At 55.4% G+C, this 57671-nt stretch carries 44 protein-coding genes and 1 pseudogene (2 of these 45 only partly in view); 20 read left to right on the plus strand and 25 right to left on the minus strand.

Translation table 11 applies throughout. The features are described from left to right. Positions 1–26, plus strand: partial view of a ferredoxin reductase domain-containing protein gene (locus LEPIL_RS03725; protein ID WP_040918275.1) — the 3' portion only. 898 nt of this gene lie to the left of the window's left edge; 26 of the gene's 924 nt are visible here — the last part of the coding sequence; its start codon lies off the left edge, out of view; its stop codon occupies positions 24–26. Positions 27–78: 52 nt separating this feature from the next. Here LEPIL_RS03725 and LEPIL_RS03730 read toward each other — a convergent pair whose 3' ends face one another. The 3 genes from LEPIL_RS03730 to LEPIL_RS03745 all read right to left on the minus strand — a co-directional run bounded on the left by LEPIL_RS03730 (position 79) and on the right by LEPIL_RS03745 (position 2932). Next, the gene (locus LEPIL_RS03730) at positions 79–1185 is read right to left on the minus strand and encodes an adenylate/guanylate cyclase domain-containing protein (RefSeq protein ID WP_002770076.1); all 1107 of its coding nucleotides are present in this window, start codon (positions 1183–1185) and stop codon (positions 79–81) included. 142 nt (positions 1186–1327) lie between these two features. Next, the gene (locus LEPIL_RS03735; RefSeq protein ID WP_143464644.1) at positions 1328–1855 is read right to left on the minus strand and encodes a hypothetical protein; all 528 of its coding nucleotides are present in this window, start codon (positions 1853–1855) and stop codon (positions 1328–1330) included. A gap of 282 nt (positions 1856–2137) precedes the next feature. Next, a complete protein-coding gene (locus LEPIL_RS03745) occupies positions 2138–2932 on the minus strand; it encodes a nucleotidyltransferase domain-containing protein (RefSeq protein ID WP_002770079.1) in 795 nt (264 codons plus the stop codon). 67 nt (positions 2933–2999) lie between these two features. Here LEPIL_RS03745 and LEPIL_RS03750 point away from each other — a divergent pair, with 67 nt between their 5' ends. Continuing rightward, a complete protein-coding gene (locus LEPIL_RS03750) occupies positions 3000–4322 on the plus strand; it encodes a peptide MFS transporter (RefSeq protein ID WP_002770081.1) in 1323 nt (440 codons plus the stop codon). On the opposite strand, the gene LEPIL_RS03755 is transcribed toward LEPIL_RS03750, so the two are convergent. After that, a complete protein-coding gene (locus LEPIL_RS03755; RefSeq protein ID WP_002770083.1) occupies positions 4314–4886 on the minus strand; it encodes a hypothetical protein in 573 nt (190 codons plus the stop codon). The two genes, LEPIL_RS03750 and LEPIL_RS03755, sit on opposite strands and share 9 nt — an antisense overlap. 19 nt (positions 4887–4905) lie before the next feature. Further along, positions 4906–5505: a hypothetical protein gene (locus LEPIL_RS03760; protein ID WP_143464645.1), complete on the minus strand. Its 600-nt coding sequence runs from the start codon at positions 5503–5505 to the stop codon at positions 4906–4908. 271 nt (positions 5506–5776) lie between these two features. On the opposite strand from LEPIL_RS03760, the gene LEPIL_RS03765 reads away from it, so the two are divergent. From LEPIL_RS03765 to LEPIL_RS03780, 4 genes are all read left to right on the plus strand, one after another. Next, a complete protein-coding gene (locus LEPIL_RS03765; RefSeq protein WP_002770086.1) occupies positions 5777–6106 on the plus strand; it encodes an RNA recognition motif domain-containing protein in 330 nt (109 codons plus the stop codon). Between the two features lie 173 nt (positions 6107–6279). Continuing rightward, positions 6280–6543, plus strand: coding sequence for a hypothetical protein (locus LEPIL_RS03770; protein WP_002770091.1), 264 nt, complete (start codon positions 6280–6282; stop codon positions 6541–6543). A gap of 231 nt (positions 6544–6774) precedes the next feature. Continuing rightward, positions 6775–7221: a hypothetical protein gene (locus LEPIL_RS03775; protein ID WP_143464646.1), complete on the plus strand. Its 447-nt coding sequence runs from the start codon at positions 6775–6777 to the stop codon at positions 7219–7221. Between the two features lie 80 nt (positions 7222–7301). Further along, on the plus strand, positions 7302–7631 hold the full coding sequence (locus tag LEPIL_RS03780; RefSeq protein WP_002770095.1) for a HepT-like ribonuclease domain-containing protein: 330 nt from the start codon (positions 7302–7304) through the stop codon (positions 7629–7631). A gap of 31 nt (positions 7632–7662) precedes the next feature. On the opposite strand, the gene glgX is transcribed toward LEPIL_RS03780, so the two are convergent. Continuing rightward, the gene (gene glgX / locus LEPIL_RS21565; RefSeq protein WP_002770097.1) at positions 7663–12144 is read right to left on the minus strand and encodes a glycogen debranching protein GlgX; all 4482 of its coding nucleotides are present in this window, start codon (positions 12142–12144) and stop codon (positions 7663–7665) included. 407 nt (positions 12145–12551) lie between these two features. Here glgX and LEPIL_RS03790 point away from each other — a divergent pair, with 407 nt between their 5' ends. Both LEPIL_RS03790 and LEPIL_RS03795 read left to right on the plus strand, forming a co-directional pair. Next, positions 12552–13829: a glycosyltransferase family 4 protein gene (locus tag LEPIL_RS03790; protein ID WP_002770099.1), complete on the plus strand. Its 1278-nt coding sequence runs from the start codon at positions 12552–12554 to the stop codon at positions 13827–13829. Then, a complete protein-coding gene (locus LEPIL_RS03795; RefSeq protein ID WP_002770101.1) occupies positions 13826–15019 on the plus strand; it encodes a glycoside hydrolase family 57 protein in 1194 nt (397 codons plus the stop codon). Before LEPIL_RS03790 ends, LEPIL_RS03795 begins: the two co-directional genes overlap by 4 nt. A gap of 48 nt (positions 15020–15067) precedes the next feature. Here the strand turns inward: LEPIL_RS03795 and LEPIL_RS03800 are convergent, their stop codons facing one another. From LEPIL_RS03800 to LEPIL_RS03855, 12 genes are all read right to left on the minus strand, one after another. Continuing rightward, on the minus strand, positions 15068–16939 hold the full coding sequence (locus LEPIL_RS03800) for a SpoIIE family protein phosphatase (RefSeq protein WP_040918282.1): 1872 nt from the start codon (positions 16937–16939) through the stop codon (positions 15068–15070). Between the two features lie 49 nt (positions 16940–16988). After that, complete coding sequence (locus LEPIL_RS03805; protein ID WP_002770105.1) at positions 16989–18080, minus strand: UDP-N-acetylglucosamine--N-acetylmuramyl-(pentapeptide) pyrophosphoryl-undecaprenol N-acetylglucosamine transferase; 1092 nt, start codon at positions 18078–18080, stop codon at positions 16989–16991. After that, entirely contained in the window at positions 18077–19192 is a 1116-nt protein-coding gene (locus LEPIL_RS03810; protein WP_157135019.1) for an FtsW/RodA/SpoVE family cell cycle protein, read from the minus strand. The genes LEPIL_RS03805 and LEPIL_RS03810 overlap by 4 nt, the downstream gene beginning before the upstream one ends. 8 nt (positions 19193–19200) lie before the next feature. Continuing rightward, entirely contained in the window at positions 19201–20583 is a 1383-nt protein-coding gene (gene murD / locus LEPIL_RS03815; protein WP_002770117.1) for a UDP-N-acetylmuramoyl-L-alanine--D-glutamate ligase, read from the minus strand. Continuing rightward, on the minus strand, positions 20583–21692 hold the full coding sequence (mraY, locus tag LEPIL_RS03820; protein WP_002770119.1) for a phospho-N-acetylmuramoyl-pentapeptide-transferase: 1110 nt from the start codon (positions 21690–21692) through the stop codon (positions 20583–20585). Before mraY ends, murD begins: the two co-directional genes overlap by 1 nt. A 5-nt stretch (positions 21693–21697) precedes the next feature. Beyond that, complete coding sequence (locus LEPIL_RS03825; protein ID WP_002770121.1) at positions 21698–23218, minus strand: UDP-N-acetylmuramoyl-tripeptide--D-alanyl-D-alanine ligase; 1521 nt, start codon at positions 23216–23218, stop codon at positions 21698–21700. A 92-nt stretch (positions 23219–23310) separates the two neighbouring features. Beyond that, positions 23311–24900, minus strand: coding sequence for a Zn-ribbon domain-containing OB-fold protein (locus LEPIL_RS03830; protein ID WP_002770123.1), 1590 nt, complete (start codon positions 24898–24900; stop codon positions 23311–23313). Further along, positions 24897–26072, minus strand: a complete 1176-nt coding sequence (locus tag LEPIL_RS03835; RefSeq protein WP_002770125.1) for a thiolase C-terminal domain-containing protein — start codon at positions 26070–26072, stop codon at positions 24897–24899. The genes LEPIL_RS03830 and LEPIL_RS03835 overlap by 4 nt, the downstream gene beginning before the upstream one ends. Beyond that, positions 26069–27229 carry a hypothetical protein gene (locus LEPIL_RS03840; protein ID WP_002770127.1) on the minus strand — a complete coding sequence of 387 codons (1161 nt, stop codon included), beginning with the start codon at positions 27227–27229 and terminating at the stop codon, positions 26069–26071. Before LEPIL_RS03840 ends, LEPIL_RS03835 begins: the two co-directional genes overlap by 4 nt. A 211-nt stretch (positions 27230–27440) precedes the next feature. Continuing rightward, positions 27441–28190 carry a hypothetical protein gene (locus LEPIL_RS03845; protein WP_002770128.1) on the minus strand — a complete coding sequence of 250 codons (750 nt, stop codon included), beginning with the start codon at positions 28188–28190 and terminating at the stop codon, positions 27441–27443. Between the two features lie 55 nt (positions 28191–28245). Beyond that, entirely contained in the window at positions 28246–30060 is a 1815-nt protein-coding gene (locus LEPIL_RS03850; protein ID WP_002770130.1) for a penicillin-binding transpeptidase domain-containing protein, read from the minus strand. After that, on the minus strand, positions 30057–35885 hold the full coding sequence (locus LEPIL_RS03855; protein ID WP_040918283.1) for an Ig-like domain-containing alpha-2-macroglobulin family protein: 5829 nt from the start codon (positions 35883–35885) through the stop codon (positions 30057–30059). Before LEPIL_RS03855 ends, LEPIL_RS03850 begins: the two co-directional genes overlap by 4 nt. A 232-nt stretch (positions 35886–36117) precedes the next feature. Between LEPIL_RS03855 and LEPIL_RS03860 the strand changes: the two genes are divergently transcribed. Together LEPIL_RS03860 and LEPIL_RS03865 are read left to right on the plus strand one after the other, a co-directional pair. Continuing rightward, positions 36118–37116: an adhesin OmpL37 family surface protein gene (locus LEPIL_RS03860; RefSeq protein ID WP_002770134.1), complete on the plus strand. Its 999-nt coding sequence runs from the start codon at positions 36118–36120 to the stop codon at positions 37114–37116. Further along, positions 37113–38021 carry a class I SAM-dependent methyltransferase gene (locus tag LEPIL_RS03865; RefSeq protein ID WP_002770136.1) on the plus strand — a complete coding sequence of 303 codons (909 nt, stop codon included), beginning with the start codon at positions 37113–37115 and terminating at the stop codon, positions 38019–38021. The genes LEPIL_RS03860 and LEPIL_RS03865 overlap by 4 nt, the downstream gene beginning before the upstream one ends. A 21-nt stretch (positions 38022–38042) precedes the next feature. On the opposite strand, the gene LEPIL_RS03870 is transcribed toward LEPIL_RS03865, so the two are convergent. Next, positions 38043–38630, minus strand: a complete 588-nt coding sequence (locus tag LEPIL_RS03870; protein ID WP_157135020.1) for a GNAT family N-acetyltransferase — start codon at positions 38628–38630, stop codon at positions 38043–38045. Positions 38631–38750: 120 nt separating this feature from the next. On the opposite strand from LEPIL_RS03870, the gene LEPIL_RS03875 reads away from it, so the two are divergent. The 4 genes from LEPIL_RS03875 (at position 38751) to LEPIL_RS03890 (ending at position 42402) form a co-directional block, all read left to right on the plus strand. Further along, a complete protein-coding gene (locus LEPIL_RS03875; RefSeq protein ID WP_002770140.1) occupies positions 38751–39713 on the plus strand; it encodes a calcium/sodium antiporter in 963 nt (320 codons plus the stop codon). A 277-nt stretch (positions 39714–39990) separates the two neighbouring features. Further along, complete coding sequence (locus LEPIL_RS03880; RefSeq protein ID WP_052608141.1) at positions 39991–41145, plus strand: serine hydrolase domain-containing protein; 1155 nt, start codon at positions 39991–39993, stop codon at positions 41143–41145. Then, positions 41142–41447, plus strand: a complete 306-nt coding sequence (locus LEPIL_RS03885; protein ID WP_002770144.1) for a hypothetical protein — start codon at positions 41142–41144, stop codon at positions 41445–41447. Before LEPIL_RS03880 ends, LEPIL_RS03885 begins: the two co-directional genes overlap by 4 nt. Before the next feature lie 133 nt (positions 41448–41580). Next, positions 41581–42402, plus strand: coding sequence for a hypothetical protein (locus LEPIL_RS03890; protein WP_002770146.1), 822 nt, complete (start codon positions 41581–41583; stop codon positions 42400–42402). A 118-nt stretch (positions 42403–42520) separates the two neighbouring features. On the opposite strand, the gene lysA is transcribed toward LEPIL_RS03890, so the two are convergent. Next, complete coding sequence (gene lysA / locus LEPIL_RS03895; protein WP_002770147.1) at positions 42521–43783, minus strand: diaminopimelate decarboxylase; 1263 nt, start codon at positions 43781–43783, stop codon at positions 42521–42523. Between the two features lie 83 nt (positions 43784–43866). Here lysA and LEPIL_RS03900 point away from each other — a divergent pair, with 83 nt between their 5' ends. Further along, positions 43867–44700, plus strand: coding sequence for a hypothetical protein (locus LEPIL_RS03900; RefSeq protein WP_002770149.1), 834 nt, complete (start codon positions 43867–43869; stop codon positions 44698–44700). Here LEPIL_RS03900 and LEPIL_RS03905 read toward each other — a convergent pair whose 3' ends face one another. Further along, complete coding sequence (locus LEPIL_RS03905; protein ID WP_002770151.1) at positions 44701–46401, minus strand: HAMP domain-containing methyl-accepting chemotaxis protein; 1701 nt, start codon at positions 46399–46401, stop codon at positions 44701–44703. It lies immediately after the preceding gene. 80 nt (positions 46402–46481) lie between these two features. Continuing rightward, positions 46482–47108: a DUF2889 domain-containing protein gene (locus tag LEPIL_RS03910; RefSeq protein ID WP_002770153.1), complete on the minus strand. Its 627-nt coding sequence runs from the start codon at positions 47106–47108 to the stop codon at positions 46482–46484. 230 nt (positions 47109–47338) lie between these two features. Between LEPIL_RS03910 and cysK the strand changes: the two genes are divergently transcribed. From cysK to LEPIL_RS03930, 4 genes are all read left to right on the plus strand, one after another. Continuing rightward, a complete protein-coding gene (gene cysK / locus LEPIL_RS03915) occupies positions 47339–48331 on the plus strand; it encodes a cysteine synthase A (protein ID WP_002770155.1) in 993 nt (330 codons plus the stop codon). Positions 48332–48420: 89 nt separating this feature from the next. Continuing rightward, positions 48421–49239, plus strand: a complete 819-nt coding sequence (locus tag LEPIL_RS03920; protein ID WP_002770157.1) for a hypothetical protein — start codon at positions 48421–48423, stop codon at positions 49237–49239. Positions 49240–49273: 34 nt separating this feature from the next. Continuing rightward, entirely contained in the window at positions 49274–50701 is a 1428-nt protein-coding gene (gene argH, locus LEPIL_RS03925; protein WP_040918284.1) for an argininosuccinate lyase, read from the plus strand. 13 nt (positions 50702–50714) lie between these two features. Continuing rightward, entirely contained in the window at positions 50715–51323 is a 609-nt protein-coding gene (locus LEPIL_RS03930) for a hypothetical protein (protein WP_002770160.1), read from the plus strand. 251 nt (positions 51324–51574) lie between these two features. Here the strand turns inward: LEPIL_RS03930 and pcnB are convergent. Then, a pseudogene (pcnB, locus tag LEPIL_RS03935) lies at positions 51575–53089 on the minus strand (polynucleotide adenylyltransferase PcnB); the annotation flags it as partial. Between the two features lie 112 nt (positions 53090–53201). Here pcnB and LEPIL_RS21570 point away from each other — a divergent pair. Next, positions 53202–54194, plus strand: a complete 993-nt coding sequence (locus LEPIL_RS21570) for a M23 family metallopeptidase (RefSeq protein ID WP_002770164.1) — start codon at positions 53202–53204, stop codon at positions 54192–54194. Between the two features lie 104 nt (positions 54195–54298). Here the strand turns inward: LEPIL_RS21570 and topA are convergent, their stop codons facing one another. After that, the gene (gene topA, locus LEPIL_RS03945; protein WP_002770167.1) at positions 54299–56509 is read right to left on the minus strand and encodes a type I DNA topoisomerase; all 2211 of its coding nucleotides are present in this window, start codon (positions 56507–56509) and stop codon (positions 54299–54301) included. A gap of 222 nt (positions 56510–56731) precedes the next feature. Continuing rightward, positions 56732–57671 carry the 3' portion of a DNA processing protein DprA gene (locus LEPIL_RS03950; protein ID WP_002770168.1) on the minus strand. The gene runs 8 nt beyond the window's last position, so only the last 940 of its 948 coding nucleotides appear in the window; its start codon lies beyond the right edge, outside the window; its stop codon occupies positions 56732–56734.

The raw sequence follows: 57671 nt of genomic DNA on the forward strand, positions 1-57671 counted from the left end.
GACGCTGGGCCCAGGAGGTTTACTGACGCCCTGCGATCTATGTGCCCTCGCCTGTCGCCGATAGCGCACTGCGGGCCTTCAGGCCCGATCCTTGAAGTAATAGAGATCGACCTGCCCCTCAATGCCTTTCAGCTGCGTCTTACGATGCATGATATCGACGGGCTCGCCTTCGGCCGATTGTTGATCGAGAAATCGTCGCAGCTCATGGCGAACCGCACCATCCTCAAAGATCTCTTTTGAAAAGCCCACGCTGTGGGATTGCACCTGCCCCTGAATGCGAGCGGCGATGTTAACCGAGTTGCCGAAGTAGTCGATACGATCGTTCAGGTTAACGACGATCACCGGTCCCGTATGCACGCCGACGCGAATCTCAAGATGCCCGGCCGGATCAAGACGCTCCGATCTGAAATCTCTGTAGATACGCAGGGCGGCCGCTATGGCGTCGGCAGGCGAGCGAAACGATGCCATAACGGCGTCGCCGATCGTCTTAACGACGACGCCTTTCTCGGCTTCGATATCGCGAAAGAGGATCTTGAAATGATTGCGTACGACGTTATACGAAACCGTATCGCCAAGGTCGGAGTACATCTTCGTCGATCCTTTAATATCGGTGAAAAGAAGGGACGCCCGCTCAATGCCGAGGCTTTCTTCGGCCGAAAGAACTTCTTCGCCGAACAACTCGCGAAAGACGGCGCTGTGAAGACAGTCCATGCCCGAAAGAAAGCGGTCGGGCATAGAGTAGCTGTTCTGCTTCACGGCCTCGATCATCGCCGACCGGTATTCCTCTTCGATTGAAGGAGGAAGAGCCACAACGGCCGGATGCACCGTAAAGGTAACCTCGACGTTTGAATCAAGCACGTTGCGAAAGTTCACGTCGCAGAGCGGACAGAATCCGGCGCCTTTTACCTCTCCAAAGTTATGCTTGAAGTCGGGCACGGCGTTACAGTGCGGACAGTGAAACTCCCACGATAAGCGAAAGATGCCGTCGGCCGTTCCATACAGAAAGAAATCGCGCACATCGTCCTTTGCGATCTGCAAGCCATCGGCCAGCTCAGCTGCATTGATACGAAAAAGCTCTGACGGCGTGGCCGACTCAAGAAAAGGAATGAGACGCTCCAGGGTAGCTTCGTAAAGGCCGTAGTGACGGCTGCGTTTCAGGGCTTCAACAAGAGGGCGGTTCTGCATGAGTCATTCTCTTTCGCAAAGGATGGGCCATTTGTTTCACTGCACGCGGCAGTGGGGAGCATTTTTTCAGGAAGAGCCCGAACCGTTTAACCGCAGAGGATGCGGGGGCGCGGAGAAAACCGTAATGGAGAGGACGCCGTTTTCAGGGCCTGCTCTGTTCTTTCTCAATAAAGCGCTGTACTTCAGGGTCATGAGGTTGCCTGCCGAGGTCGATTTCGGAGTAGAGGCCGTCCTGTTTGCGGATCAGTAAATATGGATCATCTTCGCCGGCGTCGACGAGGATCAGATTGCCATGCGATGCAAACTGAGCAGGCTTTGCAATCACTCCTTCTTCTTTTTGCCAGGTCAGTAATCTGCCCGCCCCCCGCTGCATCTTTATACAGACAGAGCCGTCAATGGAGATAAACGCACAGTATGTTAGACTCTGATGATTCCCTGCGGTGGAAAAATCCGATCGCCGAGAGATATAAGCATCAAAGATCCACCCATATCGCTCCGTTTCTTCGCTTGCAAACGGCGTACTCGATTGCACATAGACGAAGATCCAGTGACCGACTCTGTTCTGAACCTCCTGCCGTCCCGGATCTCGATAGAGGAGCGCCACCTTGCTGGAAATCGGCAATGTTTTCAGAACCGCTCCACCAACGGACGGTGCTGCACGCAATCGCACACCGTCTCCATTTAAATAAACATAAGCAAGACTCTTAACGCCCCCCCGGCACGAAATGATCGGAGGCCAGATCATACTCGATGCATCTGTCGCTCAGGTCTTTGCCCGAGTGAAATTCCGTCGAACACTGTTGCAGTGATTGGGGTATCTGTATTGCCACGGCTGCGACCTCTTGCACTTCGTCGTCCTTGCATGAGGTCAGGACAGCCAGGCATAAGACTATAAACCCCGCGATACTTCTATTCAATGCACTATTGTTGAACATTCCACTCATCATTCCGTTCAAGCCTCTTGCCTCCCTGTCATCATTTCGGCGAAGAGGCGATTCAGATACTCCGGCTCGGGCTTCTCGCGCGGATCAAAGCCGCTGACCGATTCGCGAAAGTGTTCGAGTTGCCTTTCGATATAACGATTCAGGGGCTCGATACGGTCTTCTTCACCAAGCTCGTATCCCTGCTTCTTACGTTCGAGCAGCTCAATTACGGTAGATTGCATCGACGGCTCAAGGGCGGCCGTTTCAAGCAGAATATCAAACTGTATAGGCGGGGCCTTTTTATACCGCTCAATGTAGGCACAGGCAAAGAGCGGACGCAACACGTAGAAGTATTTCTTCACTTTCACCCTATCTCGCTTCAGATATTCGCGATAGTTGTTCTCGGCCATGTGCAGGTAATGATACACCGTCGCCACCGGCGAGAAAAAGCGATCGAACGGTTCTTTCATGGCCTCAAGAAAAGCGGTATCGCTTCTGTAAACGATGGGCGAATGAAACCATTCAAAAAGCACGGGATTTGACTTATTTAGAAGAAAGAGCATCTTGCGAAGATCCCATCCGCTGTAATCCATCTCATCGACGATCGGATACTCGATCACGTCACGACGCTGTAGCACATCCAGATACCAGGGCATTCTATGCCTGTATATAAAACGAACATCATAATCGCTATCAAGCGAGGCAAAGCCCCAGGCGCGCGAACCGGATTCTACGGCCAGCAGGATTTCCACATCGTGCTCACACTCGACGTCGTGCAGGCGTCCCAGCACGACGTCGACGATTTCTCGAGAGACCGCTTCCATGCGACCAATCTTCGCGAAGAAAAACGGTTTGCAACCCTTAACAGGATGGCGCAACCTACCTGTGTCCATGACATCGCAACAGCATACGCTTCTCGGGCATCCGGCCGGGCTTTACGTTCTCTTTTTTACCGAGCTCTGGGAGCGTTTCTCGTATTATGGCATGCGGGCGCTTTTCACGCTCTTTCTTGTCGCGAAAACGACAGACGCCAATGCAGGCTTCGGATGGTCGCATGCCGATGCGCTCTCGCTCTACGGCTGGTACACGATGCTCGTCTATGTGGCCTCGATTCCTGGAGGCTGGATCGCCGATCGCTGGCTCGGGCAGAAGCGCACGGTCATGATCGGCGGAGCGCTGCTCTGTATCGGTCATGCGGTGCTTGCCCTGAATTCGGTTACGACCTTTTATCTCGGCTGCCTTTTTATCATCTGCGGAGTCGGATGCCTGAAACCGAACATCTCGACGATGGTGGGTGCCCTTTATGCGGCGAAAGATGAACGCCGTGATCTTGGCTTCTATATCTTTTATATGGGCATCAACATCGGCGGCTTCCTTGCTCCGATACTGTGCGGGTACGTCGGCGAAACGATCAACTGGCATTACGGCTTCGGCCTGGCTGCCATCGGCATGTTTCTCGGTCAGGCCGTCTATATATGGGGCCAGCGTTATCTGAACGGTGTCGGAGAGCGACCGCACAGGCTAACGGAAGCCGGCCCTCGACACAGGACGCCGCTCACGCAGACCGAGAAGGATCGCATCAAGGTCCTTATCGTCTCGTTCGCTCTGATCATCCTCTTCTGGGGAGCCTTCGAGCAGGCCGGCGGCCTCATGAATCTCTATGCATCCGAAAAAACGAACCGCAAGCTCGGATCGTTTGAGGTGCCGGCATCTCTCTTTCAATCGGTTAACTCATTCTTCATCATCACGCTTGCGACGTCGGTGGGCGCCTTCTGGTATCGACGCAAGCTGTCGGGTGGTGAGGCTTCGTCGCTTTTCAAGATGTCGGTGGGCCTGATCATCATGGCGCTCGGCTTCGGCTTTATGTCGGCCGCCGCCGTCGAACATCGTATGCAAGGCGCCTCTTCCATGCACTGGCTTGTGCTCGCCTATCTCTTTCACACGGTCGGCGAACTCTGCGCCTCGCCCGTTTCGCTCTCTTTCATCACAAAGCTGGCGCCGGCGCGCTACGTATCGATCATCATGGGCCTGAATATGGCCGCCATGGGATTCGGCAACAAGCTGGCCGGCCTGCTCGGCGAACAGGCGCAGCAGTACGGCGATCTTTTTATTTTTACATCCATCGCCGTAATCTGGTCGTTGATCGGCCTGCTGGTCATCGCCCTCATGCGTCCGCTCAACCGCCTCGCTCACGGAGCGGAAGATTTAAGGTAGTGACTTCTCTACTCTCTCCTGGATTCCGGAAAGCCAATCCATGAGTGCTTGCTTATCCTCAGATTCAGTATCGAAAGCCATGATGCTGTTCCCAACCAGTGCGGGGATTAAGAAAACGCAGAGAAATACAAGATTCGTGATTGAGAACTCTCCTTCCAGTAGTCCAATCGTAATAATGATTCCCAGAAGAATAGAACCAAACACAGCAATAAAGATCGGCATCAACCAGAAGGACGGATTCCGCTTGAATTCCATCAAGAGGAGCGTACCGTTCTCCTCCTCCCGAATGCGCCCCATGAGAGCGGGAGCGTAAATCGAGCCATTGGTTCCGGGGTTCCAACTCATAAACATCTGCGATGGACGAGATCCGGGCCTGTATCGACGAATCACCTTGAATCCATCGGACGAAACGTGACCTATAAACTGCCACCCCACATGATCTTCATATTGCCCGATACCGTGATTTGGATCGACCGTTACAACGGGCATGTCAATGGCTGCTTTCATCTCTTTGACTACGCGTTCCGGTGAGGCCTTGATATGGATTCCTCTGGCTGCTGACATTCAGTTCTCCTCGCTATTTCTATGAAGGCGGCGGTGGACCAGGTAAGAATCCGGCAGCAAGCCTGCAAGCCAGGCTCGAAACCGCTAACGGAAGACTCATAAGTGGAAAGGCAAGCGGCGGTACAAGCATCTTACGAAACCGAAAAAGCAGAAAAAAAAGAATCCACGAAACCACAAAAAGCAGGCCGGGGAGGATCCAGGAAACCGCAAAACCCGTGGTTATCCCCTGAAGAATATCAGGTAACGATAGACCTGCAAGGAAAAGCATGAACCCCCAGAGTGGAAGGGTCAATAACACATGCGAAACTGCACTGACCGTGAACGAAACGGATAAACCTCCTCTGTCGAGAACGAGACTTACATAATACGCAAAGGCATGGGAGAGCCCCCAGAAGAATACATGCCCTGTCATGCCCTCTCCCACACCGAGGAAAACCTGGGCGGGCAGAAGAGAAAAGAACAGCACATAGGCCACAGACGGAAAGAACCATAGCAAAACGATAGCCATGGCGGTGGCCATCGAAAGAAAACCTGCTTCTCCGGAAGCCGCCCCCCAGAGCAACAGCAAGCCGAGAACTCCAGCGAAAACGCCGAGTAAAATTGTTCGCTTAAGAGTCATGCCCCATCCTGAATTCTGCATTCCTCCTCACCTCTCCGTGTCCTCCGATCCTCTGTGGTCAGACTTCTCTTTTCCCTTTTTCCGCGGTAAATCGGTTTTTCAACCCACATAGCCAGAATCGGGGAAAAATATTCTGCTTGCTTCTGTAGAGGAGCCTGTTACTCTGACGTCCTGGTCCCTTACTCGTTCTGTTTTCAATTGCAAAGCCCGTAATGACCTGAAACTAAACTGATCCTGCGGGTAGTTATGTCCGTATGGAACGAGGATACACATGTCTACAAAACTCTACGTCGGCGGTCTCAGCTGGGATACGACCGATACCACTCTGCGTCATTCTTTCGAAGCGCATGGCTCCGTTCACGAAGCCATCGTCGTTATGGATCGCTATACCGGAAAATCTCGCGGCTTCGGCTTCGTGACTTTTGCCGATGAGAACTCTGCTCGCACCGCAATCTCTGCCATGAACGGCACCGATCTCGACGGACGCAGCATCACCGTTTCTGAGGCGCAAGAGCGTTCTCGCAACGACGGTGGATTCTCGGGCGGCGGACGCGACAACAATCGTGGCGGCGGACGCCGCGACAACCGTAACCGCTGGTAAGAAAAGCGGGCCCGGCACTCTCCTGAGTTCCGGGCCTTCTCATCTTGATAAAGTCTTTCCGTCAGCACCTCAGAGCGCCTTCCGGTGCAGTCGCTTCAGCCAGTGATCCGCAGTTTCCCGCCCGCCACAGCCGAGCCTCGCAATCATACTTCATCTCATCACAGGAGCTGCACATGGCAAATAAGGGACGACTGAGCTTTGAAAAACGCCAGAAAGAAATCAAAAAGAAAGAAAAACGGCAGGAAAAGCTCGAACGCCGAACGCTTCGTAAAGAAGCAAAGCTGAACGGCGATACCGTCGAGCAGGATACGTTAACCGCAACCGACGCCACAGAAACAACAGACCAGGCCTCTGCTACAGAAGCACAAGGCGAAACGCAAGAAAACCCCTCTGAGGAACCCTCTTCGGGAGAATCCTCTGATTCCTCGCCGGAATAATCTGCTCCAGACCGTCATTGCCGACCGCTGAAATTTCAGAGGATGCAGAGTTAAAAAGTCTCCGCGTAAATCCGTATCGGCGGCTTCGTCATGCACTTCCCGGCAGCGTCAGAAGGCGTTTTCCAGCGCTCGCTGCTTTACAGAAAAAATCTGAGAACACTGGCCGGGATGCGGTTTTATTTTCTACTTGCAGCCAGAGGAAGTACAAAAAAACCGGAACTGCAATCGCCTATGAATCAGATCCACGCTCCTATCGAAACGCCGGAAGCGATCCGCAGCTCGCTCTCAGAACCCGAGTTCTACGGCTATGTGCTCCAGCATACGATTCCCGATCCTGATCCGGATTACGAACAGCTTCATAAGAAGCTGAAAAAATCCAAGCTTGAGCTGACGCGGGATCACGGCATCAAGGGCCGCCAGCACTTTATCCTTTTGAAAGATCCCGACGTCGTCATCTACCCCGTTATCCGCAAGACCCGTTTCATGATGAAGGACGGGAAGAAATTCCTTGAACTGCATTCAGCCATCAGCGATTTCTTCGGCGAGAACGGCGCCTACATGCCTCGTGCGTGGATTGTGATGACGTCGACGCTCTGCTCAAAGACCGGTCGGTTCCTGCTTGAGAACGATTTTATGATCAGCTCTCTCATCCAGGACGGCCAGATGTACGAAGACTGACCTGTTTATTCAGGCAGGTTGAATATCGCTTCTTCCGTCCGTAATGCTTGACCGCTTTCTTCGCCGGATTACGATCCGGCATGCGCTCGAACTCCACCGTTGAAATCCTCTTTGAACAGATCCTCGAATCGATCGAGGCGACGACGCAGTGGTCCGATCGGGTCGAGAGCGTCGTCGAGATCCCGCAAGATGTAGAGCGCCATCTTCTGCGCACGGCAGAGCTTGTTCGTATGCTTCCCGAGACGAGCCGGCTGCGCCTCGAAACCACCAACTACCGGCGCATCATGGCCATGCGCAATGCTATCGTACATAGCTTTCTCGGCCGAAACGTTCCCGGCCTGATGCAGATGATCCGCAACGACATACCGATCTTGAAAAAGCAGATCGGCATGCAGATGAGTCGCACCTGAAATACCGATTCCTGAAAGGGAATCGGGGCCGTCAGGAGTCTCGTTGCCAGAGTTCGGCATCTCCGGATAACCTTTCTTTAATGGCCTTATTGATGGCCAGCCAGTATGGATTTTCCTCGATATCTTCAAGATACACCTGATTGCGCAGCTTCCAGCAGGGATATTCATCGACCGTTCCCGGAAGGTTAGGCTGATCCATCTCTCCCGTCAGATCATACAGCGAGACGATGAAAAGCCTTGAGCCGCTCAGCGAAACGTAGCGGTGGATGGCCGACGACAGCTCGGGGTCCATCGTCATCGTTTCGTCCATCTCTTCGGTTTTCAGGTCGTTCGCCTCAAGCGCTCGCAGCATGGCGTTACGGTCGCTCTTTCTTTCGAGGCGAGCCTGCTCGGCAGCACCGTCGGTCAGGATATTCAGGCGATGTCGCTCTTCGATGTCGCGGCCCAGCCAGAATCCGGCAAGCGTCGGCAGATCATGCGTGTTGATCGTCGCAATCGAATCGCGCTTGTATTGATCCGGTCGCAGGAATTCGCCCGAGCCGTACTCTTTCTCGAAATACAGCACCTTCCAGGAATATATATTGCGGCGCTCCATCTCGAGGCGCACCTCATGAGGAACCGTTCCCAGATCTTCGCCGATAATGGCCGTGCGATTGCGAACGCTTTCCAGCGCGAGAAGCGAGAATAGCTCTTTTGATGGATAACGCACATACGTGCGCGAGATACCGTTCACCTCTTCGACGATCCAGAACAATCGGTACAGCCACATCACATGGTCGATGCGCAGAATACCGTTTCGCAGCATATTCGCACGCAGAAGCTCGATAAATGGTCGGAACTGATACCGTTTGAGCGCCTCGGGCACCCAGACGCTCAAGCCCCAGTTCTGACCCGACGGCGAGAACGGATCGGGCGGTGAGCCGGCCCGGGCCGATCTCGAGATCAATCCCGGTCTGTACAGATGATTCGTCTTCACCTCGGCGCCGTCAGGAGCGGCACCGACGGCAAGATCGATATAGAGCGATAATCCGATCTCGCGCAGCTCTTCGCGCACATCTTCAAACTGAAGACGCACACGCCAGAAGAGATACATATAAAAATGTATCTGATCTTCATGGTCCTGAACGAAGGCCTGGTACCAGACCGATCCGGGTTGAAAGAGGTCTTCGGGCGGATCGATCGAACCGAAGACGTCGGCGGCGACTTCATACAGCGCATGGATAAAGACGTCGGGGTTCGCCGTCTTCCAGTGTTCCAGTTGCTCCCGTTCGCGCTCAAACTGTGGATGCGTTTTAAAGCAATGATACAGATCTTCGAGAAGATCCTTCTTCCAGTCGTAGATCAGATCGTAGTTGATCACATCCTTCTTCTTCTCCGCTTCCATCACGTCATGCAAAGAGGCGAATCGCATGCGTGCCTCGTCGCAGGCCTTCCATTCCTGCATGCTCTGCAGATGCAGGAAGAGCGGATGAATAGAGATGCGACTCGACGGATAATAAGGGCTGCGCAATCCCGGACGATTGAGAAAGAGGGCATGAAAGGGCGATACGCCGATGACGCGATAGCCCGCTGCGGCCGCCTTGCGCCCGAGAAGCAAGAGATCGTTAAAATCGCCGATGCCCATATTCTGCCGCGAACGCAGAGCATACATCTGCACCGCAATGCCGGCAGCCTGCGGCAGATCGCCGTGCAGATCAAAAAAGTCGAAGGCCCGAGCCGGAGCAATGGCGAGTACGCTCTTCCCGATCTGAACGTCTTCGTGAAAATAGGTGATGTCATAATAACCCGTTTCAAGAGGAACGGGGATAACGGTCTTCAGATGCAGAATACGAACATGATGGTTATGCAGCTCTTCTCCGAAAAGGGAAGATACATAGCGCATGCGTCGGGATTCAATAAGCTCAATGTTCTGAGATCCGTCTTTGCGATTCAGTTTAAAACGAGCTACTTCCCGTCCCGACTCGTCGCTGATAACGCAGGAGATCTCATCGACGACCGATTCAGGTATTCGCAGGTCCGGGCCAGGCGAGCGAAAGCGCTTCTCGCCCGTATGAGTCGTTACGACGACGGGATCGACCGGATTATGCCATATCTCAAACTCACGTCTCTGCGCCACACGCTCAAGCGAAGCGGGATCGCGCACCGGAAATCCACAGGCGCGCAGAACGCGATACAGCTCGGAATGCGACAGAACCGTCTCTTTGCCCGAAAGATCGACATACGACGTTTGAATGCCCACTTCATCCGAAAGATCGAGAAGCACTCGTTCGCGAAGCCCGCGCCGGACGTGCGCTTCTTTCCACCCGCGTTCGGCCTTGAGAACTACGACCGTATATGCAGGGAGCTCTACCTGCTCTCTCGGCAGGAAGAAACGACCGTCGGCCATGCGGCTCTGCATGGTGCTCATGAAGGCGTCGATATCGGACTCGATAAAGTAGCGCACGTCATCCTGATCGAGCTTTTCCAGATCATCCGTTGTGAGAAGGGTTTGATCGGTACGCAGAAGCGTTTTCCATCTTGCTGATGGATTTTCAGGAATCGTGAAATCGGCGGCTCGACCGGAATGATTGAAAAGGACGAAAAGCGTATCGCCCTGCATGGTGCTGTAGAAATCCGCACGCACGCCGAACTCCGAAGGCAGAAGCATTCCGAAGATGGCATCAGGCTGATTCCAGTCGTCGGCGCTCATTTCGCGTCCTTCGGGATGCATCCAGTATACGTCCTTCATGTCCATGACGCTTAACTTTTCGCCGAGAAAGAAATCCTTGCGGCGCAACACTTCATTATGTTTTCGCAGATGAATCAGAAAACGCGTGAAGGCCATTAGCTCGCGACCCGTATCGTCGGGATTCCAGTTCACGTAGCTGATCTCGTTCGCCTGACAGTAGGCGTTATTGTTTCCTTTCTGAGTGCGATGCATCTCATCGCCGGCATGCAGCATGGGCACGCCCTGCGAGAAAAAGAGAGTCGTCAGAAGATTCTTCTGTTTCTGCAATCGTATGCGCAGGATTTCGGCATCATCGGTCTCGCCTTCAACTCCATGGTTCTCGCTGTAATTCTCAGGCGAGCCGTCCATGTTATTCCAGCCGTTCGGCTCGTTGTGTTTCTGTGAATAACTCACAAGATCGCGAAGCGTAAAGCCGTCATGGCTGATGATATAGTTGATGCTCGCCTGAGGGCGGCGATCTTCACGGCTATAAAGATCGCTCGATCCGCTGATGCGCGTTACAAACTCAGGAAGGTTCCCGTGTTTGTCGTTTACGACGCGGCGCACCGTATCGCGATAGTGTCCGTTCCACTCCGCCCATCCCGGCGGGAAGTTCCCCACCTGGTATCCGCCTTCGCCGAGGTCCCAGGGTTCGGCGATAAGCTTCACTCGCGAAATAACGGGATCCTGTTGAATGATATCAAAGAAAGACGCAAGACGGTCGACTTCGAATAACTCTCGGGCAAGCGCCGAGGCGAGGTCGAAGCGGAAGCCGTCGACGTGCATCTCCTGGATCCAGTAACGCAACGAATCCATGATCATCTGTAAGATGCGAGGATTGCGCAGGTTCAGCGTATTCCCGCAGCCGGTAAAATCCTGATAGAGATCGAGACGATCTGGATAATGACGGTAGTACGATAGATTATCGATGCCGCGAAAGGACAGCGTCGGTCCCGTATGGTCGCTTTCGGCCGTGTGGTTATACACAACGTCGACGATGACTTCGATGCCCGCCTGGTGCAGAATACGCACCATCGATTTAAATTCGTTAATCGAGTCCTCTCTGGAGCCGAGGCCATAACGACGGTTCGGAGCGAAGAAACTGAGCGGATTGTAGCCCCAGAAATTCTCAAGGCCTCTTTTTACGAGGTGATACTCTGAAATCGAATGATGTAGCGGCATGAACTCGACGGCGGTGACGCCCAGCCCTTTCAGGTAGTCGATGACAGGGTCTGAGGCGAAGCCCGTATAGGTGCCGCGTAACTCTTCGGGAATCAGCGGATGTAACTGTGTGAAGCCGGCAAGGTGGGCCTCATAGATGACGGTATCGCGCCAGGGGATGGCCGGCGGCCGGTCGTCGCCCCAGTGAAACGAAGGATCGACGACCGCTCCCAGAGGGGCGTAAGGAGCGCTATCGGTCGTGTCGGCTTCGTTAAAGCTATAAGGATAACGGTAGCCGAAAAGCGAAGGATGCCAGGTAAGATCGCGACCGATAGATAGGGCATAAGGGTCAAGCAACAGCTTCGCCGGATTAAAGCGATGCCCTGATGCCGGATCATACGGCCCTTTCACCCTGTAACCGTAAAGCTGTCCGGGCCGGACGCCCATCACGTAACAATGCCATACGTGATGGGTCCGGTTTTTCATCGGAATGCAGAGCGACTCGGATTTTTGATTCGCCCCATCGAATAAACAGAGCGTGACGGCCTCGGCATGCTGGCTGTAGAGAGAGAAGTTCACACCGGCGCCATCCCAGGTGGCGCCGAGCGGGTATGGCTGGCCTTCAAGGATCTTTATCTGTAACATTGCTGCTCTCGCACCTTATCGGGTGCCCCCTTTACGGTATTTGGATTTCTCGACGAGAGGGCGGGACTGTCTATCACATTCTGCCCGGCTCTCCTCTGGAAAACAGCCTTCAGCGAAGACACAATATATGTAACGAATTCAGCTTCTTTACAGGCTGTTCGAATATTTTTCCAGATTTCAGATCAGCTACCGTAAAATTTGATTGAATTTCGACGGATAAACCTTTAGAATGCTTTCTCGATAGTGGAGCTTTTCCGCTATCGCTGTAAACAAAAGTCGGCCACAAAATTGACATAAAGAGAGCGAGGCCGCAGGCAACTCAGCGTTAAGACGGAGTCTCAACGCCATCCCCCCATAAACTGCCGGAGTTTTCACCGTTATCTAAGATGAAGCGATATCGTATTTTAATGATTGGTTGGGAATACCCCCCTCATATCACCGGAGGCCTTGCCGTGGCATCGCGAGGTCTGGCCCGCGCCCTTGGAGCTCTCGGCCATACGGTGTATTTTGTCGTGCCCAGGGTGACCGGCGATGAACCGCGCGACCCTAATGTGACCGTAATCGGCGTTAACTCGAAAGAAATCCCGCTTTCGCCCGAGGAACTGCAGCAGTTTCTACTCGATACGATGCACCTATATGGAACGAGCGTCTATGCGCGTCCCGAAAGCCTCAGTGAAGCGCGCGAACTTGCGACTAAGGTGCTTCGCGGGCTTCCGATGAATGCCATGCAGAGCATGGCCGAGCTGCAGGGCGGCTACGGCGATCGACTGTATTCCGAAATCCAGGCCTTTGCCGAATTCGTTTCGCGTATCGCTGCCCATCTCTCTTTTGATCTTATCCATGCGCACGACTGGATGACGTATCCGGCCGGGCTCTATGCCGCCCATGTTTCGGGTAAACCTCTCTTTGCGCACGTTCATGCCACGGAATATGATCGATCGGGCGATCATCCGAACCAGTATGTCTATGATCTGGAGCGGCATACCTTCCTGAACTGCCAGGGCGTGATCACCGTCAGCAATTATACGAGATCCATTCTCATATCGCGATATGGCGTTCCCGCCGATCGCGTTCATCCGGTCTACAATGCCGCTGAGTTTGATTTACAGTATCAGGGAGAAGTACAGCGTCCGCTGCGTGAGAAGATCGTACTCTTCCTTGGCCGAATCACCTTTCAAAAAGGGCCGGATTATTTTGTGCGGGCCGCACGCAAGGTCATCGAAGAATACGGCAACGTGCGCTTTGTGATGGTCGGCGCCGGCGACATGTATCATCGTATGATTGAGATGGCCGCCGACCTCGGTATCGGCCGCTATTTCCACTATACGGGCTTTCTCAAACGCCCCGATATCGACCGTATCTTCCGTATGAGCGATCTTTACGTGCTGCCTTCCGTTTCTGAGCCTTTTGGTATCTCCGTGCTTGAGGCGATGGTCGCCGGCGTTCCCGTTATCGTTTCGCGCCAGTCCGGGGTTTCAGAGGTCATCGATCACTGTATCAAGGTGAACTTCTGGGATGTGGACGAGATGGCCCATCACATTCTGCGCGTTTTACAGGATGACGGGCTGCATCGTCAGCTTGCCGATGGCGGTCGCTCCGAGGCACTCGGTCTTTCCTGGGAAGAAAGCGCAAAAAATATCGGCAATATCTACGGAAAGATCGTCAACGGTAAGAAGAGAATATGATATCAGTCTGTTTCTATTTTCAAGTGCATCAACCCTACAGATTGAGGCATTACAGCTTCTTCGACATCGGCCAGGACAACTATTTCGACGATCAAAAGAATCGTGAAGTTCTGCTCAAAGTGGCGAATAAATGCTATCTTCCCATGAATCGCCTTTTGCTGAAGATGGCAAAAGAACATAAGGGCGAATTCCGTTTTACCTTCTCTCTGACCGGAACGGTCGTCGAGCAGTACCGGCAATGGTGCCCCGAGGTGCTCGACCTGTTTCGTGCGCTCGCCGATACGGGGTCCGTTGAATTCCTATCTGAAACCTACTATCACTCGCTGGCGGGCATCTACTCCGAAAAGGAGTTTCGCGAACAGGTCAAGATGCATGCGAAGCTCATGCGCGACGAATTCGGCGTTACGCCGACGTCTTTTCGCAATACCGAGCTGATCTTCAACAACCACATCGGCTGGGTCGCCGCCGATATGGGATTCCGCTCCATCGTCACCGAGGGCACCGAACGCATCCTCGGATGGCGCAGTCCGAACTTTCTGTACGTGCCGCGTTACAGTCCGCAGATTCGCACGATGCTGAAGAACTATCGACTGAGCGACGATATCGCCTTCCGCTTCTCGGATCGCGGCTGGACGGAATGGCCGTTAACCGTCGAGAAGTTCGCCCCCTGGGTGCATAACGTCGCCGGGAACGGCAACGTAGTCAACCTGTTCATGGACTATGAAACGTTCGGCGAACATCAATGGGAAGATACGGGTATCTTTCGTTTCATGGAGCACCTGCCCCGCGCCATCTGGACGCACCCGGATTTTCAATTCCGCACGGTCACTGAGGCGGCTCGCAAACACGAGCCCGTCGGCGAGGTTGAAACGGATCATCCGATCTCCTGGGCCGATATGGAACGCGATCTTTCCGCATGGACGGGTAACTCCATGCAGCGTGAAGCGCTTTCCACCATCTACGAACTCGAAGAGCCCATCAAGCGCATCGGCGATCCCCGGCTGCTTGAGAACTGGCGCAAGCTGCTTACATCCGACCACTTCTATTATATGAGCACGAAGTTCTGGCAGGATGGCGACGTTCACAAATACTTCAGCCCATACGGCACTCCGCATGAGGCCTATGTGTATTTTATGAACTGCGTCGCCGATCTGCGTCAGCGCGTGCAAAACGCCGTCGCATGGCAATGAAAGCCTGTAACCTCACCGGTTGGTTAGCTTATAAAGGGCGTTCAGGCTTTAATTATGCCTGTAAATCAATAGAGCCAGGTCGTCGCGGAAGTCATGGTCGGTGAAGGCGTCGAGACGCCGCACGATTCTTTCACAGAGAAGTGAGAGCGACTCGCTCCGATGCTCAAGGAGCAACGGAATGAGTTCGGCCTCGCCGAACGATACGAGCTGCCTGTTAAGAGCCTGTGTGAGCCCGTCCGTAAAAAGCAGAAGCGTATCGCCCGCGCTCATAGTGATCTCTTCGGGTGTGGCCGGAACATAGAACATCGTATGCAGGATCGTTCCCGGCGCATTCAGATACTCGATGCTTCCGTCGGCTCGAAGTAGAATCGGCTCTTCATGGCCTGCCCGCGCATAACGTAAGCGTCCGCTCTGGCGATCGATCCATACGGCGCAGGCGGTCAGGTATTGATCGCCGAATTTGTCGGTTAACGATCTATAAAGTCGTCCGATCACTTCGGCCGGGCGATCGGCACAGTCGCTCCAGAAACCCGACAGCGACATCTTCACCATCGAAGAGAGCAGCGAGGCGCCGATACCGTGACCCGAAACGTCGCAGATAAAAAGCCCGAGTCCGTCCTTCGTATCAAGGATATCGAGAAAATCGCCGCCGACCAGGTGCATGGGTCGAAAGGCATATTGCAGCTCTGTCGAACCGACGCTTTCAGGAAGCGCAGGCAGCAGGCTTTTCTGCAGATTGCGGGCGATTTCAAGCTGCATCTCATATTCGCGAGCGGTCACCCGTAGCTGACTGTATCGCTCCCCGAGTCCGAGAGAAAAGATCAGCATATCGACGGCCGATCCGAAAAGCAGCATGTTCGACGTGAAGAGGTTATAGGGCAGGGCTCCGACCGACGCCAGGGCATAAAGGAAGGCTCCTGAGAGCAGCAGCACCCAGGCAGTCATCAGATAACGGGCTGGCCGCACCTTCAACATGAGTCCGCGAACGCTGACGACGAAAATCACCGGCACGGAGAGCAGCACGACGGCCTGCGTGAGAATGGAAACCGTCCTGACATACGGACCGATGCTAACGATGGCAAGTAAAAGCGCGACATAGCGCAGAGCACTGAGAATCAAATCGAGCAGGTGAGCGTACCTGGCCGAGTCGATATAGCGCTGAATAAAGCGAATACCGAAGAAAAGGGCGATATTCATGAAGAACGGATGGGCCCGATCGGTCCAGTAAACGGCATCGGGCCAGAAGTACTCGTAGGCAAAACCCGTAAGCGAGGTGACGCCAAGGGCAAAAGCGACAAGGAAATTCAAATAGTCGACGGAAACGGCGTCACGAACGACGAGAAAGAGAACGGCGTTATACAGAAGCATGACGAACAGGATGCCGAAATAGATACCGTAAAGCAGCCGCTCATTTGCATTATGACGCTCATAGGCATGCTCTTCGTAGATCTGTAGCGGAAAACGCAACCCGTTCGTCGTTTCATAGCGAAGCATGACGTCGAGCGTTTCGGCCGGTTCCAGATGAACGCGCAGGCTCTGAAGCCTGGAGTCTACTTCTCTCTCGTAAAAAGGAACGTTGTCGCCGAGCTGAAGCGTTCGCTCCGAACCCGTCGACGATCGCAGTCGCACGTCGACTCTATCGCATCCCTGTGGGGCGACGATCAAGGTGCCCGAAAAGGGACGATTCTTCTCAGCTTTGAGCTGTAATCTGATCCACCACGCAGACTGCGTATAACCCACCTGTTTGCTTTTTGTAAGAGGCAGAGAAAAGGACTCTGCATCAATAGTATCGAAACTGAATTCGTGCTTCCTGTCTTCAAGAACAGAGGCGCAGTCATGCAGCGATTTTACATCGCTGCTCAGAAGGCAGGGCTCGGCCTGAAGAAGCCCACTCGTCAGCAACGCAATGACGACTGCCATCGGCCTCAGCAATGTCAGCAGCTCTTGAAGACGACGGGCAGTCACAGCACTACGGATTGGATCGCAAAATGACTTCATCGAGAATACGTCCTGCAGCTTCGGGTTGTGCGAGCTGCCCTGCTCTCTCAGTCATTTTTTTATATTCGGATTTTTGCATCAACTTTTCAAGAGCCTCGGCCAGCTCTCGCGGATCCGTATCTTTGCGATCGATGAGAAGGGCCGCCCCGCTTCGTACCGCAACCTCGGCATTGGCCCGTTGATGGTTGTCTGCGGCAAAGGGGTACGGCAGAAGTATCATCGGCAGACGAAAGAGAACCGCTTCGGTGATGTTGCCGGCACCGGCACGGCTGAAGCAGATGTCGGCCTTCTCGAAATGCCTGAAGATATCGGCGTCAAAGCCGAATACGGCGATGCGCTTACGAAGCGGCGCCTGAAGTAAAAAATCCACTCGCTTCTGAAGCTCATCAGCCAGCGATGCGCCGGCCTGCACGATCCAGTTCAGGCGCATCGCAAGCTCGGGATACTCCACCCAGAGCCTCATGAGCATCTCGTTGAGCTGAGCGGCTCCCTGGCTGCCTCCCAGAGCAAGCACGGTGGGATGCGCACGAAGCGTGCGCTTCTTCTTCAAATACGGTGCGGCGCGCTTTCGAAGTTTTATTCGCACAGGGTTGCCGGTCAGCATGCTTGAAGCGTCTTCTTCTCCGAAGGTCAGGAACGTCATTGCGGCAAATCGCTTGAGCATTCTCGTAACCTTTCCCGCTACGGCGTTCTGTTCGCACAGAAAGAGCGGCTTCTTTGCAAGGATCGCAGCGGCGGCGGCAGGCAGAGAAGGATAACCCCCGAGAGCGATCACGGCCGTCGGCTGAAAATGTCGGATTACCGCTGATGCCTGCTTCAGAGCTCGAAAAAAATCGAAGGGAAATCTCAAGACCATGCGAATGTCTTTTTTAAGAGCCGGTGCATCGTAGAATTCGACGGTAAAGGGCATTCCGGCAAATCCCGCATAACCGCGATTACGGGGAATACTCAGGAAGAGCACCTCTGCCTTGCGGGCTACGGCCTCCTCAGCGAGGGCAAGGCCCGGAGATATGTGACCGCCTGTTCCGCCGGCCACAATGAGAAGTCGCGCCGTCTCCTTCATGCTCTTTCTCCAGATAGAGGCAGAACGGCCCGCTGCCGGTTCTGCGAAGTGAAATTCAGTACCAGACCTGCAAGTATATACTGAACGACAAGCGAAGATCCGCCATAGCTCATAAACGGAAGGCTGATGCCCGTCGTGGGCACAACGCCCGTAACGACGAACATATTGATCAACGATTGCAGGCCGAAAAGGATCACGCATCCGGCGGCCGATAGCGAGGCGAAATCCTCGGGCAGCTTCGCTATCAGGCGAATGGCTCGGAAGCAAAAAAATCCGTACAGCAGCACAAGAGCGACAAGCCCGATATAACCGAAATCTTCATAGAACAGGGCGAGTACAAAGTCCGTATGACCGAAGGTCAGGTAACGATGCGCCACGCCCGAAGCAAGATCGGTGCCGGTCCACCATCCGTCGCGAAAGGCGCGAAAGGACATCACAAGCTGATAACCCGCCTCGTAGCGATAGGCGTAGGGATCAAGCCATACCTTCAATCGTTCGAGGCGATACTCCCACAGATAGGCGAGCATAAAAAGAAGCGGCAAAGAGGCGACAAGCACGCCAAGAAGACGCATCACCGGAAAGCCGGTAATAAAAACAAGACAGGCCAGCACGGCGATCAGCGTCACCGTCGTTCCGTACTGAGGCTCAAGAATGATCAGAAGCAATGCAAGCGGAACGGGAGTGCCTCGAATCAGCAGTCGACGCAGATCGCCGCCGCTCTGATAGCGATGCAGAACCCAGGCCGAATACAGAATCAGGGCGATCTTGGCGAACTCAGACGGCTGAAAGGAGACGGGACCGATCTCAACCCAGCGGTGAAAGCTTTCCCGCGACGATGAGACGCTTTTACCGGCTCCCGGCACAAAAACAAGAAGAAGGCCGAGTATGGCGATCATCATACCGGGAACCGTCAGGCGTTCTATAAGCGAAGCGGGAAGAAAGATGATGACAAGGAAGGCCGTCAGACCGACGACGGTCCAGACGATCTGTCGGTTAACGTAGTAAAACGGATCTTTCATGTCGATGTCAGACATGACGGCAGAGGCGCTGTACAGGGCGATGAGACCGACAAGGCCGATCATCAGCACGTTCAAAAAGAGCAGTCGGTCCACCCGCCTCGTCATTGCAGGGCCAGCCTTCGGAAGTGCTCCCCCCTCTCTTCATAGTTGCGATAGGCATCCTGCGACGCGCAGGCCGGGCTGAGCAGAATCACGGAATCGGGCTGCGTCGAACCGCCGAAATAGGCCGTCGATCGCCTTGCCTCGCGCAGCGCTTCATAAAAGGCCTCCTCAAGACCTGCAAAACGACGCGTCACCCCTGTCTGCTCGGCGATCTTATCGGCCGCCTTGCCGAACGGATAGATGCGCAATCCCTCGCCTTCTCGAAAAAGAGAGAAGTCCGAGTTCTTATCAAGGCCTCCAAGAAGCAGATATACCTTCTTACCTGGAAAGGAGGCCACGGCTGAAAGGGCCGCATGCACCGTCGTCGCCTTGCTATCGTTCACAAATATGACGCCTTCGCGTTCGACGACGATCTCCTGTCTGTGTGGAAGACCGCGAAAAGATTTCAGACCGCGCAGAACCCTTTCATAAAAGGCCGTCGCCGCATAGCCCCCGTCGACGCCTTTTTTCAGAAGGGCCTCGATGCCGGCAAGTGTCATCACCGCATTGCGGCGATTGGTTTCACTGTTTACGGCAAACTCCGACCACGCGAGAGTAGCGTCGCCCAGGCGCGCCGCAGGTTTATCTTCGCCGACCTCGGTTAACACAGAGTTCAGTCTACCGGGGAATTCGTCGGCGCCGATTCCGAGCTCATGGCATGTGGCTAAAATACCGGGGCCGATAACGGCGAAGTCCTCTTTTTCTTGCAGTGAAAAAAGATTCAGCTTTGCCCGCAGATAATCCGCCATGCCGGCATAGCGATCGAGATGATCGGGAGCGATGTTAAGAAGCAGACCGACATCGGGCTTGAAATAATGAAGATCTTCAAGCTGATATGAAGAGCATTCGCAAACAAAGACCGTCGTCGGCTGAAGAACGGCAGCCGAAAAAGGAAGGCCATAGTTTCCGCATTCAAGCGCCTGTATGCCCGCTTCACGCAGAAGATGGGCGATCAGAGCGGTCGTCGTCGATTTTCCGTCCGTTCCGGTGATGGCGACGATGCGGGCATTGCCGGTATTCTTCTTTAAGTAAAGGTAACCGAGGTCAAGATCTCCGATGATCGGGATGCTGAGATCCCGCGCCCGCGCGAAAAGCGGACCGGAAAGAGGAACGCCGGGAGAGACGAAGACGATCTCGATCTGGTGTTCGGTTAACAGATCGGCATCCTCGCGCGGACGCACGTCGATCATACCTTCGAGCGAGCCGTCGGTCTTGCGATCAGTTCCGTACACGACGGCGCCGAGGCCTGTCAGCAGATCGGCCATGGCACGCCCCGTTTTCCCGAGCGCTCCGGTAACGAGCACGCGGCGGCCTTTCAGATCGAGACTTGCAATATCAAGCATCACTGAATCCGGAGCGTCGAAAGGCTGATCAGGCTGAGGATGATTCCGACCAGCCAGAAGCGAACGACGACGCGCGTCTCGGGCCATCCGCCTAACTCAAAATGATGATGTATCGGCGCCATACGGAAGATGCGCTTGCCGGTAAGCTTGAAAGAGGCGACCTGAAGAATGACCGAAAGCGCCTCGACGACGAAGATACCGCCGGCAATAACAAGCAGCAGCTCTTTCTTGATGAGAATCGCCGACATGCCAAGCGCTCCGCCCAGGCTTAACGATCCCGTATCGCCCATAAACACGCGGGCCGGAGGAGCATTGAACCACAGAAATCCGATGCCCGAACCGGCAAGAGCGGCCAGGAAGACAGCGATCTCATGGGCGTTCTCAACATACGGAAGGTTCAGATAATCGGCCGTGCGCGGAGTACCGGCAAGATAGGCCATCGCTCCGAAGGTGACGGCGACGATAGAGACGTTACCGATCGCAAGGCCGTCAAGGCCGTCGGTAAGATTCACCGCGTGTATAGAACCGAGAATGACGACGAACCAGAAGACAAGACCGATGACAAGAGGAAGGGCGAAAAGCGGTTCTTTAAAGAAAGGCATGAAGATGGAGGTCAGTTCGTAGTCGATGCCCTTATCGCGGTTAACGACCTCGGGAGTCGCCCACCAGTAATTCAGCAAAAAGAAGCCGGCGATCAGAATCGTCAGACCCATCTTCATGCGGGCGCTGAGGCCTTTTTTATTTTTGAGCACGACCTTCGTATAATCGTCGGCGAATCCGATCATTCCCAGAAAGATCGTGCAGAGCAGCAGCGTCAGAAACATCGGATGTTCGAGGTTGCCAAAAAGCAGACAGGCCACCGTAAGGCTTGTGAGAATCAGGATGCCGCCCATCGTCGGCGTACCGGCCTTCACCTGATGCGACTGCGGACCGTCTGACCGGATCGTCTCGCCGAATTTCAGAACGGTCAGCCAGCGAATCATGCGATCCCCGAAGAAAAACGCAACAAGCATGGCCGTTGTCGCCGCCAGCAGAGCGCGAAAGCTCACGTATCCGAACAGGCGAAAGAAGCCCGGCAGCTCGAAATGACTGTAGATCAACTCAAACATATTCCCTATCCTTTTCCAAGCAGCTCACGCAAAACGGGCAAAACCCGCTCCATGCGCGCGCTGCGAGATCCCTTCACAAGAATACCGTCAAATCCGCCGACCTGATCCGGATGCTCTTTCAGGTACGTCGACAGACTGAGCGAATCAGAGAAATACTTTCCTTCATCGCCGCCCGCTTTTCCGCCGGCTTTCCTGAAGGCGGCATGCATCCCCTTCACGTCGACATTCCCACAAACGAAAAGATCGGCAAAACCGGCATCATACAGATCGTCCCCAACCTGCCTGTGACCGGCCTCGCTGAAATGCCCGAGCTCGGCCATATGCCCTGCCAGACAGAGCAGGCGCCCCGAGGGCAGCAGCTCCCGCAGCGTGCGAATCGACTGACGAAACGAATCCGGATTGGCGTTATAGGTATCGTCGACGATAAGCGTCGAGCCTGCTCTCTCCGTGCGAAAGCGACCGCGAGCCTGCGGCCTCAGAGCGGCCGTGCAGGCCTCAAGGCCTTCGCCGAACCCGGCATGCTGAAGCAGAAGCACACAGGCCAGGATGTTCGACGTCATCGCAGCGCCGGCGTACTCGCCCGACGAATAAAGCGTGTCGTCCAGCCGGAATCCCGAGCCTTCGTAGAGGGCCCGGCGTATCTCCCCTCCCCCTTGTGAATCGGGTGCCTTTGCTATATCGTCGGTGATCAGCTCAAAGAGGATGGGGCGCACCTTCGCCTTTGCCGCCTGCTCCTGTAAGAGCGCATGGCCCGGGGCCACAGCCGGGTAGACAATCACACCGCCGCTCATGCCTGTGAGGATCTCAAGCTCGGCCGCCGCCACTTCCTCTATTGAAGAAAAGAACTCCATGTGCTCAAAGCCGATGCTCGGAACGACGCAATGATGCGCCCTCACGATGCGGCTCAGATGCTCGATCTCGCCCGCATGATTCATGCCGATCTCAAGCACGGCAACCGACGCCGTATCGGGAAGGGAGAGCAGCGAAAGCGGAACGCCCAGATGATTGTTCCAGTTACCGGGTGTTGCGAAAACGGCATCGTCACCAAGGCGGCATCGCAGAAGCGAGGACAGGATCTCTTTTGTAGACGTCTTACCGTTTGAGCCGACGACGGCAAAGATGGTTCCGTTATAATGACTTCGTCGGATGGCTGCCATGCGCTGTAGCGTATGCAGCACGTCGGCACAGCAGAGGATCGCAATATCGGAGCCGTCCGGATTCCCATTCCGGATGCCGTTCAAGTCCTGGTCCGGGCCGGTCGCTCTGATATCCTCTCTCATGGCCTCTTGCACGGCCACTCGCACCTCATCGACGCGGCCCTGCTCCACTAAAAGAGAAGTAGCGCCGTTTGCAACGGCAGCCGCAGCATAAAGATGGCCGTCGGTGTTCTCTCCTTTCATGCAAACAAAGAGATCGCCTGCTCTGGCCTCACGCGAATCGAGCACCGCTCGCTCAATGCGAAGCTCGCTACGATCGAATCCGATCACGCCGGCAGAGGTCAGGTCGGCTGCCGAAAGAACACACATAAACCCGATTTTTTCCTCTGCCCGGCGCGGGCAACTCTTCCCGTACAGGACAGCCGAATGCCGCCCGTATTCGCCGACAAATTAGCCTGCAATCAGATGCGCGTAAAACGCTGCACGTCTGCCATCGCTCCTTTGCGCTGATCGGCCGGCTGCCAGATCGCCTTCACACGATCGCCGACGACAACGTCACCGTCGAGCAGATGATAGAAATGCGTGCTTGCTCCGTCGAGCTTGATGTATCCATACGTGTAGGGCGGCTTCGCCGGCTGTCCGGGGAATTCCAGATGAACGGTTGTGCAGCTTTCGACGACGCCCGTATCGGGAAGCGCCACAAACTCGAAGGCATCGGCAAAGCAAACGCCGCAGTATAACTTTGGCGGTACCTGAACTCTCTGGCACTTCGAACATACGGTTCCGTAGAAGCGTCCTTCATGCTGCAGGCCGTCATAGAAGCGCGAGAGCGCCGAACCGCAATGCCATTCATACTCGATGCGCAGACTACCCTCGACGACCGACACGCCTTCTCGAAGCCTGCGTTCCTCTTCAAGTAGAACGGAGGTATCGACTGAGCCATCTTCTTTTCGCAGAAAGGCATCTACGATCTGCACGTCGTCGACGACGATGCCCTTGCGTCTGTAGAACTCGCGCATCTGGCGCTCGTCTTCTTTTGCGTTCTGGCGCAGAATGACCATCCCCCTGTTTTTGCGCCCGCGAGCGACAACGGCATCAATCACTGCCGGATGAGTGTAAAGCTGCTCGGTGAGCGGATCAACGTCCGCAGAGTCGCTCACCGAGGATACGGTCGCATAACGCTGCTCAAACTCCTTTTTCAGAGAGGGAGGAATTACGCCGCTCTGCACGAACGTCACACTATTGAATTTCCACAGATGCGTCGATCGAGCGGCAGCCTGATAAAAATAAGCCGGCGCAATGAGCAGAACCCGGCCATGCTGCTCGCAAAAGGCCTGCACCTCATAGAGAAGAGAATGCACCGAGAAGAGCTCTGCCTGAATCACGTGCGCTTTTTCAAGCAGCCCGTTGCCGCCCGCCCGCAGCGACTCCGGCTGTGGCGTGACGACGATCACCTGATCGACCTCGCCTGCCTTGCTTCGAATAACATCAAGCGCCGCTTCATCGATTGCTGCGACGGCTTCCCGTCTTGCATGCGCCGGTTCTGTCTGTGCCGGTTCTGCATGCACCGATTCCTCCTGGACCTGACCGGAGTTATCCGCCACAAGAAAGCAAGGGCCGGCGAATACAAGCGCCGCTCCGGGCTTGAGTACATCAAGCATAGACTCGTCGGCACAGACGCGATGAACGAAGGGCGCCTTCAAATCGGGATGCGAGATCAGAGCAAGAAAGGAGCGCTGATCGTCCACGCCCTCAATACCGTTTCGCCCCGGCCAGCCGTCATAGAGAAGCGATCCTGCTTCAAACAAAAAGCCATGCACTGACAGAGGCCTTCGGTCGGGCTGCCCGGAGTCAGGAGACACATCAGATTGCGCAAAACCCGGATCCTGAGAAATGCCCGGATAGAACTGCCCATCCGTAGAAAAAAGCTCCTTTCGTTCGAGCGACTTCAGAAAGTCGCCGATCAAGCCGCCGGGCGTCCAGCGGTGCTGCAGTTCAACGGCGCCCTGTACGATACGCGGATGTTCCGTTACCGGAAGGTCTATCTTCATTTCTCTGCCCTCACATCGTCGATCGAGCGTTCTTTTGAAAGGATGCTGATGCTGTGAAATTGAATGGCGCCGCCCCAGCCATGGGCCAGACCGATACGCACGTCGGGAATCTGTCGATCGCCGGCCCGTCCGGTTAACTGTAAGACTATCTCTGCCTGACGTATCATCGAGCTCGCTCCGACCGAACTGTTTGAGAGAACGCCGCCCGACGGATTCACGGGAATCCCGCTCACAAGCCCCGGATGTCGTTCGACGGCCTGCCAGCCTTCGCCATGACCGCAAAGGCCGAGGCCTTCATACCAGATCATATGCTGGCTTGAGAAGGCATCATAGATCTCCATGATATCGATCTCAGGCGTGGCGATGCCGGCGCGATCATAACAGAGCTGCGATGCCCGACGCAGCGCTTCGGGCCAGGTCCAGTCTCGATCCACGTGATTCATGCCGTCCGAGACGGCCGCCATCGCCTGAATATAGACGACGGGCAGACGCCGGCGCTCGGCCAGATCGGCTCTCTGCACGATCAGAGCGCAGGCGGCGTCGCTTGTGGGGCAGGAATCGAGCAGACGCAGCGGAGTGGATAACCAGTCCATACGAAGAGCGGCCTCTTCGGTCAGGCCGGGTAGACGTAGCTGTGCGTAAGGGTTATTCATAGCGTTTTCACGCATCTTCACGCCGATGCGGGCCAGATGATGACCGTCGGCATCGGGATAACGCTTCATGTACATCGATGCCTGATTGGCGACGGCCGAAGGAGCGCCTGCGGCAAAATCCCGTCCGAGCAGCGGCGAATAAACAAGCGAAAGACCGTATTGTACGGCGCTCTCGCTGAGCTTGTCGCCGGCCACGGCAATTACCGTATCGTAGCCGCTGCGACACAGCACATCGGCGACCATCGTGGCCGCCGCTCCGACCGTTCCACCGGTAGCGACGCGAAACACCGGCACGCCCGGAAGCGTCCATCCTGCGGCCCAGAGCTCGGGGTCGGCGACGCCCTCGAAAAACTCAGGGCCTGAACCGACGACGACGGCGTCGATGGCCGATGCGGGTAGCCCTGCATCCAGTAGTGCAAGCCGGCATGCCTCGCCGAGCAGCTCCGGATAACAGACATCTTTGCGCTTGAGCCGTGTGCGCGTCTGGCCTGTGCCGATGATCGCCGTCTCTGCCTTCATTTCTCTGCTCCTGTATGTGATGCTGAAGCGGGTAACGCGGTCGTCTGTGAGCGATTGCTCAGATGAAAGCTTGATACCGAGGCAAGGCCGGCAGAAGAAATCACAAGCGCGTCGGCCTCGTTTCCTTTCGCCGCCTCCTTCGTTAACAATTCATGGGCGGCCAGTATCCGGGCCGCTCCCGTCGCCGGAGGCGAATACACGCAGGGGCCCGTCGTATTGATGCGGCCGTCGTTCAGATAACTATCGGGATCAGACGTATCAAGAAGACCAAGAGACTCGGCAAGCATCCATTCATGATGAGCCCATCCGTCGACGAACTCAAGAAACGTTCGTCCGCGAAACAGTGCCTTCGCATCTTTTATAGCCACTCCCCCTGATGCTTTCCCTTCGCTGGATTCTTCCGGGCTCGCCGTGAATGACTGCATGGCGTCCTGTATGGCCTTTTCTGCCGTATGCCAGAAGGCAAACTCCGAAAACGGAAAGGCGGCCGTAGCAAGCCCCACCCCAGAAACGGCGGTGAACGAAAGCCCTTTCTTCTGAGCGAAATCCCCCGTAGAAAGAAGCAGGGCCACACAGAGATCGCCATACTGCGGCAACATACCTTTGCGAAGCGGCAGAGCCACAGGAGCGGACTTCTCGACGATGTCGACGGCAACGCCGTGCCGGATCGCCCGACTGCGACATAGATGACTTTCGGTTAAACCTGTTCTTTTCAAGAACTCCGAAGCCTGCAATCCGGCCAGTGCGGTCACCGTTGCCCCGACAGGTCGTTGAAAAAAGGGATCGGTGCCCATCAGTTCAAGGGCCGCCGTATCGACCTGAGAGGCCTTGCCGTAGGCGACGATCAGGACGCATTGCGAAAGCCCGGCCTTCAAACGATGTAAACCATAGGCGACGGCCCGACCGGGCTCGCCTTCAAGCTTCGTCTCCTGCTTTAAAAAAGAGCCCGCCGCCTCTACCTGATAGACGTGCTGTATAGCGATACCTTCGAGGGCGTCGTCGGCATTCTGAACGACAAAATCGATATCGCCGACCGTCAGAGAGGCCGCCTGAAGCGCTCTCTTAACCGTAGCGTAGACGAGCTCGTCTGTGGAATACTCCGTTGCCTGAAGGGACTGAAACATGGCGCCGCCACAGATGCCCGTTCGGTCTGTCATATTGAAATCTCCCTGTGGCTCGACAGAGCCAGAAATTGACTGACATGTCAATCAATTTCTGGCCGAGTAACTCCCGGAGAGGCCGAATAAGCACGAAACAGAGAAGCGGTTGGACTGCCAGGTGCGGGGATTACTTTCGCGCTTTTCGTGTTTTTCGGGTTCAACAAAAGTTTCGATCAATGCTGCGGGCAAGCGCGGTGGAATGCGAAAGTCAGTGTGCCTGACGTTCTTCAAGCGAGCGGCGGTCGCGCACAAGCATACGCGGCAGCTTCATTTTGCGGATCTCATGGATGAGCAAAATAGTCCTCTCTGTACTCAGCAGCTCGAGCAATGCAAGAGAGCCCTCAAGCCCGTTCCAGTCAAAGAGCTTGATCAGATTCTCAGCTCCCAGAAAGCGAAAGAGTAGCACCGTTTCGTGCACGCTTTTGCCGGCAAACCAGCGTCGCAGCTGATCGGCGGGAAGTCGGTCGGCTAACCTTTCAACATCGGAGAACGGAACTCCATCCAGTAAATGAAGCAGACGCTCGGGCTCCACCGCTTCAAGAACGGGGATCCAGCGCTGCGAGCCACCCTGGGAAAGAAGACGCAACACCGAAGAGGCGCCGATACGGAGCAATAGATCGACGTTGAACTGGATGCCAAATGCGGCGATGAAGCGATCGATCTCTTCGGGGTCGCCCTCCCTTACCATCAGGACCAGATCGTCGATCGGGCAACGACCGATAATCGCGACAAGATCGTCGACAGTCAGTGTCTTCAGAAAGTGAATGTTACGTTCGAGATCGGCATCGGTTAACAATCTGAGGATCTTGGCATGATCGGCGCGATCCGAAAGTTCCAGCAGGCGCTTCGGTTCGACGTTGCTGATCAATGTGAAAAGCTTGCTCCAGCCCAGGGTGGTCAGATAATCAAGCTGACGCGCCAGTACGGGCGGGTTGGAATCGTGGCCCTTTTCCTGCATCTGACCAGAAAAGCCGGGCGGCCTTTGGCGGTAAATCGAATCATCGCACCTCGATTTATCTTACCTCGAAGCGGCGCCGCGCGAACCGGCCGCTTTCATCGATAAGCCGAATCTCATACCGACCGCGTTTCAGGTTTACAAGCATGCGTCCTGCTTCCACCTTTCTACCGTCAAACCCCGGCACGACCGCTCCGTCGCGAAGAAGCGTCAGTCGCGCAGAGGCGTTCACCTCAAAAGGAATGCTCTGTCCTTCACTTCTGTGCGGATCCAGATAGAAGATCTGCCCGGCCATGGGCGAAAGCAACAGGCCGTTCGAACGATCCAGGAGAATACGTCGCACCGTTTCATCGACATGCCTATCGCCGGGAAGCAGCAGCTCTTCTATTCGACTGCAATCGTCGCCTTCGTCGGGATGACGGCAGATCGACGCCGTTCGCCAATCAGACGGATAACGAAAGGTCGGATGCCCCTGCCCGGCCAGCATGCGCACGATTTGATGAAAGATACGAGCGGCGCCGCGAAGGCCCGATACGGCGTTCATGCTGGCGCCGCTGTAATTGCCGACCCAGACGGCGACGATATAGCGGTCCGTATAACCCGCCGTCCATGAATCGCGAAACGACTGCGACGTTCCCGTTTTCGCCGCTACATCGAACGGAAAGTCGAGATAGTTCCGGCGACCGAAGCTGATGCGGCGGGCCTCGCGATCTGAAAGGACGTGTGTGATGAGAAGCGACGTCTCACGTGAAAAAAATCGCTGCACAGGCGGGCGATCTCTTACAGGCCTGCCGGCTGCCGTCAGAAAGATGGGCCCATCATCGGTTCCCATATAGAGAGGTAAGAGCTCCCCGCCTGCTGCCGGTATAGAAAAGAGCATGGCCGTTTCAAGCACGGAGGCTCCGCCCGTTCCAAGGGCCATGCTGAGTCCGTATCTTTCCGGATGCTCGATATGATCCAGGCCGACGTTACGCAAGAAATCCCCGTATTCGCGCACCCCCACAAGCTGAAGCATACGCACGGCAGGGATGTTACGCGACGCCGCCAGGGCTTCCCGGACCGTTATGCGACCGGCGAATTCGTTATCATGGTTGCGAGGCTCATACGCCTCGCTACCGTCGAGAATGCGCAGAGGCGTATCGTCCACCGCATCTCCAGGACGCACGGCGAATCGATCGAAGGCCATTGCATAGATAAAGGGCTTGAGCACCGATCCGGCCTGGCGAACGAGCAGGGCCCCGTTCAGGCCATGCGCCGCTCCCGTATCGACCATCGCTCGCAGCTGCAGATAATCGTTCTGTCTTTCAAGAACGACGACAGACGTCTGGTAGGCGCCCTGCTCGCGCAACACGGCCAGCTCGGATCGAACGATGGCGGCGATGCTCTGCTGCATCGCGTCGCTGATCGTCGAGCGGATCTCGCCACGAAAGCCGGTTCGCTCAAGCGTAAGCGCCGGAGCGTTACCCGCCGTGTGCGTCGCCGTTGAGCCTTCCCCCAACAGAAGAGCGAGATCGCGAATCTGGACCGGCATGAGCACTCCATCCAGAAAAAAAGCGCCCAGGCGGCTCATACCGGAGCGCAGAACGCCGCTCTGAATCCCCAGACGAACGAGTACGGGCTGCATCAGGTAATCGGCGACGCGAATACGCTCCTGCCAGCCCGGTTGTTCTCCCGAAAAGAGAACATCGACGTTCCGGACTGTGGCCGTATTAAAATAGATCGTCACTCCCTCTTCAGAGATCAAGCGAAGGGAGTTAACAGGGATACGCCGAGCGCTGAGCGAGAGCAGAAGTAACACTAACAGGCCGGGAAGGGCGAGCAGAGTCACGCTCAGAAGCGCTTCTCTGCCCGATCCTGAAAGCCGCCCTCTCATTTCGTCGCTTCGACTGCGCCGCCATCCGTTCGACCGAAGATCTCGGGCTCATACATGGCCTGGGCTTGCGCCGGTGGAAGCAGCGTTCGCCCTGCCTGGATCGGCCGCACAAGATAGATATACTCATGCACACCGGCCGAAAGATAGGGATCGGTGACGATGTAGGCGTCGTAACGCTTCTCGACGATCTCGCCCGATCCAAACCATGGGTAATCCGACTGGCCCGTGCGTTCGAGGTCGGCAAGCGACAGCCCCTCGGTTTGAAAGGAGGTGTTAACGATCTCGGTCGCCGACGCTATCGGATCGCGAAGTAGAAAGTTCGCGATCGGTCTTCGCGTGATGATACGCAGACGCACGGGATAGACGTCTCCGCGCCTCAAGCCTTTAAGCGATACGGGCTTCATGCGTTCATCGAGAACCTCTCGCGTTATATAGATGCCTTCATCCTTTGCCTGGATTTTCGTGAAATCGACGGCATAGTCGAGCGTCGCATTGTAATACACCCTGCCCTGCTTCGAGGGGTTCATGATCTTCAACGACTTCGGCTTATCGAGATTCTTCAGGGAGAAGCGCTTGATCAGCGCCTCCGTATCGACGGAGGTCGAAAGCAGCGGGCTTTTCGCGTCAAAATCCGCTTTAAAAAGATCTTTGCCATCGAGCGAAACGGCGACGCCCGTCGGAATACCTTTCTCATAGACCTCATGATAACGCCGTATCGCCATAGCCAGCGCCGCCTCATCATGACTGGACGATTGAAAAACGTTGCGATTCGCCGCTCCGAGCACCATCTTCGAAACAAAATCGGGGTGCAGATTGCGTTCGGTTAAATAGCGGATCCAGACGCCCAGAGTCGAGCCGCTTGAATAATAGATACGCGAGGCCGAGAAGGGCAGCGTCTCGCGAAGCTCGATCTTACGGGTCGAGAAGCTCAGGCGATTCTTGAAATCGTCGATGATGCGATTGGCAGCCGGGCCCGTATCGACCTTCATGCCATGCGCCGTGAGAAGGGCGTATCCGCGACCGCGCAGCGATAGCTTATCGCTTTCGGCAAGAGCTGACTTCACGAGATCGGCGCGTCCTCGCCCGTACAGAGAGAGCACATAGTTCAGGTAGGTCATCGTCTCGATCTGATAGAACCTCGTCTCTCTACGCGGGTTATCTCTGTACGCGACAAGATAACTGAGCGCTCTCGGAACGATGGCGTCCACACGCCCTTTATAGGCGGCCGGAGCGGGCAGCTTGGTTAACGCCTCAAGCACATACGCCGTGAGATAAGGATCGGAGGACGATTCGAGCTCCTTCCATAGACGCAGGCCTCCGTCTTCGTTCTGAAACGACGGCAGCGATCCATAGAAAAGATCATTCAGGCGGGCCGGATCATACTCGCCGCCCGTCTTCGTCGGAGCAAAGGGGCCGGCCATCACATGAACGACCGTCGCCGACGTGCGCTGTTCGAGGCACAGATACGGGTTCAGCGCAAAGAAGTCGTAACCTGATTTCAATCCCAGAAGCGCCGTGCCCGACATCTGCAGCGAAAGTTCGCCGGGGTTCTCATCGGGATCGGGCACAAGCAGGCCTTCCTCGGCCGTATCAACGGCTCCGCCTGAAACGGTGAAGGCCTCTCGCACAACTTCCTGCCGCAATGGAACGGAACGGCTCATACCATCGGCGATATCGCCCGTTCCTTTTGCCCTGAAGCTGAAGGCAATCGATCCGGCATCGAGACGAAACGACGGATTCATAGGATCGACCTTCTCTTTACGCAGGTCCTTCAAGAAGGACGGGCTTCGCGGAATCTTGCAATAGAACAGTATCTCGCGCGTTTCGCCCGCCGCCAGGCTAACCTCTTTCGTCAGCTTCTGCGGAATGGGTTCTTTTCCGTTCAGGCCCGATGGGTCGGCGGCGCAGAGAGCGGGGCTGCTCTGAAATTCGAAAACAAAGTCGGATTTCGCCCCCGTCTGGTTAATGACGAGAGCGCCGGCCCAGATGCCGTCGCCGGGTCGCACGAAGTTAGGCAGAACGGGCATGGTGACGACCGACTTCTGCACGCGAAACTCTTCTTCGGCCTTGCCGTAAAGACCGTCTTTTGCGGCAAGCGCCATGATACGGAAGGTCGTCAGGTTATCGGGCAGACGGAACTTCAGCGTGATCTTCCCGCCGGCATCGGCGACGAGCACCGGCTTCCACTCTGCCGTATAACGAAAGTTCTTGCGCATGCCGTCTTCGCCATCAAGAGCAAAGCCGCCACTTGAGGATTCATCGCCGCCGCCACCAGGCTCGCCCTTGCCGGCTCGCAGGAACTGGTCGATCAGCGATCCGCGAATATCGAGAACGCGAATACCATAAGGCCTCGCATCATAGAAACGCGAGACGGGATCGGCGAATCGATAGCCGACGAGATCAAGGATGGCGCGATCGGCAACGTCGAGAGCAACCTCCGCCCCTGGCGCCGTCTTGATATCGATCTGCATCTCCTGCCCGGGTCCGCACGGATCGCAGCTCTTTTTAATGGCGACGGGAATGCGCTTCGTGTCCGTGGCAAGGTCGACGTATAACGTGCCCATCTTCACGGCCGGCTTACCCGGATCGGCTTCATCGGGAGAAGAGCTCACCTGCACGCGTGGCCTGAAAATCATGACCGATATCTGCACGCCCGGAATATACTCGGCTTTCAAAGGAATATCGACGCTCTGCGAAGAGGACGTCATCTCGATGACGCGACGATCGAGTATGTCTTCGCGCTCCACCGTGATCACGGCCTTCGCCTTTTCATACGGCGATTTGATCAGAATGCGCGCCGTATCTCCGGGACGGTACTGTCGCTTATCGGCAATCAGTTCGACGGAATCGTCTCCGCTGCCCCACCAGTACCCGTAGCCTTTACCCGATACGTAAACCGTCGTCTGCGCGAAGGCACCGTCGCCCGTTCTCACAAGGATCTCGTAGGAGCCCGGTTTCGTCGGTCGGAACGTATAAACCTTCGGCCCGGAGGCCTCTATAGAATCGCGGCCTTCAAGAATTCGAACAAGAGAGTTGATACGCTGCAGTGATCCGGAGGGGCCCTTCGTCTCGACAACGTTATACGCGTTTCGAAAAACGTAGACCTCGCCGCGACCGGGCGCCGCCTGTCCTTTGATGTCTACAAAGAGCACCTCGACCGATGCATCTTTATTCTCTTCGAAAACATAGCGCACCGGGCGCACGGCAGGAAAAACGGCCGATGCATAGTGCGTGTACTCGGCATTCTTCGTCACCGATCGGTTCGATGCGTCGAAGACCTTCGCCTCAAGGCGCATCTTGCGATGTGGACGCACTTCAAGCGTACGCTGCTCTGTCGAAACAAGCGAAATGACGTTGCCTTTTCTGGCCTTTTCGTATTCGGCGGCAAGCAGATAAGTCCGCTTCTCGGATTCAAAAGAACCGGCCGGCATCTGCATCGTGAAGGCGCCGGCATTATCGAGTCGCCCCTGCCCGCGCAGATGGATGCGTTCGATGGAGTTCTCGGGATCGCCCGTTTCAAAGGCCGGGAATTGATTCAGATAAATAGAGGCCGCACGTTCATAGACGACGACGGAGGCGCGTGCCTGGCTCATCGGTGCGCCAAAAAGATAGCGACCTTCGACGCGCACGGGTGCGGGCGAACTCTGCAGTCGATCCTCCGTTCCCGACGCAAGCACCGTAAAGGTCAGAGGACGAAACTCCTCGACCTGAAAGTTATCCCATACGCCTCCCATACTATCGGGCGCCTTGCGTCCGACGAACATATTGGGAACGACCGAAATATTATAATGGCCGAGAGGAGAGTTCTCAGGAATACGCACGGCGTCATAAACGCCGCCCTGCGCCGTCGGCTTGAGAATCTTTGAATAGATCTGTCGTCCGCGCGAATCGTTAATCGACACACGCACATCACCCGCCTTGAACGGCATGAGATTCCCGCGCTCAAGCACCGAGAGAACGGCTTTAAACTGCACGGTTTCACCGGGCCGGTAGAGCTTGCGATCAAACACAAGCATGCCTCTGATCTCGGGCAGGCCTGCGCGATGACTGCCCCACTGCACTCCGCTGTAAACGCGATCGAAGCGAGCCGTTACAAAGGCCATATCGCCGCCATGTCCGGCGCGACGATCAAGGGCAAGATAAAGCGTCTTATCGCCAAGCGACGGGCTTGCCTTCTCGATACGGCAATATCCGTTTTTATCGGTCTCGCACGTGCCGCCCTTTGTCGATCCATCGTACTGCCTGACAAGCGTTCCGGGAAGGGCCTCGCCGTTTGATAGCGAATGCACCCACACATGGGCGGCAAACGGGCTTTCGCGAACGGTTAACCCGAGATCGGTGCTCTGCAGAATTCCGGGGAAGCTGGCCTTTTCTTTATTGCCCTCCCAGTCCAGAACGTCGCCTTCGAAGCGGTAGGCGATCCATCCCGTCTTCTTTTCGTTCTTGCCGTCGGGGCGGTTCACGTTCAGGAAGCTCGAAAAATCGAACTGCCGGGTAAAGACCTGCTCGGGCCCGGCGTTCACAGGCAGAGGAATCTTCTTGAAGTTCAGCTTTTTATGCGGATCGTTTTTATAGTTATCCAGGAAGGCAAGGATCGCATCGAGGCCGATCGGCGCCACCTCCACCCTGACCTCTTTCATGTTTCCATAGCGGTAGGGAATGCGCGGCGAAAGCATCGCCTCGCTTGCTCCCCATCCGGCGTTCAGGGTAAGAAACGGACGAACGGCGGGCATGCGAAAGCGAAAGTCTTTCTCAGCAGGCAGGGCATTGCCGTAAACGTCGGGCAATCCTCTGCGCACGAAAACCCTGTACGACTTACCAGGTTTGACGGGCCAGGAACTTGCCGAAATAAAAGATGTCGAATATCTTTCGTCGGGCTCGGGAATCTTAATCTCGTTATTCTTCTCGTCGTACAGACGTATAAACGGATGCGCCTGAACAGGATCGATTTCATTGTTAAAGCGAAGCCCGGTCTCGTAACTATCCTGAAAGAATTTCGCCTCGTCTTCAAACGTCACCGATACGGGCCCGTAAGTCTGATACTTTCGCGTGAACTCCTGTGCGAGACCGCCTTCCTGGCCTGAGATGGGTAACCCTTTTTTTAGAACAAGCGTTACCTGCGCCCCACGCGGAAGAGGCCTCGCCGGACGAATGCGCATATGCTGCTGTGGCACGTCGTCGTCGCCGATATACTGATCGGCGTCGGGGCCTTCCAGTTCGACGGGTACGGTCGTATTGCCGGCGCGCATCTCGACGAATGGTTTAGCCGTCGACGGATCGACCGGCAGATTGAAACGAACGCGAATCGACGGAGTGTAGTCGACGGTAACGCCGTCGGACGGGTACATATAATCGACTTTAAGAGCCTCGGTATGAAACGAAAAGGTGCGATCGGCCTTCAACGCCCGCCCCTGTAGATCTTTGAGCCCGGCCGGAACGATAATCGTATAATGCGTACCGGCCTTCAGCGGTCCGTCGGGTAAAAAGGCGGCCACCGAGCTTCCGTACCAGCGAAAGCGACCGGAAATCTCGGGCTCGATACGAAAGGGCTTCAGATCTGAAGAATCGACCTTGCCCAGTGGAATCAACGCCTGATTGAAAGAAACGACGATCTCCTTCGCCGCCGTGGACGGAAGCTGCCCGGCAGGAACGGCCTGGATTACCTGAAGGCTGTTTGAGTCTATATCGGGCTCGGGCAGGTAGCCGGGCGGAGTCTGCGCCTCCATCTTTGCCGTGAAAAACGCAAATCCACCGAGGGCGGTTGCGGCGATCAAGAATAGAAGACGACTCTTCGAGGAGGAAAAAAAAGCGAGACGATTTTTCATTTGCATTGCGGTGCAAGCCTCAGACGTTATTATTCAATAGAAATGGAAACTCACGAAGGTTTCTGCGAGCAAATCTCACACAAGAGATTCGCTTATGAAAGATTCTTACGTGGCCGATTCGATCATTACCAGGACGAGGAATCGGGCCAGCTTTTTTTAGCGCCTGCCGACCGTTTCCACCGATATTCATGATATCTGGCAGCATGCGAAGGCATGTTGCCTTCGACTCCTTATGCGCCAGAAGGTTCAACTTTTTCTCTTTACAGGGCTTCTTGCCTGCCTGGCGCTTTTCCCGCATCGGGAGGCGGCGGCGCAGACCATCGATAGCACGGAGCTTAACTCGATGCTGGCACAGAACCGATCCGACGTCGAATTCCTCGACATCGTCGCCTCCAATCTGCCGAAAGAGAGCGATCTACAGAAGCGTATCGTCGCTTCGCTTGAAGAATCGGTGCGACTTGATTTTTTCGCGCGGATGTGGCGGCTGCAGGGCCGATCGGGCGACAGCTTCCGTCAGCTGCGCGCCTCTCGCGTGGCGCTTCGCGAAGGCTACCGGCGCGCCCTCGGTTATTATATTGATACAGGCTGGGTGCTGCTTGAATCGTCGGCTCCCGGAATCGTTCGATCTGAAGATCCTGTCGCCGGCCACTATATGAAGCTCGGATTTCGAGATCTCGAAGCGGCGCGCATCCTCTACCGACAGGGCGTGCGTCATGCGCGCGAAACGCCGACGCTTGCCATCCGCGCCTACTCCGACGGGTTGCGTCGCATCCGTCGCGCACGGCGATACGGACTGCTCGCTCTGGTCGAATCGCGCACCCCCATGACAGAAAAGGATCGCTTCCGAACGGTCAGTCTCGACGATCTGCGCGAGAACCCCGACGACGAGAAAGACACGCGCAGCCACTTTCAGATCGTGCAGGACCGACTGATCAATCTCATCTCGCGACGTATTCTGGACGCTTCGGTTCAATCGGCGAGCCGGGGTTATCCGATCCAGCTTGATCTGCTTGAGCTGCACGAAGACAACTACGGACGGCTGCTCGGCGACCGTGAGGCGCAGCTCGATCGCATCTATGATGAGCTTGATGTCAGCTCTTTCCATAAAGAAGAAAGCCTGCCGAAACGCAATACGCTGAACCGTTTCGAGATTCCGGCCTCGGACTCCGATCCGATCGAGCCTTTGCGTGACGCGCAGCCGGGCGAAGAAAAACCGGATCAGAACCCATGAAACCGGGAAAACCGCATTCCAACCAGAAGCCCTTTCAAAAGCCCTCATATAAAAAGTCGCCTGAGAAGTCGCCCGATCTGAAGAAGCCCACCGACCACAGGAGATCGACCGCGCAGAGAAGAACGCCCGATCGCTCCACCGCATGGGATGCCCAGGCCGCCTGGTATGATCGCCTGGTCGGCGAAGACGGGTCGGATTATCATAAAGAGGTCGTCCTGCCCGGGGCGATGCAGCTGCTTGCGGCGAATGCCGGCGAGCGCATCCTTGATCTTGGCTGCGGCCAGGGCGTATTCTGCCGCCAGCTTGCTGCGGCCGGCATCGAGGTGACGGGCGTCGATCTTTCCTCAGAGCTGATTGCAAAGGCGCGGCGCTACGAAACAGAAAGCCACCTGAATCGTCATGCCGATACTCGTATCGACTATCGCATTGAAGATGCCTGTGCTCTGCCTGCCGATCTGCGTGCAGGCTCCTATGACGGCGCCGTAAGCATCCTGGCCGCCGGCAATATGGAATCCATCGACGGCTTCTTTGAAGGGGCGGCGCAGGCCGTAAAAAAAGGCGGACGTCTCGTCGTCGTCATCATGCATCCGTGTTTTCGCATTCCGCGACAGAGCCACTGGCAATTCGACGAGGCGAAGAAGCTGCAGTACCGCCGCGTCGATCGTTATCTTTCGTCGTTAGCCATCCCCATCGTCACGCATCCGGGCAAGAGGGATTCTTCATACACGACGATGTTTCATCGACCGCTGCATGAGATCGTAAGCTCCGCCTCCCGTGCAGGGTGGATGATTACGGCGCTTGAAGAGTGGACGTCTAACCGACGCAGCGTCGGAGCGAAGGCGAAGGCCGAGAACCGGGCACGCGAAGAGTTCCCGCTCTTTCTGGCCCTACGAGCGGTCACGTAGTTTAAGAGCCGGCCCCAAAACTCAAGGAGGAGTTTTGAGACGTGTTCTAAGAGACCGTTCATAACGGAGCATCGTTCCATGTGGACCGGCCTCTGATTTCGAACGCACACAGCGAAAACCGGCCTTCTCTAAGAGCCTTCGCGAGGCCTGATTCGCTTCAAGGGCGCGAGCGTAAAGCGAGCCCACCTGAAAGGTGCGACAGAATTCAATCAGAGCAAGAAGACCTGTAGCGCCGATGCCGCGATACTGTGGAGCGATCCAGTAGCCCGTCTCGAAGCTCTCACGATGTCGATTGCGCAGCTCGTAGCATCCGGCGATACGCTGCCTGCCATCATCCGTTACGAGAAAAAAGACGTAGTGATCGTCTTCTTCCCAGCCTTCGTTGCAGTATTTAATGAACGAGACGGCATTGCGGCGCGTGTACTTTGATCCGATCGGTACGCCTCCCTGACGTATCATCTGCATAATATCGGCGCTATTGCAGATGCGTACAAGATCGCCGATGCGGCTCTCTGAGAAATAGAGAGACGGAGCGGACAGAAGCACAAAGCGCTGCTCGGTTTTCGGATGAACGACACCTGCCTGTACGGATGGATCGGGTCGCTGCACGCTGCCATTCCTCGTTACGACAGCGAATCGTCCACGGAATTCGCGACAGGGCGCGCACGAATACAGTGAATCTCTGATTTTCGTGTCGCCGAAAAAGCCGGCCTGCATTTTTTGTGCTCGATGCTTCTCACCCTCACCCTCTTCGTCATCGGATTTGTGCTGCTCATTAAAGGAGCTGACTTCCTTGTTGACGGCGCCTCTTCCATTGCACGCAGGTTTAATATCTCAGAGCTGGCCATCGGCCTGACCATCGTCGCCTTCGGCACGTCGTTGCCCGAGCTTACGGTAAATCTCTTTGCCAGCTTTTCAGGCAATACCGACATCGCCATCGGCAACGTGCTCGGCTCGAATATCGCGAACATCCTCTTAATTCTCGGTATTTCGGCGATGATCTACCCGCTGACGACGCAGCGCGGCACAGTGTGGAAAGAGATTCCGTTCAGTCTGCTTGCCGTTGTTTGTATTGCCATTATGGCAAACGACCGCTTCCTCGACGGCATGACGATGAACGATCTCGGTCGGGCCGACGGCCTGGTGCTCATCGCCTTCTTTATCATTTTTCTCTATTATACGTTCGGCCTATCGGCTACAGAGACGAGCGATGTCGACACCGAAGAGCATAAGACGCGTACTCTGCCCGTCTCTGCGTTGATGATTATCGGTGGACTCATCGCCCTTGTCGTCGGCGGTAAATGGATCGTAGACGGAGCCGTCGCCATCGCTCGTATTTTCAACATGAGCGAATCACTGATCGGTCTGACCGTCGTCGCCGTCGGTACCTCGCTTCCTGAACTTGCGACATCGGCGATGGCAGCCTACAAGCGACAGTCCGATATCGCAATCGGCAATGTGGTCGGTTCGAATATCTTCAATATCTTCTGGATTCTCGGCGTGAGCTCGACGATCACGCCGCTTCCATTTAATGAAGGGGCGAACTTCGATATCGCCACAGCGGTCGGCGCCACGCTGCTGCTCTTCTTCGCCCTCTTTGTCGGTCGGCGCCACATCATTGAACGCTGGCAGGGCGGCGCTTTTATTCTAATATACGCCGCTTATACGACATTCCTCGTGATGCGCGGTTGATTCTCTATTTGCTCCCGAATATGGCCGTCTCGCTCCGTTCTCACATGACGTAGCGAGCGCCAACTGGAGACCGGAATAAACCACAGAGTCCTCTGAGGGCACCCGAAATAAACCTCAGAGGACTCAGAGGCCGCCGAGAAAAAATATGCTTGCTTCATGAAGCTGATCGCCGACGGTCAGATTCATGTTTTTGCGAACTGGACTTTTTTGCCTCCTTGCATTTTTCCCTTTATCAGCATGCGCGAATAACGATTCACAGCCGGCCGACGAGCCCGTCGTGCTCTCTCCAGGGCTTCCCTTTCAGGAGCCGCCGGCTCGTTTCCCTGGCACCGAGTGGCCGAGGTCGACGCCCGAGGCCGAAGGCCTGGATCCGGTCGCCGTCGAGCGCCTGCGCACGTATTTGCTTTCGCGTCAGGGTGACGACGAGAACAGACAGGGCATGCGCACGAACGCTTTTGTTATGATCCGTCACGGCAAGATCGTCATGGAAGAGTATGCCCGGGGTTATACAGCGGAGTCGTCCATGCTGACATGGTCGGTGAGCAAGAGCGTCACAAACGCCCTTGTCGGTCGGGCCGCCATGACGAAAGGTCTTGATATCAATGCTCCGGCATCGAGCTGCATTCCCGAACTGGAACGCAAATCACATCAGTCGATCTTACTGCGCCACATCCACCAGATGAGCTCCGGGCTTGGCTTCGACGAAAGCTACGAGGCTTCACCGGTTTTTTCAAGCGTTATCGCCATGCTTTACACGCGAGGCCGATCCGACATGGCGGCGTTTACGGCCTCGTTTGATCTCATTCATCCGGCGGGTTCTTACTGGAACTATTCGAGCGGCGATACGAATCTGATGATGCGCTGTCTGAAGGCTTTTTATACCGAAGAAGAATATGCCTCCATGCCGTGGACGGAACTCTTTGATCCGTTGCAGATTCGCGGCGCCGTATGGGAACGCGACGCCGCCGGGACCTTTGTCGGCTCTTCTTATCTGTACATGCGACCGGTCGATCTCGCCCGTATCGGCTATCTGTATATGCATGACGGAGTCTGGAACGGAAGACGCCTGCTTCCCGAGGGATGGGTGCAATACTCGCTCAGCGTCGTGCCCGCTTATTATAATCGCAAAACGATATCGGTGTCAGAAAGATCGGATAACCCCACCGCCTACTGGTATCGCAACGTCGGCAATCCCGGCCTGGGTATTGAAAAACCCTGGCCCGACGCCCCCGATGACGCCTTCGCCGCTCTCGGCCACTGGGGAAAGGGCATGTGGGTCATTCCCTCGCTTGATATGGTCGTCGTGCGTCTTGGCGACGACCGTCGTTATGCATGTCGGTGGGCCGAGGAAAAGAACTGCGAACCCGATGTAGAGAAGGCCTACAGCAAACACCATCTGATGAAACTCGTTACCGAGACGGTGAAAAAATGAAACGATCAAGACTCATTCGCAATATTCTGCTCGTAGCTGTACTCTTTGCAGGAGGCTGGGTTGCGAAGAATCACAGGGAGCTTTTCAGCTTTCCCGGCATTATCTCTGCATATTACGCGAAAGAATTCTGCTCCTGCCACTTTGTCGAGAAAAGAGACGAAGCCTTCTGCCATGCCTATGCGCGGCAGTACATTCCCATTCAGGATTTCAAACTCGACGCTACGAAGGTAACGGTCCGCGGCCTCTTTATCACCAACTCGGCTTCTTATCTATCGGAACGAGAGGGCTGCCGCATCGACTGACCGACAGATGTCGAGTTATCTCGGGCGGATTAAGAACCCGCTCCGGGAACAGTTCTAAATCCAGAAATAAAAGTTGAACCCAGAGAGGCTATCCGGAACTCTAATCCAGAAACGTGACCAAAAGGAGTTCTATATGCTTCGTTCTATTGCCGTCATGGCAGGGGTTCTGCTCTGCCTGCCTTTGCTCTCGCTGCATGCCCAGGAGAAAAGCGAACAGGATCGCTACCCCACTATCGAGTATCCTCCGGGTTATTATAAAGGCGCCTTTTTCTTCAGCTTTATAGGGGGGCGTTCTATAGCGCCGAGCGGAAGCTTCATCAGGCATGAAAAGGAATACGATAAAACGCTCGCCTTGCAGATCAGAAACGGAGACTACATAAACCCGCTCAGCGCCGCCACATCGAACACCAACCTTCCCTCTTCGTTCGACGCCGAATACACCCCCGGTTACTCCTGGCAGATCGAGCTTGAATATGGCACCTTTTCCTACTTCGGATTCGGATTCACTGTAAGCCAGTTCTCTATTGAGGCCAAACGACAGGACGTTTTCCTGAGCGGCGCAAGTCCTGCCCTTGTCACGCCTGTACCTTTGAGCACGACGCTTTACAACGGCACGTCTGCAATGGGTATGGCGGCCTTCCATCCCATTCAAAAATCCGTCTTTGACCCTTATGTTGTCGTGCGCGCAGGAATGGTCGGCTATAACGGGCAGGCTCATTCCTCAAGCATTCCTGATCCGAACCGCCTCAGCAACCGCATCCAGAACGGACTCGGCATGGCGACCGGCGCCGGACTTGGCGTGAATATTCACTTCACGCGCGTCGTCGGCATCAAGGCCGAGGCCTTTTATCACAAGCAGTTCTTGAAATCCGACAACTTCCCGACAAGAACGCTCGATACCTACACGGCGCAGATCGGTGTCGTCGTGAATACGACGAGGCTGTTTCCGAACTGATCGAGCTTCTAACAGGCTGCTTTTTCAGCAGCCTGCTAAGAACACGCCAGAGAAGCCTTTCATGGTCTTTCTGGCGGAACCTGACCTTTCTGAGCCGGTTTCCAGACCGGCTCAGAACTCAAGATAGATCGAGCTCAGCCGAGATTAGACCATCAAGCGTTTCGCGGCGGCGAATCAATACAGGTTTGCCGCCTGCAATCATCACCTCGGCCGGCCGAGGTCGGCTGTTATAATTCGACGCCATGACGAATCCATAAGCGCCCGTTGTGGCTAACGCGGCGATATCGGATTGCTCAAAATGTGGAAGGTCGCGATCGCGTGCGAGGAAATCCCCCGTCTCGCAAACGGGGCCAACAAGGTCGCCGCGCCGCAGCGGATTTCGATCACTCACGCGATCTTCTCGGGCAGGCAGGATCTCATGATACGCAGAATAGAGCGCAGGGCGGATCAGATCGTTCATCGCCGCATCGCATATATAAAACGTTTTCTCTTCGTTCTCTTTTCGAAAGAGGATGGTCGTCAGAAGCGCGCCCGCTGATCCGACGATGCTGCGCCCGGGCTCGAATAGAATCGTCGTTTCGGGAAAATCGAGAATAGAAAGGATGCGTCGCACGTACTGCTCGGGCTCGGGCGGCGCCTCGCCTTTATAGCGAATCCCGAGTCCGCCGCCGGCATCAAGGAAGGGCAGCTTGCCCATCTTTTCAAGAAAGCGTCGCGCAAGTTCCTTGCCGCGCAGGGCAGCCTCTTCAAAGCCCGATACGTCGGTAAGCTGAGAGCCGATATGATAACCGAAGCCCGATAGCTCGATGCCCGGCAACGTTTGCGCATGGTCGATCATCGCATCGAATTCCGTATACGGAATACCGAACTTGTTGGCCTTGAGGCCGGTGGAGATATACGGATGCGTTTTCGCATCGACGTCGGGATTCATACGAAGACTGACCGGAGCCCGCTGCCCCGAACGAGCGGCAAGGGCCGAAAGACGGTTGAGCTCCTCGGCCGACTCCACTGAGAAAAGCATGATCTGTGCCTGAAGAGCTGCCTCGATCTCATCATCCGTTTTTCCCACGCCCGAAAAGACGATCTTTGACGACGGCATGCCGGCCTTCTGGCATCGATAGAGCTCGCCGCCGCTGACGATATCGGCGCCGGCACCGAGGCCAGCGAGCAGGCGAAGCACCGACAGGTTGGAGTTTGCCTTTACGGCAAAGCAGATCTGAACTCGACGTCCTGCCGCTCCTCTGACGTAGGATTCATATCGCTCCTGAATCAGGCGCTCTGAATATACGTAAAGAGGCGTTTTGAACTGCGCTGCAAGCTTCGATACGCTCTGTCCATCGAAGTGAAGATCGCCGTTCAGGTACTCAAAACCGGGAAGCATGGCGGAAGCATTTTTCGAGTCACGACGCCGGGGAAGCCTTTTACGGCTCAAGAGAGCGAAAAATCCGTCGATCTTCAAATGATATGAGACGGATTGCGATCAGCCTGATTCTGCTTTCAGGATCCCTCCAGGCACAGAACGGACATAACTTCTTCTTCTCAAAAGAGGCGAAAGAAGACGAGAAACAGGTGCTTGAAGCTACCTTTCCCGAAAGCTCTTCTGTCAGTGAAGAGGAGGCCACCTGGCCTGAAAGCGATATCTCGCCCGACTTTCCCGAGCTTCAGATCTTCGACCGGCTTGATCCTGAAAAATCCATGGAAGGCGTAAAAAAGGCCCGCCTGCTTTATCTCGAATCGGTAAAGGCGATCAAAGAAGGCGAGCATGAGGCGAAGGCCCTTGAAGAGAAGATCAACGCCCTTCCCGTCCAGCATGAGTGGCAGCGGCGCGAACGCGAGCAGAGCCTGGCCCGACAGCAATCCCTTGCACGGTTGCGAGCCCGCCGAAAGGCCATCGGATTCACGGTAAAGGCCCTCGAAGCGCTCGATAAAGTGAAGAACCCCGGCATCATGGCCTCTTCTTTTTATAAAGATCTCAAGGCGAAGACGATCCGCCAGTATGTGCGCTTGCAGCTCTCAACGGGTAACATCTCAGGCGTCATTGAGATGATCCATGCCTACTTCGAGCTTAAAGAAAGCCATAAACAGGAATCCGAGCCTTACAGAGTTCTGGCCATCGTCTATCGCAAGCTCGAACTGATGGCACAGCAGATGAAGGCCGAAAAGGAATTCAACGAATACAAACGCCTCAAGAACGAGAATCTTCTTAAATTCACCGAGATGGCCTACGGCAAAGACTCGAACGAGTACGACTATATTCGCGACCAGATCCGGCGCGACATCATGGAACGTCTGCCCTGATCAGGCCGCACCCGCTCTGAAGAACGATATCTTGCGATTGAGCTGCTCGGCCATAGCGGCGATCTCTTTCGCACTGAGAGCGATCTCGCCCGCCCCGCTTGAAATAAGTCCGGAGGTCGAGGCGATCGAACTCACCGTTCGCGCGATCTCGTTCACGGCCATACGCTGTTGCTGCATCGACTCCGTGATCTCTTCGGCCTGACGGCGCACAAGGCCGGCCTCCTGACCGAATAGCTGCACGGATTGTTTCTGCTGCGACGAAGAATGACGCAGCTCGTCCATCATTTCAACGATTGCATTCATGTTCGAAACGATACGGCGCACAACATCCGAGGTCTGCTCGACGTTCTTCAATCCTGAATCAATCTCTGCCTGGTTACCCGAGATCAGGCCGTCGATGTTTTTGATGCTTACCGCCGTCTGCTCGGCAAGCCTCGATATCTGATCGGCGACGACGGCAAAGCCGCGGCCTGCATCGCCGGCTCGCGCCGCTTCGATCGCGGCGTTCAGCGAAAGCAGGTTGATCTGATCAGAGATGCCGTTGATGATCTCGACGATTTCAAGCATCTGACCCGAGCTGCTTCCTATACGGCGCATACCGTCCGTCATACTTGCAAGGGACTGTTCGCCGAGCGACGTATGCGATTGAATCTCGTCGACGGCCGACTGATTCTTTTCCACACGCCCCGCTGCCTCTTGAAGAATATGTAACAGCGCCGACGTGCCTTTATCGAGCCTCTGAATGCGCTCCGTCTGCTCCGCCGCCGACGATACGACCATATCCATACCGGCCGATATCTCTTCTGTCGTCGCCGATATCTCTTCCGTCGAGCCGGCCTGCGATTGCGCTTGATCGCTGAAGTTTTCAGACGCTGCGGTTAACTGCTCCGATGATGCGGCAAGCCGTGAGGCGATCATCTGAGCGTCCGAGATGACGGCGCGCACGTTTTCGATCAACCCGCTCAACGCCTGAAACATCTGAGCAAATTCGTCTTTGCGATTCAGCGGAATCTGAACAAGCAGGTTCCCGGCGGCCAGCTCATCGGTAATGCGAGCAGCGTCGCGAATCGGATCTCTGATAGCGCGAATCAAATAGAGCGAGAGCCCGGCCATAAAAAGAAAGATCAGGAATGCAAATCCCGCGGCCGACCACCAGATCACTTCGATGCCGTGCATGGCGCGACTGTATTCTTCTTCAGAAGAAGTGAGATTCGCCTCGGTGAGCTGATCCATCGAGCCGCGCATCGCTGCGAATTCTTTTGCGTAGGCTCCGTGATAGAGGGAGCGAGCCTCGTCGAAATCGTCCCGCTTCATCAGGGCCAGCAGACGGTCCGTCGACTGTGACCATGCCGGATAGGTTTCGGCGAAGACCTGAAACGGCGGGATGTCGGGCTGACCGGCCTCATGCCAGAGGGCGGCGAATTTATCAAAGCGTTCTTTAACCTGAAGGCGGTTCTCATGGATCTCTTTTTCGAATCCCGATAGGTCGCGAGCATCCAGCGCCTGACTGACGGCCAGCGAAGACTGATAGGCGTCACGATCGGCCTCGATCAGATAATCGACGCTCCAGAGGCGCAGGCGATAAATACTATCGAGATCCCCTCGCACCAGGAACAGGGCGACAAAGAAGAGCGAGAAGCCGACTACGATGGCAATGGCCACCGAAACGACTGAGAGGATGAGGCGAGTTCCGATCTTCATTTTTATCTCCGCTGGACTTTCTGTTTATACGGCGATCACTGGATCGGCCGCTTTTCAGAAGACGCAGGCGGGCAGAAGAATCAAGAGTTTTTCTTTCGGAATTCGCGCACCATCATCTGCGTGATGCCGGGCAGATCCTTGATCTGCTCTCTGTATTCTTGCTTCTCCTGCGACACGCTGAACGAAAGACAGCTGTTGCGCACGTTTCTATCCTTCATCCACCAGTGCCGGCCGAGCTCGATACGATCGTTCAGAGAACGCTCCCCCACATGCATGCGGTATTCGTCCATGTCGGCGGGGAAATTCCGGTCTTTTAAATAGAAGCCATAGGCGGAGTTGAAGTTGCGCACCGCATGTTCGAGCATCTCATTCAGATGCAGGCATCCTTCGGGCCTGGCAAACGGGTATTTACCGATCAGGCCTCGTTCGCTCATATCCTCACCGATCAGGTAACGATAGGTAGCGACGGCAAGAGGGCAGCTGCTGTAGGGGACTCTATTCTCTTCTACGTCGACATCCTCGATCTTGCGGGTTTGCAGATTCACCCTGAGAAAAAGGGCCATATCGTGATACGTATCAAGCAGCCGGGACTCAACGATGGCGTACGAAGGGCTTTGATCGGGGAACCAGAAAACGCGAGTCTCGTAGCGGCGCTCAAATCCGGCCAGCCGATGCCGGATCGCCTCTTTCATATCAGATAAAGCCATGACTGTTTTTTTCCCGGATGCTTATTCAGGAAAGCAAAATTGACAGAGGAGTCAACAAGCCCCGAACTCAGTTCACTGTTACAACATGGTTCCTTTGATGCTTACCTTGCATTTCTGTTTCCATGTCCGCAAAATGAGAAAAAAATACGTCAAAACAGACATTCGGGCAGAAAAAGAGTTGATTAATCCGCCCTATTCCTATATGTTTACTATGAAATCGGGAGGACACCATGCAGGTTTACCAGGATAATTCATACACGATCGGAAAAACACCACTGGTCCGTATTAACAGGATCACCGACGGAGCGTATGCTACCGTCTACGCAAAGATTGAAGGACGCAATCCGGCCTACTCTGTAAAATGCCGCATCGGCGCTGCCATGATCTGGGATGCCGAAAAGAGCGGCAAACTGAAAAAGGGAATGGAAATCGTCGAGCCGACGTCGGGCAACACAGGCATCGCCCTCGCCTTTGTCGCCGCCGCTCGCGGATACCGCCTGACTCTGACCATGCCCGAAAGCATGTCGCTCGAGCGTCGTAAGATTCTCAAGGCGCTGGGTGCGAATCTCGTACTGACCGAGGCGGCAAAAGGCATGAAAGGCGCCATCGAGAAGGCGCGTGAGATCGCCGAATCCGATACGTCGAAATACTTCATGCCGCAGCAGTTTGAAAATCCGGCCAACCCGGCCATTCACGAAGAGACGACCGGCCCTGAGATCTGGAACGATACGGATGGCTCGATCGACATCTTCATCAGCGGCGTCGGAACAGGCGGAACGCTGACCGGAGTTTCGCGCTACATCAAGAATCAGAAAGGCAAGAAGATCACGACGGTTGCCGTTGAGCCGGTTCACTCGCCTGTCATCAGCCAGACTCGCGCAGGCGAGGCCGTAGCTCCGGGACCGCATAAAATCCAGGGCATCGGCGCAGGCTTTGTTCCCAAAAACCTCGATATCAGCCTTGTTGATGAAGTGGAGCAGGTAACGAACGACGAAGCGATTGAGATGGCACGACGTCTGGGCCGCGAAGAGGGCATCCTCGGCGGTATCTCCTGCGGTGCGGCTATGGTCGGCGCTCTGAATCAGGCAAAGAAGCCCGAGAACGACGGAAAGGTCATCGTCGTTGTGTTCCCCGATGCTGCGGAGCGTTATCTGTCCACGGCGCTGTTCGACGGCATGTTCAACGAGGTTGAGGCCGCTAAGGCAGGCGACTCCGTCCTCTGAGGACTTGCTCGAACACCGAAAAACGAAAGAGCCGGGTCATCCGGCTCTTTCTGCTTTACAGCATTGCGCAATGACCGATCATCGAGTCCATGTCTGCAGTCGTTTTTTCACCGATTGAGGTATCGGAACGCCTGCGCGAATACCGCCCCCGCCTCGAAGCAAACTGGAATGAGCTTCTTTCCGGACTTCCCGAGATGACCCGTCAGCAGTACAGGGCCGCTTTGAAGCAGGAACGCGATCCGGCGCGACAGCTGCTCTTTCTCTATTTCCTTTATTGCGGCGCCATAGAGGCCGAAATCCAGTCCCGCGGCAATACCTACTTTCACATGGGACTGCCTCTTGATGCCGATCGAATCCCCCTGCTTGACACGATTGACTCGGGGCCCGGCGATTTTCAGTGCCTGATGCGTCTGCACCGCGGTAGCGTCGATGCGGTCCGGCCGATCTTCCAGAATGAGATCCTGCCGCTTGCACGGCGCATCCTGCTCTATGACACAAGCATTCCCGGGCGGAACTGGATCGACTATCTGCACATTCTCGAATCGTTTGTAGCACGACGCACTCGCAAGCTGCTTGCGGAGGGTCAGCCCGTAACCTTCACGCATTTTCGCTTTCAGAATCTGAATCACTACTTCGGCCTGCTTGGCGAGGCCGGAGCCAGCGAGATGATCCATAACATCGAACTGACGATTCGCTCGAGGCTTCCTGAGGGCGATCTTTCCATTGTGCTCTCACCCCACTCTTATATCGTTCTTTCGCCAGGACGTGAGCATGAAGAGGTCTATCAGCGCTTTCAAGCCATCTACTTCGAGATTAAGTCTCTGATTCTCGACTATGCCATCCTCATCCATACGGTCCATGATCCGGACTTCTCGCTTTTCGACGTTTTTCGCGAACTGAAAATATGATTCTCCGGCTGAGTGCTCTGCATAACGTGGAGCTGTGAGCGGACAACTCTGGCAGGGCAGATCCACAGGCCATGTGGAAGATATTATGATTCGCATGGGCGAATCGATCAGCCTCGATATCGAACTCTACGGCGAAGATCTAAAAGGATCGGCGGAGCATGCGCGCATGCTTGCTCGATGCGGCATCATCAGCGAAGCCGATCTGACGGCCATCATAGACGGACTGCGCACGATACGAAAAGAGATCGAAGCAGGTCAGATGCCGCTGCGGCCCGAGCTTGAAGACATTCATACTCATATTGAAACGCGGTTAAAAGAACTGATCGGCGAGCCCGCCGGCAGGCTTCATACAGCCCGTTCGCGAAACGATCAGGTGGCCGTTGACACGCATCTTTTCGTCAAGAGACGAAGCGCCGAACTGCGCTCCGCTCTGATCGATCTCTGTGATGCCCTGCTTGATCAGGCCCGCAAGAACGTCGACGTCATCATCCCCTCTTACACGCATATGCAGGTGGCGCAGCCCGTTCGCTTCGCGCATCATCTGCTCGCCTATTTCTGGATGTTCCTGCGCGATGCGGATCGTTACGCACAGGCACATCATGGAGCCGATAGCATGCCCCTGGGCAGCGGCGCGGCAACGGGCGTGAATTACGCTACCGATCGCGAGTTTTTACAGGCGGCGCTCGGCTTCGAACGTATGTATGAAAACTCGATGGATGCCGTATCAAGTCGGGATCATATTCTCGATTATCTGTATGCCGGCTCGGTCTTCTCGGTGCATGCCTCGCGTCTGGCCGAAGAGATCATTCTTTTTACGGGCGTGGAGTTCGGCTTTCTCGAACTGCCGGACGCCCTCACAACGGGATCGAGCATCATGCCACAGAAGAAGAATCCCGATCTTGCCGAGCTGACTCGCGGTAAAGCCGGTCGCGTCTCTTCTCTCCTGATGCAGCTTCTGATGACGGTAAAAGGCCTGCCTCTTACGTATAACCGTGATTTGCAGGAGGATCGATTCTCACTTCTCGATTCTGCCCGTCAGTGCAGTATGATCGTCGACGCTCTAACGGCGATGGTCTCACAGTTCGTCGTGCGTCCCGAACGCATTCGCAGATCGCTGGCGCAGGGTTATGCGACGGCTACCGACCTCGCGGACGCTCTCGTTTCAAACAAGGGCATACCTTTCAGGGAGGCGCATCACATTGCCGGGCGCCTGGTCGCCATATGCGCCGAAAAAGGAGTCTCACTTGAAGAGGCATCGGTCGATCTACGTTCCTCGGTTCATGAGGCGCTTGCAGATGACAATTTCTACACAGAGGCCGTCCGCGAAGAGACAAGCGTTGAGCGGAAAGTCAGTCAAGGCGGTACTGCCCGTCATCGAGTGATCGAGCAACTTGATCGCGCCGCCGCAGAACTGGAGAAGCGAAAGGCGATCACGGTGTCGGCACCGTCGCTTGATTTCTGATCAGGAACCGACGATGCAAAAAGAAATCGTTCAGGCCTACGTCGAGCTTTTGCATCAGATCATCCTGGCCGGCGATACGGCCGATCTTCCCGCTATTCTGAATCAGCTTGATGGCCTGAAAGACGGAACCGATGCCATGCTCGGTTCCTTTCAGAAAAAAGGCACCGAGATGCCCGCTTACTGGATATCGTACCTGCGCGTCGTGAAGTTCGCTCAGAACTACAGAGCTTCTTATATGCGGAACTACGATTTCTATATTCGCCTCTACGATCATTTGCGAGGCCTGCCTTCGCGAAACACCGATCAGGAACGTATGGTTCAGGAAATCGGCGAAACGCTGTATGCCATGGATGATCTATCGGGCAGGTTGGATCGGGCCGTTGCAGGGCTTGTCGAGGCACTGCGCAGCGGGATTCTCGAGAACCATAACATCGTCACTGAATCGAGAGATCGCATTCTGGCCTCGAAAGTGGCGCAGAAGGCGATTCGATGGCTGGATGATCCCTATCACGAACTGACGGCCGTGACGACCGAGATCATCGCCTCTCTTGAACATGAGCACTCTCTCTACAGATTGAGCCGCCTCATGGCTCCGCCTGAGATTCAGGACGCTGACAGTTAACCCTCTTCGGACTCTGGCTGCTCGGGCTGAGCGCCGGCAGGCTTCCTGCGTCCTCTGCCGCGACGGCGCCTGCTTCGACCTTTTGCAGCGCCTTCTTTAGCGGCGCCCTCTTTTGTCCCCTCGTTAGCCACCGCCCCCGTTTCAGGCGTACTGACATCGGTCGCCGCCTGATCGGAGGCCGCTTTCACGGAGCTCTCGCGCCTGGCGTTTTCTTTCCGCGAAGTCGGTCGTCCCGTCGGCTGTGCTTCGACGGTTTCATCCTCTGAAAAATCTTCATCGGTTCGCCGCGAGGACCGTCCCTGAGACGATCGCTCAGCAGAAGATCGTCCCGAAGAATCGCCGCGCTGTCGACCCCGGCCGCCGTTTCGACCCGATTCACGCCCGTTCGCTCCGTGTTCGCGCTCTTCGCGGAACTCTTCGCGATCCATACGGCGATGTCGTGCCGGATTATAGAAAAGCGAGATCATGCGGTGCGATTCGGGCGGGCGGCTACGAGGACCGATCTCCCAGAACATGGCGCGCTGCACGGCTTCATCGTCGGCTTCGGCCAGTGAGTGAATCTTGAATACCATGAAGGCTTCGAAGAAATACACCTTCTCGCGAAAGGCGTCGGTACGTCGGTTCTTACGGCGTCCGTCGGTCTCGGATCGAAAGCGTATCTGACTGATGAAAATCTGTAGCAGCCGGCTACGATCTCTCCCCGGAAGCTTCATCTCGCTGCAGGCTTCGTCAAGCCGCGACTTCACGTATTCGGCGATATGCTCTTCACGCTTCCAGCGATCGACGGCAAAAACGTCCTCGACGAGATCACAGAACAGGAGCGCCAGATAGATGTCGACGGTAAGGTCTTCACGTTCCGCCAGCATGCGATCGGCGATGGACAGTCGCCTTCCGAGTGGCGTGTCTTCAAACGGCACGCCCGGCTCGGCTCGCTCAACGGATGCGGCGATGGCCGAGGGCATGAGCGTTTCGAGAAGACCGGTTTCGTACATCGAGCCGAAGATCTTTGCCGATTTTCCCGTTCTGAAAATCTTGAAGTACTCTTCAAGCAATCGGTTGGAGTTAGCCTTCGCTATCTCGAATCGGTTCTTTCGAATGCCTTTTGCACAGGCCGAATGCATGGAAAAACCGAGAAGAGGAGCGAACTTAGCGGCACGCAGCATACGGACCGGATCTTCTTTGAACGAAATATCGGGATCGCCGATAACGTTGATGCGCTGATTCTTCATGTCTTCGAAGCCGCCGGTGTAGTCGATGATGCTTTCGTTCCGGGGATCGAAGTACAGCGAGTTGATGGTGAAGTCGCGCCGTGCCACATCTTCTTTGGGCGTGCCGAAGATGTTGTCGCGCTTCAGATACATATCGTCGGATTCCAGCGAGCTGTCGAGTCGATGCTCGGGCAGAGAGCGAAAGGTCGACACTTCGATGACCTTTCCGCCTCTGAAGACGACGTGCACGAGCTTGAAACGCCGGCCGATCACACGACTGTTAGAAAACAGTTTGCGAAGCTGCGTGGGCGTGGCGTTGGTTACGATATCAAAGTCCTTCGGTTTCTTTCCGAGAAGTAAATCTCTGATGCACCCGCCGACGAAATAGGATTTGTAGCCGTATCGGTTCAGACGGTTGATGACTTTCAGGCCGTCTGGATCCATTTGAGTATTTCGGATGGAATGGAACTCTCGATAAATCCGCTTTCCTTCCGGGTATTTGAGAAAGCGGTCCGGCCCACGGCGGAAGGAGAACCATCCCCTGATCATTTTGAACATTTTGCGATCAAATAGTATGGTACGGCCGGAAATCAAGTAATTTCCGTGGCACCAACGAAAAAGCCCCGAGCTTTTCAATGGACAGACGAGGGGAAAGCGGCGAAGTGTTCCCGTGAATGGCCCCGCAAATCGCCCGGTAAATCGCAAAGAACGATGGCAGTACAGGCTCCAGGAATGGAGAAAAAAACTGCTGCGCCGCCATGAACATGGCTGGAAGGGCGTTTCGGTCCTGATCTACCCTCACCATGCCGGATCGCCCTACCGCATTCGCATCAACTACTACGCTTTGCTTTTTCCGGTCTCCCTTATCGCTATCGTGATCGGGCTCGCCGGTTTTTATGAGGTAAAACGCGTCACAATCGACCGGGATCGGTACGAAAAGCTCCAGACATCAGAAATCCTGCTCTCCAACCACCATATTGTGCTCTCGCAAAAGACCGAGCTGCTACACCGCCTCGAAGAGCAGCGAGACCGACTCTACCGCCTATCGTGGAACCAGAAGCCCGATCCCGATCTGAACGAACATCTACAGCTGAGGCAGGTGGAGGAGAAGATCCTGAATACAGGATCTCGCTTTGATCTCGATCTTGAAAGATACCGTCAGTACCGCCAGCATGCCGATCTGCTGCTGCTTGGAGCCGGACAGGCCGCCCTGAAATCGCTGTGGCACAGGGTTCACATCTACTGGATCACGCCGAAGGGCTGGCCGGTGTATCCCGGAACGGCCTCCATTTCTTCGGGGTATGGCTCGCGTATGGACCCGTTCCTGAAAACCGTCCCGGGAGACTTTCATGGAGGGGTGGACTTTGCCGCTGCCCCGAATACGCCCATCATCGCCACAGCGCCCGGAACGGTTGTACGCTCCGTCGACAAGGATCGCCCGGGATTCGGTCTGCACGTCGTCATCCATCACGGCCTCGGATACCAGACGCTTTATGCACACTGCAACAAGGTGCTCGTAAAGGCCGGCGACAGGGTACAGAAGGGTCAGGTGATCGCTCTGATCGGCCGCACGGGCCGGGCGACGGGCAACCACCTGCATTACGAAGTGCGCTTTGGCCTTGAACGGCCCGTTGATCCCGTCCCTTATATCTCGTTCAAATAAGGGCCGGTCTCAGAACCAGGGGTTTTGAGACGCTAAGATCCCGCCGGGAACGGGCATTACAGGAGATCAGCGGCACAGGCTTCCGTTTGCCTGTGCCGATAACATTATGCCGTTCGGTCTGCGCTCTCTTCGAACGAGCATGAGGAACAACCCAGATAACGTCCTTTCTCTCGCGATGACTTTTCGAGTAACATCTTACCGCAATCGGGGCAGTTTTTCTCAGCATGCGGCTTATCCCACGTGCTGAAATTGCAGTCCGGATAACGCGAGCATCCATAGAACGGGCGCCCTCTCTTCGCCGAGCGCTGCACCACGTCGCCTTCTTCACATACGGGGCAACGACCGAGCGGAATCGAGCGCGCATTGCGACACTCGGGAAAGCCCGTGCAGGCGAGGAAATAGCCGTTGCGTCCGATACGCTTCACCATCGGTCGACCGCACTTCTCGCAAACATAGTCGGTCGCTTCGTCAAGAGCGTTTTTCATCTCGCCGATATGCTCCATCGCATGCTGCACGGTATGATGAAATGGGTCATAGAAAGTACGCAGCATCTCCACCCAGTTCAGATCGCTGCGGGCGACACGATCAAGATTATCCTCCATGCGGGCGGTAAAACTCAGGTCGACCATGTCTGGAAAGTTCTTTACGAGCATATCGTTTACAAGTCGGCCGAGGTCGGTCGGCTTGAAGGCCCGCTGCAATCTCGTAACATAATAGCGCTTGAGCAGCGTCTGGATGGTCGGCGCATACGTAGACGGGCGCCCCACTCCGCTCTCCTCAAGCACCTTCACCATAGAAGCGTCCGTAAAGCGAGGCGGAGGTTGGGTAAAATGCTGTTCGGGCTTCAGATCGGTGAGTTTCACCACGTCGCCTTCGGCGAGCTCGGGCAGCTTTTTCTCGTCTTTCTCGTCGGAATCAAAAACCGTGGTGAAGCCTTTAAACTTCACGATCTTACCGCCGGCACGAAAGATGAAGCGACCGCTCTGAATATCGACTCGAATCTGATCGGCCACCTCATCAGCCATCTGTGAAGAAACGAACTTCTGCCAGATCAATCGATAGAGCCGCATCTGGTCTCTGTTCAAATACGCGCTCAGACTATCGGGCGTGCGCGCCGGATCACTGGGACGGATGGCCTCGTGAGCATCCTGTGCAGACTTTGAGCTCGCATACTGCCGCGGTTCCTTTGAAAGATGATCGCCGCCATACTCTTTTGAAATGAACTCGCGAACGTTTTTCAGGGCGTCGGGGCTTATGCGCGTACTGTCCGTTCTCATATAGGTGATGAGTCCGATGGGTGTGCCGGCTACGTCGATGCCCTCGTATAACTGCTGTGCGACCATCATCGTCTTCTGTGACGTGAAACCCAGCTTATTCGATGCATCCTGCTGCAAACGCGACGTCGTATAAGGTCCTGTAGGCTGACGTCTTCTCTCACGAACCTGCACCGAAGCGACGCTGCAATCGGCCTTCGTCTTTTCGAGCTCGGCAAGTATTGCGTTCATCTGCGCTTCATTTTTGAGTTCGGGTTTCTTGCCGTCGACGAGAGCAAGCGGAGCGACAAAGCTCGCCTTATCCTTCTTGAATTTTGCGTCAAGAGTCCAGTACTCTTCGGGGACGAAGGCGTCGATTTCAGCCTCTCTTTCGCAGATCAGTCGTAACGCTACGGACTGAACCCTTCCCGCCGATAGGCCGCGTTTGATCTTCTTCCAGAGAATGGGAGAGACGTTATAACCGACAAGGCGATCGAGAATGCGCCGCGCCTGCTGGGCGTTGACAAGGTTCTGATCGATCTCGCGCGGATGCTGTACCGCTTCAAGAACGGCGTTCTTCGTAATCTCGTTGAACTCAATGCGCTTGATATTCGGATTCTTCGGCGCAATGGCTCGCGCAAGATGATACGATATGGCCTCGCCTTCGCGATCGGGGTCAGCGGCCAGTAACACCTGACGCGCGCCTTCAGCGGCCTTCTTCAGACGATTCAAGATTGGAGCGCGACCGCGCACGGTAATATACTCAGGAGTAAAGTCGTTAGCCGTATCGACGGCGAGGCGCGACTTAGGCAGGTCGATGACGTGCCCCATAGAGGCTTCAATATGATAATCGCTACCGAGGTATTTATTGATGGTCTTTGCCTTGGCAGGAGACTCGACAATAACGAGCGTTTTGTCTTTATAGAGAGCGGCCGAACGTCGGACGGGTTTCTTGCCCTCACCCTCCTGTGATGCCTTCTTTGAAGCCTTTTTCGACAACTTCTCGGGGCCTTTCGCATCTACAGTGGATTTTTTCTTCGCTGGCACTTTCTTTTCTGACATCAGATAACCTCACTGGCTCGTCAGAGAACTCGAACAGGGGCGAATTCTCCGAACAGGGCCTTGCACTATAAGGAAGAAACATAAACCAGAAGCGACGGTTCCTGTATAGACTTTTTTAGCTTACATGACACATCATGGCAGCCCGGGGGCTTCTCGGTGCTTACAGTCCGCGCAGGCGGGTTCAAAAGTGTAAGTTGCTTCTTTAATTCAGTTTCAATAGACTCAGGCTGCGAAAAGAGTCAGTCTGCTCGCTCCTTCGGCCAGCAGATGACGTGCCCCTTCGTTTTTTCCAACTCCGTAGAGATCCGGATGATCGAAAGCTGCGACATCACGGCCTTCTTCTATTGCAAAGCGAGCGGTGATCAAAGCTCCGCTGCGCGGACCGGCCTGAAAGACGACGCAGAGAGGCGACATGCCGGCGATAATACGATTGCGGCGCGGATACGCAAACTTACGAGGCGGATCGTCGGGAAAGAACTCGCTTACAAAAGCCAGCTCGGCGTTTCGTTCTTCGGCTTCATCAAGCAGATACCGGTTCGAAACGGGCGTGATCATCTCAAGGCCCGAGCCCAGAACGGCAAGCGTCGGTACCCTTCTGTAAATGGATGCTCTGTGGATCCGTTCATCCACTCCCAGAGCAAAGCCTGATACGGTAACAAGATCCACGCCATCCGCTACTTCTCGCTCTTCGGGAAAAAGAGAAGGCTGCGGTAAGCTCTCTTCGATACAGATACGGTACAGCGATGACACCGACGAGGCATCGATAAGGCAATCAGCAAAGCGATCGACGGCTTCGATCGTGATGCGATCGGGATACCGGGTTCCAACGACGGCGACATACGTGACACCGGGTCCGTGCAGCTCCGAACCTTTCCAGAACAACACAGGCGGCGGATCAAAGATTCGCTTCAGCAGGGGCGGGTATGCTTCATCGGAATTGAGCGTTAGTCGAAAGCGCATCGGACGAGATCCCTGGCGCTCGATATACTGATCGGCTCGATCAAGCGCGGCAAGCAACTCCTGCTTTGAGAAGAAGCGGCGCAGAAAAGTCGCGTAGACCTTCAGCGGCTCTTCTTCGGCGACGATAGAAGGCCATCCGCCTGAGCGATAGAGCTTTGTTCGAAAGGGAAGAGCGGCAAAGAAAAGCCCCGTACGAAACAGA

The organism is Leptonema illini DSM 21528, from assembly GCF_000243335.1.
Taxonomy (GTDB): Bacteria; Spirochaetota; Leptospiria; order Leptospirales; family Leptonemataceae; genus Leptonema; species Leptonema illini.

Bases quoted from the DNA above. Each gene is read 5' to 3' on its own strand.
- LEPIL_RS03790 (WP_002770099.1), top strand. From the start codon at position 12,552: ATGATTGGTTGGGAATACCCCCCTCATATCACCGGAGGCCTTGCCGTG.
- LEPIL_RS03730 (WP_002770076.1), bottom strand. From the start codon at position 1,185: ATGCAGAACCGCCCTCTTGTTGAAGCCCTGAAACGCAGCCGTCACTAC.
- LEPIL_RS03845 (WP_002770128.1), bottom strand. From the start codon at position 28,190: ATGCAGGAAAAGGGCCACGATTCCAACCCGCCCGTACTGGCGCGTCAG.
- LEPIL_RS03805 (WP_002770105.1), bottom strand. From the start codon at position 18,080: ATGAAGGAGACGGCGCGACTTCTCATTGTGGCCGGCGGAACAGGCGGT.
- LEPIL_RS03770 (WP_002770091.1), top strand. From the start codon at position 6,280: ATGGCAAATAAGGGACGACTGAGCTTTGAAAAACGCCAGAAAGAAATC.
- LEPIL_RS03840 (WP_002770127.1), bottom strand. From the start codon at position 27,229: ATGACAGACCGAACGGGCATCTGTGGCGGCGCCATGTTTCAGTCCCTT.
- LEPIL_RS03890 (WP_002770146.1), top strand. From the start codon at position 41,581: ATGCTTCGTTCTATTGCCGTCATGGCAGGGGTTCTGCTCTGCCTGCCT.
- LEPIL_RS03795 (WP_002770101.1), top strand. From the start codon at position 13,826: ATGATATCAGTCTGTTTCTATTTTCAAGTGCATCAACCCTACAGATTG.
- LEPIL_RS03765 (WP_002770086.1), top strand. From the start codon at position 5,777: ATGTCTACAAAACTCTACGTCGGCGGTCTCAGCTGGGATACGACCGAT.
- LEPIL_RS03855 (WP_040918283.1), bottom strand. From the start codon at position 35,885: ATGAAAAATCGTCTCGCTTTTTTTTCCTCCTCGAAGAGTCGTCTTCTA.
- lysA (WP_002770147.1), bottom strand. From the start codon at position 43,783: ATGCTTCCCGGTTTTGAGTACCTGAACGGCGATCTTCACTTCGATGGA.
- LEPIL_RS03745 (WP_002770079.1), bottom strand. From the start codon at position 2,932: ATGGAAGCGGTCTCTCGAGAAATCGTCGACGTCGTGCTGGGACGCCTG.
- LEPIL_RS03860 (WP_002770134.1), top strand. From the start codon at position 36,118: ATGCGCCAGAAGGTTCAACTTTTTCTCTTTACAGGGCTTCTTGCCTGC.
- LEPIL_RS03905 (WP_002770151.1), bottom strand. From the start codon at position 46,401: ATGAAGATCGGAACTCGCCTCATCCTCTCAGTCGTTTCGGTGGCCATT.
- LEPIL_RS03930 (WP_002770160.1), top strand. From the start codon at position 50,715: ATGCAAAAAGAAATCGTTCAGGCCTACGTCGAGCTTTTGCATCAGATC.
- LEPIL_RS03755 (WP_002770083.1), bottom strand. From the start codon at position 4,886: ATGTCAGCAGCCAGAGGAATCCATATCAAGGCCTCACCGGAACGCGTA.
- mraY (WP_002770119.1), bottom strand. From the start codon at position 21,692: ATGTTTGAGTTGATCTACAGTCATTTCGAGCTGCCGGGCTTCTTTCGC.
- cysK (WP_002770155.1), top strand. From the start codon at position 47,339: ATGCAGGTTTACCAGGATAATTCATACACGATCGGAAAAACACCACTG.
- LEPIL_RS03780 (WP_002770095.1), top strand. From the start codon at position 7,302: ATGCGCTCGAACTCCACCGTTGAAATCCTCTTTGAACAGATCCTCGAA.
- LEPIL_RS03875 (WP_002770140.1), top strand. From the start codon at position 38,751: ATGCTTCTCACCCTCACCCTCTTCGTCATCGGATTTGTGCTGCTCATT.
- LEPIL_RS03825 (WP_002770121.1), bottom strand. From the start codon at position 23,218: ATGTGTGTTCTTTCGGCAGCCGACCTGACCTCTGCCGGCGTGATCGGA.
- glgX (WP_002770097.1), bottom strand. From the start codon at position 12,144: ATGTTACAGATAAAGATCCTTGAAGGCCAGCCATACCCGCTCGGCGCC.
- murD (WP_002770117.1), bottom strand. From the start codon at position 20,583: ATGCTTGATATTGCAAGTCTCGATCTGAAAGGCCGCCGCGTGCTCGTT.
- topA (WP_002770167.1), bottom strand. From the start codon at position 56,509: ATGTCAGAAAAGAAAGTGCCAGCGAAGAAAAAATCCACTGTAGATGCG.
- LEPIL_RS03835 (WP_002770125.1), bottom strand. From the start codon at position 26,072: ATGAAGGCAGAGACGGCGATCATCGGCACAGGCCAGACGCGCACACGG.
- LEPIL_RS03775 (WP_143464646.1), top strand. From the start codon at position 6,775: ATGAATCAGATCCACGCTCCTATCGAAACGCCGGAAGCGATCCGCAGC.
- LEPIL_RS03850 (WP_002770130.1), bottom strand. From the start codon at position 30,060: ATGAGAGGGCGGCTTTCAGGATCGGGCAGAGAAGCGCTTCTGAGCGTG.
- LEPIL_RS03760 (WP_143464645.1), bottom strand. From the start codon at position 5,505: ATGACTCTTAAGCGAACAATTTTACTCGGCGTTTTCGCTGGAGTTCTC.
- LEPIL_RS03900 (WP_002770149.1), top strand. From the start codon at position 43,867: ATGAGACGGATTGCGATCAGCCTGATTCTGCTTTCAGGATCCCTCCAG.
- LEPIL_RS03830 (WP_002770123.1), bottom strand. From the start codon at position 24,900: ATGAAGATAGACCTTCCGGTAACGGAACATCCGCGTATCGTACAGGGC.
- LEPIL_RS03910 (WP_002770153.1), bottom strand. From the start codon at position 47,108: ATGGCTTTATCTGATATGAAAGAGGCGATCCGGCATCGGCTGGCCGGA.
- LEPIL_RS03865 (WP_002770136.1), top strand. From the start codon at position 37,113: ATGAAACCGGGAAAACCGCATTCCAACCAGAAGCCCTTTCAAAAGCCC.
- LEPIL_RS03885 (WP_002770144.1), top strand. From the start codon at position 41,142: ATGAAACGATCAAGACTCATTCGCAATATTCTGCTCGTAGCTGTACTC.
- LEPIL_RS03800 (WP_040918282.1), bottom strand. From the start codon at position 16,939: ATGGCAGTCGTCATTGCGTTGCTGACGAGTGGGCTTCTTCAGGCCGAG.
- LEPIL_RS03750 (WP_002770081.1), top strand. From the start codon at position 3,000: ATGACATCGCAACAGCATACGCTTCTCGGGCATCCGGCCGGGCTTTAC.
- LEPIL_RS03920 (WP_002770157.1), top strand. From the start codon at position 48,421: ATGTCTGCAGTCGTTTTTTCACCGATTGAGGTATCGGAACGCCTGCGC.